The organism is Pseudarthrobacter sp. MEB009, assembly GCF_030208875.1.
In the GTDB taxonomy this organism is placed as follows: domain Bacteria; phylum Actinomycetota; class Actinomycetes; order Actinomycetales; family Micrococcaceae; genus Arthrobacter.
Genome location: NZ_JARVTC010000002.1, coordinates 53,799 through 108,376 on the forward strand (window position 1 = coordinate 53,799; position 54,578 = coordinate 108,376).

Below are 54,578 nucleotides of genomic sequence, written 5' to 3' on the forward strand. Positions count from 1 at the left end.
GGATGCGGGTGCCGGCGTCGTTGATGGGTTGGTCCCAGTGTTTGCCGGGTTGGTAGATGACTGCGGGGGTTCGGGCTGTTGGTGTGCCGTCGGGGTTGCGGCGTGTGGCTGCTGTGATGGCGGCTTGGGTGAGGGCGGGGAATGGGGCGGGGTGTTCCCGGTTTCGGCCGATGAGGGTGACGAGGGCTGGTGTGCCCCATTCGGGCCGGAGTTCGTGGAGGATGCTTGCGAGTGCTTCGGCTTGGGGTTTCGTGATGGTTTGGGAGTCAGTCAAGTGTCCGGGTCCTTCCGCGTTTAGTTACTGGACGATTGATTGATTTCTTCACCCCCACTTCTTTAAAAAGTGAGTAGAAGCAAGAGGTGAGATAGGCACTTAGGTGAGTAGTTAAATGGTTATGTTTATGGTGCTAGTGGTTTGCCAACGGTTTGCTATGGCAGGTGCTATAGCAGCTGCTATAGCAGCTGCTACCCGTTTGGGGGTTCTTGGCAGAAGCTGCAGCCAGGTTCTTTCACCTCCTTTTTGACGTGATGCTTGACGTGCGCGCCCCTCGCCCCGGCCTCTGATTTGTTCGCCTGGTAGTCCTCGATCTGCTTCTTCGAGTGCTGGTGACTGAGGTAGTCGTGGAGTTCGTAGGTACCGTCCTGGAGGGCTGTGACGAGGCCGGCGTCGATGAGTTCCTTGCCCGCTTTCGGGCCCCTGCTGTTCAGTTCGTGCTTCGAGAACTTCCCGTCGGATCTGGCGTCATTGCAGTCCGCAATGAGCTCCACATGCAACCGGAACGCCTTGTCCGTGAGGGCCCTGATCTTCCTGTGCCGGGGGTACTCGTTAGTGAGCACGAAGTATGGCCTGGTGTCCTTGGCCACGACACTCCTTCCTGGTAGAGCCGGAGCGAGCAACAATCGCCTGTGTGCGACTGCTGCTCGCTTCGGAGGGCATGACTAAACAGATACTTCCCACGGCCGCAGGTAAGATCCGTAGGTGAATAGTGATGAAGTATGGCTCCTGCAACTCTGGAGCGGAGTGTTCGGTGCGGCCATCGGAGCTTTAGCCGCGGCGGCCGTAGCGCTGCTTGTAGTGAACCTGACCAACCGGCACCAAAGTCGACTCTCGGCTAAGGCCATAGCCGCGCAGATGGCGTTAGCAGCCGAAGCGCTCGTCGTGCAGAAGAAGCATGCCGAGGATGCACTCAAAGCCCAGGAAGACTCCTCACTCCGACAGTTACGGGAGCAGAACGAGGAATCCTCACGAAACAGACAGATTGCCGCCGTGGCGGACATGATCAGCAGTGCTTTAGAGCTGGTTGATCGGGCTGATGAAACGCTCGAAGACATCCAAGTGTTGAGGCAGCGGATGATGACCGCTTGGATTCGCTTCTCCTTGGAGCTTCCAGTGAAGGACAGCGACGGTGGCGAGGAATTTTTCCACTGGCCAGGCCATCTCGCGTCTCTAGCGATGGATGTTTTAGAGGCGAAGCTGACTAAGCAGCCCCACAAAACCGCCTTTGACGTGCTGAATGATGCGACGAGCGCATTTTCCACCCTTGCCCGATACTGGATGCGCATTGGTTCAGAGGAGCGGCTCGCGGTCTCCAAAATTCTCGAGAACGCGAGGTTGAATCCGACAGCCACTCGGACGATGGAAGACTTCTTTTCTCCCCTGCAAAGTTCTGAGTGATGCACGGTTAGAAGGCCTGGAGGGTTTCGGCCATGCAGGCGACGAGGTCCCTGGCCGCGGGAGGCGTGACGGCGTTGCCCGCCATCTTGACCTGCTCGCGCTTGTTGCCGAGCATGATGTATTTCTTCGGGAAGGCCATGCCGGCTTTGATCTCGTGGGGCTCGAGCATCCGGAACTCGCAGTCCTCCACTGACGGTACGGACCATTCGGCCAGGCCGTGGTGCAGCCCGTTGGCGGCGAAGGTGTCAAGCGGCTGCCCGACGTCCTTGGGAGCGTTCTGACCGCGGAGCGTCGTGATCATCGCGAACCTGTCCACGGTCGTGATGGTGGGGATGGCCTTGGATGTCGGGTGCAGCTGGCCGGCGCCGTAGTACTCCATCAGCATGTGGTCCCGCGGGGCTGTTACGACTGCGTTGGCATCTCGGGTGGTCAGTGCACGCATAGGGTCCGACGTCGGGCGGGCGTCATCGTTCCAAGTGCCGCCGGCCGGCACAAGGAGGCCGGTTTCGTTTCGGGTCGTCTGGGTCCGCATGGCGTCATCTACCAGCTGCGCTGATTTGCCCAGGCGGCCCTCCACTGGGACCAGCAGGGAGCGCGTGTAGGCGGTCGTTTGCGTCTGGAAGGTCTCGTGATTGACGGGGCTGATGATCTGGGAGCCGCGGACGGAGTCGATGGATACGGGCTCCTTGCCGTACTTCGCGAGGCCGGCGAGGATCCGTGCCATGGTCTTGGGTGCGAGCGGCCGGGCCCGGTCTCCGATGCGTTCGCCGCGGAGGGTCCAGTCGATCGCGTGGGAGGCTGGCAGCCAGCCGGGTTCCACGATGGCGTTGCGGCATGACGTCTTGGGGCAGCGGTAGTTGTACTGGGCCCGGTAGCGGCCCCACTGCTCTGACTTCTTGAAGACCTGCATGGCGTCCACGACTTCGTTGCAGCTGGCGCAGTAAGCCTTGGGCCGGAAGTACTTCTCGACGTCGGGAGCTTTGTTGCCCTTGAGCCAGAAGAGGACGTACATGCGGTCGCGGGATTGCGGTGCGGGCAGCCCGCCGTGTTGGGCGTGCATGCTGTTCAGGTACTGGATGCGGTGCTCGTAGCCGAGGGACTTCATGGCCATCAGCCACGCTTCGAACATCACCCATTTGGCGGCGTCAACGACGTTCTCGGTGATGACGGCCCGGTACTTGTGGACTTCGGCGAACCGGGGCACGTCCCACATGGTGGCGCGGGACCGGTCGGCCGCTTCGTCGGGGATGGTGTCGCCGAAGAGATCTGCCTGGTTGGTGACGCGCTTGCGTCCCTTAGCCACGGAATGGTTGGTGCACTCGGGGGACGCCCAGAGGATGTCGCTGTGGCCGATGTAGCGGGGGTCCGTTTCCTTGATGTCTGCCTGGACGTGGATGGTGTCCGGGTGGTTCGCGTTGTGGGAGGCGAGGGCCTTGTCCCAGTGGTTGAGCGCGGTCTTTACCGTGATCCCGGGGAGCGACGTCGCGCCTGTTGAGGATCCGCCGGCGCCGCAGAACATGTCGGTCATTGTCAGGGTCATGGTGTTTGTCCTAGTTGCAGCTGGGAGTGTTTGGTGAGGGCCCGAAATTGGCCGCCTTCGATGAAGGTCCAGCCTTTGTTGGGGAAGTGTTTGCGGAGGGTTTCGCGGGCGATGCCGGTGGTTCGCTGTACTTCGCGTTGGGATGCGCCGTCTTGGAGGAGTTGGGCGGCGGCCGCGAGGTGTTCTGGTGTGGGTGGGCGTTTGAGTGGGCCGGTCATCGTGTGCATCCGCCGCATTCGCCGGTTCCATTGAGGGGTTTGTCGCAGGAGTCGCAGAGGGCGATGGTGCTTTGCCGGCGGGGGAGGTTCAGGGGCGGCCTTGGGGGAGTGAGTGCGATGGTGTTCACGCGGCGGCCTCGGCCCGGTGGGTGATGTGTTCGCGGATCTTGTGGGGCTGCAGGCCGGACCACACGAATTCGCCCTCTGGGGTGGAGGTGACTACGACGGGCATCTGCCGGTAGCCCAGGGTGTCGGTGACGTAGTGGAATGCGGGCTCGTCCTCTTCGACGTTGACTGCCGTGTATTCGATTTCGGCGCGGTCGAGGAGGCCCTTGGTTTTGGTGCAGCCCCAGCAGTCGTTCTTGGTGTAGACGGTGACTGCTACGCCGTCGCGGGCTTCGATTCGGGGTGTGATGTCGGTGATGGTCAAGGGGTTCTCCTTTGGGGATGGTTGCGGGCGCCTGATGTGTTCAGGCGCCCGCATGGTTTTGCTTGTCAGAAGGGTGGTTCGGTGTCTCCGCCGCCGAAGCCGCCGGCGTTGGAGGTGGTATTGCCGCTCCACGGGTTGCCTTGTTGGGCCTGGCCGCCGCCCCAGTTGCCGCTGGAGGTTGCCTGGCCATTGCCCTGACCGCCGGCGCCGCTGCGTTGGGTGCGGTTGACCTTGGCGTTGGCGTACTTGAGGCTGGGCCCGATCTCGTCTACCTCGAGTTCGATGACGGTGCGCTTCTCGCCTTCCTTCGTCTCGTAGCTCCTGCTTTTGAGTCGGCCCTGGACGATGACGCGCATGCCCTTGGTCAGGGATTCGGCGACGTTTTCCGCCGCGTCCTTCCAGACAGCAGCGCGGAGGAACAGGGCCTCCCCGTCCTTCCACTCGTTGCTGGTCCGGTCGAACGTGCGAGGCGTGGAAGCGATGGTGAAGTTAGCCACCGCCGCGCCGGACGGAGTGAATCTGAGTTCCGGATCGTTGGTCAGGTTGCCGATGACTGTGATGGTGGTTTCGCCGGCCATTACTTGGCGCCTTCCTCAGCGAACCAGGCGGCGTCTGCTGCGTTCTGTTCGCCTTCGTCCACGAGCTCCCCGGTGAGTGTGTCGGCAACGGGTTCCGGGTGGTGCTGTCGCGGTGATGCGACCGGCGCTGCAGGCGGTTCCGCGGCGGGCGCTGGTGCGGGTGCTGGTTCGTTGGCGACGTCGCGGACGGCGCGGACCTGCTCCCGGATGTACTCGGCTGACGTCGGCACCCACTTGGCGAGGTCGTGCGCGGCGGTCTTCAGGACCATCGCGGCCTCGTCGGTGGTCCACGGGCTGTTCTTCCCGGATGCTGCGCTTGCGCTGGCGGACTTGGCCCGCTCGATTCGGGTCTTGTCGACCACGACGACCTTGGACACTGCGCCGTCTTTCATGATGGCGTAGGCGTAGGAGCCGATGATCTGTCCGCGGTCGCCGCCGAACCAGTCGACCTCGTGGAGGGGCTTCGTCATGGTGCCCGGGTTCCAGGAGAATTTGTCATTGGCGAAGACGTTCTCCACGATGACCGAGGACACGGCGCCGGCGCGGTACATGAGTTCCACTTCGCCTTGGTAGCCGACGACGCCGAGGACCTTTCCGGCTTTCGGGGTGAGGTAGTACTCGTCGGTGCCGGGCATGAGTCCCAGCTGGGCAGCTTGGGACAGTGCGACGATGAGGGATCCCGGGTCCTGGTTGGCGCACTTGAGGAGGAAGTCGTTCTTGCGCAGGGCGGACAGGGAGGACGTGAGCCAGCCGACGCCCTTGTCCTGCAGATGGGAGGGGAGGGCTGCGAGGAGCTCGCCTTTGTAAGCGCCGATGTTCTGGCGGGCTACGTCGATGGCGCTGATGGCGGTGGAAGTCATGGGGTGGTTTCGCTTTCTTCGATGGTGGGGAGGTTTTTGGATGCCACGAGGTACGGGGTTCCGCCGCCTCGTGATTGGCGGGTGAACAGCTTCTTGCCGTTCCAGAGGATTACGCGGGCGTTGCCGGCCTGGTCGGCGATGAACGTCTTTGCGCCCTGCTCCACGAGCTCTGCAGCTTTCCGGGCGGTGTTGGCTTTCAGGAATCGGGTGGCGTCTTCGTCGGACAGTTCATGCTCTTCGTCCTCGATTTCCGGGTTGAGCTGCTTCACCGCCTCGTAAGTGGCAGCATGCCCGTCCAAGGGGTCGAGGCTCGGCCGGCGACCCTGTTCGAGGAGATCCATGAACTCGGTGACCCGGGCCAGCATCACGGCCACATATTCGGGGTCGTAGTCGATGACGTATTCGGCGAAGTCCAGAAAGGACTTGATGACGGCGAGGTGCACGCGGCGGAGTCCGGTGGTGAACATCTGCCACTGGGCCTGGTCGTAGTAGCCGGGCGGGACTTGGTCGGTTCCGGGTTCGCCCCAATCGGCGTCGATGGTCGAGGATTTCGCCTCGAACACCAGCGTCCCGTCCGGGGTGTGGATGATCCCGTCCGGGGTGGAGGCGGCCCAGGGGATGTCCTTGTGGATCCACATTCCCGTTTCGGTGACCTGCCAGTCCGGGTGCTGGTCGCGGAACCACGCCCTGACGGCGGGTTCGAGGTAGTGCCCGCGGCGGGTGACGTCCGTGTCTTCCTCGCGGGGGACCTGTCCGGCCATCTTGAGCCAGAGGGAGAGGTAGGAGTCGTAGGTGGAGTGCTTCATGATGGCGCTGACCTTGCTGGCCGTCATGTACGTCATCCACTCAGCCGAGCCCGGCGCTACTTCCGGGACGGACGGGTCCGTGAATTGGATGGTCATCGGGTTTCCTTTGTCTGGTCGATGTCGTCGCAGTGGCAGTTGCCTGTGCAGGTGTGTTTGTCGCAGTTGGGGCAGAGGCCGTATCCGCGGCAGAAGCAGATCACAGCCCGACCACCAGGACGGCGGGGATGGCGTGGGCCAGGAACAGCCAGAGGCCGATGGTGGCGGTGAGGACTGTGAAGCGGACGCCGGCGCGGACCCGGAGTTGGCGGGGGCTCACGCGGCCAGCTCCATGTGGTCTTTGAAGCGGGCGACGACGTCTTCGATTGCTTCGGTGAGTTGGGCTTCGAAGTAGGCGATGACTTCGGCGGTGTTGTCGTCGATGCCGTGCGGGTCGGGTTCGAGCATGTTGTGGGTGCCGCGTTCGACTGCTGATAGCTCGTCGAGCGACTGCAAGGCGTTTTCGACGGCAGCAAGATTGGGCATGATGCCGATCATGTGTGCGATTCGGACGGCGAGGCGTTCGTCGTCCTGGTCGTCGGGGCCGTGCCCTTCGTGGTGGGTGACGATGAGGTCGCGGGCTACTTTTGCGGCTTGTTCTTTGGTGAACCAGTAGGGGCTGGTAGTCTGGGTGCTGTTCATCGAAGCGGTCCTTTTCGTGGTTTCGGTGGGCGTGAGGTCCGCGGGTTGCAGCCCGTGGGCCTCTTTTGTTGCTGGATCAAATGTATCTGCTATTCGCACAGAAAACAACTAGCAGTTGTTTTTCACGCGACAGCTGAAGGTGGCATCGCTTTCACCTTGTACGCCCACTGCACGGATGAACCCAGCACGCCGGCCACGTCGGGACCGTTGCACCCGGCGTTGAACGCCGCCCGGACAGCTGCACGCTTCCGTTCTTGCGCGGCGACAGCGGCACGCTCAGCCTTCACGGCGTCCTCGTGGGCGGCTTCGAGCTCCGCCAACGCTTTGTCCTTCGTCACTGGTTACTCCTTGTCTTCTGGTAGTAGTCGATCGCGTTCCGGGGGATCCGCCAGGGGCTGGTCTTCCCGCCGGTCTTGTAGGCGCCGCGGAGCGCCTGCGTCTGGCAGTGCTTCTTAATGCTGCCTTGTGGCTCCGCGAGCATCGCCGCGACTTCGGGAACCGTGTAGGCGAGGCGGGGGAGTGTGGGGCTAGTTGCCGGCATCCGGAACACCCCTCCATGCGTGGAGGAACCCGCCATGCCTGGACTTCCGCCGGCTGGATGAATAGTCGGCCTTCGCAATCAGACCGCGGCGGCTTGCCGTCCCGAAAACGCTGCCCCACTGGTTGTGGTGCGGGGGTTCGACGATGCCGCGGGCCCGGAGGGTGTCGGCCGTGAAGGTGGTCCCCGTCTTCGCCAGGGCCTCAATCTCGTCGAGTGCCGAAGTCTTCCAGTCCTTTTCAAGCACAGCTGCTGCAGTCATGCGCCTTCCGTTTCTGTTGGTTTGGTGAGGGTCCAGCCCATGGTCGTTTCGAGGGTGAGGAGTGCGTTGTGCAGCTCGTCTGCGCTTGCCATGCCACAGGCACTGTCTTCGATGAGGTCCCTGAGTGTTTGGGTCGGGGCGGGTGCTGCGGTGAGGGTGGCTGAGACCATGGGTGTTTCCTCTATCTGGTGGTTATGCGGCGATGGGTTGGCGTTTGGTGCCTGCCGCGTTTGTCATTCTGGGCACGCGGGTGTCTTCGTGTCTGGTGAAGAGTTCGTCGACGTCGCGCTTCAGCCATTTGCTGATCTGCGTTGCCAGGTCTTCGGAGCACTGAGGCATGGTGCCGGTTTCGAGTGCGGAGATGGCTGCCTGTGTGCATTTGCAGAGGTGTGCCAGGTCCCGCTGGGTGTAGCCCTCGCGTTCGCGACGCTTCCTGAGGATGGACGTGCTGATGGGCTTCATGATGACCTCCCCCCGGAGTCGTGTTCTGGGGCGCCGTGTGGCGCGTTTCTTGGTGTCTGTCTTTGGTGTGTCGCCGTGGCGGTACGTGTACATCTTGCATCCCTTTCGTGGTGGTTGACAAGTGAAGCTTGCCGCACTTGTCTTTCACTTGTCAAGACTACGGCTCGTTTCTCCCGCGATCGCTGGTATCTAGACGTTTTACTTGTATTAGAAAAAGTTCTGTTCGCTCGTACAAGTAGTACAACTAGCCCGAGGATTGAGCCATGCCACAAAGACCCAAGACGTTGAAAGACGTGGCGCAAGCTGCATCAGACAACAACGGCGGTGCCGGGGGGCGCCAACTGGGCCGGATAGCAGAGAAGGCGGGACTGACGCTGTCCTACACGACAGTCGACAAGATTCTCGCCGGCACCTACACCTCGCGACCAGGAAGAAAGACCCTTGAAGCACTCGCCCAACTCGCCGGACTACCACTAGAAACCGTCCTGAAGGCCGCTCAGATGGAATTGCCGCAAGCGCGACTCGCAGACCAGTTACCTCCAGACGTCGACACACTCACTGCAGAGCAACGCCGCATAGTGATCGAACTCGCACGCGTTTTCATCAAACAAAACCGGACCATCCGGGACCTCGAAAACGCCCAACCCGAAGACCAAGACAACTACCGCCTCGCAGCCCGCGAAGCAGACAACGCAATCGGCATCAACCAGATGCCCGAAGACGCCTAAAGGAAACCCAATGTCCAGCGCTCTCCGACTCCTCCTCGACGCTAACCGCGGCGACCGGAACAACATCGAACTTTCACGCGACTGCGGCGGGGTGCCTACGCACTCCCGGATCCAGCAGATCGGCAACCGCCCGATGCGGGTCTTCCCGGACCCGCCCACCCTCAAAGGCCTGGCCCGCGGTCTGAACGTCACAGTGGAGCAGATCATCGCCGCCTGCGCCGCCGACCTTGACCTGCCTATGGGCGCCCCGGACTCGTCCGCTCTCGTCCTTGGCGGCGCACGGTCCTTGCCCGAGTCCTCCCAGCAGCTCCTGGTTAGCCTGTCCCGCGAAATGATGCGCCTCTCAGACGTCAGCACCAGCAAGTAGAACCAAGCCCCTCCAGGGGCATTGTCGTAGCCGGTCTGTAGGTTCGTTCCTCATGGGGTGGGAACTGAAGGCCGAAGAGATGGGAGTGCGCGTCTCGTTCGCGCATCCTCCCCACGGCTGGTGGGGGTGCTGGGACCCCGACCACCGCCGTATCCGGCTCCACCCTGACTTGGGGCCCATCCAGCTCCGCTCGACCGCCTGGCACGAACTCGGCCACGCCCACTACGAGCACGTAGGCCGCTCCGCCAAACAGGAGCTGCAGGCCAGCGTCTGGGCCGCCCGCCACCTCATCCGGCCGGCCGCCTTCATCGACGCCGCCCGCATCACGGACGACCTCATCAGCATCGCCCACCGCCTCCACGTCATGCCCGACGACGTCCGCGCCTGGGAGAAATCGCTGACCCTCGAAGAACTCATCCACATCCGAAAGGAAATCAATGGACACCCTGACTGACCGCGAAAAGGGGATCCTCAAACTCGCCGTCACCACCTATCAATACCCCGCAGCCCGGGAACGCCAAGCCGCCGAAGAATTCGGACTCGGCGGCGTGCACTACTGGCAGGAAGTGAACCGCCTCACGGATCATCCCGCCGCGTATGCGTGGGACCCGCAGACCGTCAACCTGTTGTTCCGCCGGCGGATCCACCGCGACCGACCCCGGCTCGCCTCCAGGATTCTCTGATGGCGAGGGTAGAAGACCTCTGGGTCAGGAAGGACAAGACCCGCACACCCGTCTATGGGAAGGGTATGCGGTACCGGGCAGAGTGGCAGCCCCTTGGAGAGAACAAGCAGCGGAAGAGCTTCGCGACGAAGGCGGCGGCCATGGCGTTCCTCGCCGAACAGGTGTCAGGGATGAACCGCGGAACCTACGTCACGAGCCGAAAGAAGATCCTTCTGTCCGATTACGCTGCGGCGTGGGAGAAGAACCTCCTGCACCAGCGGCCGACGTCAAAGGAACAGATCCAGGGGAAGCTGCGGCTCTATATCGTTCCGACCCTTGGCAGGTATGCGCTCGATGCTGTCAGCCGGGCAGATGTCCAGGAAGCAGTGGGGGAGTGGAGCGAATCCCTGGCGCCGTCCACTGTGAAGCTCACGTACTCGTACCTGGCCGCGATGTTCAAGGCCGCGGTCCTTGACGGGGTGATAGCGAAGAGCCCTTGCATTGGCATCAACCTGCCCACGGTGGAGGGGATCGCCATCGTGCCGCTCCGCACTGAGGTTGTGCAGATGCTCGTCGAGCGGATCTACGTCCCCTATCGGCCGGCCGTAGTTCTCTGTGCTGCAACAGGGTTCCGTTCGGCCGAGCTTCGGGGCCTCACCTGGGATCGGGTCGACTTCGCCACCAACATGATCACGATTGACCGGCAGCTGATCAGTACAGAATCGAACAGGCTTGAATGGGGACCGCCGAAGACTGCGAAGAGCCGCCGGAGCATCCATGTGGGGGAGCAGTCAATCCAGCTCCTGAAGTCGCTGCAGGGGATGCAGCTGGGGCCGGGCGGGCTGGTGTTCCACGCCGCGGGCAAGCCGATGACGAGGAAGGCAGCCAGCCAGGTCTGGCGTTCCGTGAGGGGCAGGGTTCCGGGGCTGGGGGAGGCCGGCACGGGCTGGCACCAGCTGCGGCATTATCACGCCTCGCAGTTGATCGCGGGTGGCATGTCTCCTGTTGCTGTCGCGCATAGGCTGGGGCACAAGGATGCCACCGAAACTCTGAAGACGTATTCGCATCTGTGGCCGGATGATGACACCCGTGCGGCGGCGATTACTGACGGCGGTGTGACCCTCGATTTTGAGGTGTTTGCCCATGATTTGCCCATGGTCGGCTCGGAGGGCCTGGATTAGCGGGGTTTGTGACAGAACCCGGCGTATCGGCTGTCCCATCCACACCAGCCATAGACCCAGCAGGACCCGGGAACTCGGCCGGGACAGGTTGAACGTGGGCGCCCGGGACAGCATTTAGGATCTTCATATGGCCTCCTCGAACCCCTACTTGTCCTTTATGCGCCAGCGCTTCGTTAATCAGCAGAACCCCGTCGACCCTGTTCCATGGGAATTGGACGACAAAGACACCGCTTATAAGCACGTTAGTGCCGCGGGATATCGTGTGCCGAAGTACCTGACGGTCGGTAGCGCTGCCGAGGCCCTTGCCGCCGGTGAGAGCTTAGGCGATCGGTTCGTAGTCAAGCAGCCGAACCGCCATTCGACTAAGGGTGTGTACGTCCTCGAAACCATCGGCGGCGGAAAATATCTGGAATTGCTTAGCCTGCGAATTCTGACGGTGGACGACTTAAAAACGGACGGGCCTGAGCCTGACTATTGGTTGGCTGAGGAATGTATAGACTCAGGCATCGCCGGGAAGCCTTTACCAATGGACTACAAAATCTATTGCTTCCGGGGCAAAATAACCCACATCAGCCAGATCGACCGGAACGTATCGCCGCCGCGGCTCGCATTTTTCGATGGTGCGTTTCTTCCTCTCGAATTCGGAAAAGATTACACCCTTGACGAAAGCCGATGGGCTAGGGAAAGCCATCTGGTTCCACGCCACGCGGGCGCGATGCTGAAGATGGCAGCGGACTTGTCCGCCGGCCTCGACACACGGTTTGTTAAGGTCGACTGCTACGACGGTCCCGATGGGCCAGTCTTTGGTGAGTTTACTTTTGCATCCGGGGCAGACGACATAGGTATGGTGCGCTACAGCGATGAGATTCTGGCGAAGCTTGGCCGTGCTATCGACGGTGAAGAGGTGGGTGCCTTGTCCGGATTCGACATCGACATGCCAGGATTCCGGGCTGCCCTGGGCGGCGAGTCAACGCTGACAGCTCACCCGGCCCTCTATTCGAGAATGTCCGCCGGGGCCCTTCAAGCTGACAAGCGGTACTCACCGACCTTGGCAGCCAACCTCGCAGCCGGACGGACGCGCGCGGTCTTCGCACTCGGTGCCTATGTGATCGGCTGCCTTAACAACGACGAAAGTCGTGCTTTCGCAGTCCAAGACCTTGTCCGGCAAGGCTCGCAGCTCATCGTGGGCGGTGGGCGGTTGGCCGAATTCAGGGCCAGAGCACTCGCCTTCCACGATCACAGGGCCAGCGGTAACCCCTGGCACACGGCGCGCGCAGCCGAAGTCCGTCTGGCAGCCGGCACCCAGGAAGCGCTCGAAGTGCTGAAGGCTTTGGCTGCGGACGGCTACGCCCATGCCGAGCGGGTCGTGGCAAAATACGAAGCGAGCTTCAGCAAATAACCCAGTCAAGCTGCATTGGGACACCGGCAGTCAGGCAGTCGCACTTGACTGCCGGGCGTATGCGTGAACAGGCTTCCAGAACGTATCTAATCTGAGCACTTTGGCCGCCTGCAACTGTACGCTCCACATAGAGGCAACGCGGGCTCGACGGGCTCGAGTTGACCTGGTCCGATGCGTTGGGCATCCTGAAGCGTGCTTCCAATCTCTGACCTTCCGTCCGCTTCCGGACGTAAGGTTCCTTCCCCCGGCGGGCAGGCGGCTGCCCTGCTGGGGTTTCTTGGCCTGTCGATGGCAGCCTGGATCGTTGCATCAGTGCCCATCATCCTGAACTCCACCGGCTGGTTCGCCGCATCCGTCAAAGCCCCGTGGATGCCGCCGGGCTGGATGTTCAGGTCCATGTGGATCCTCCTGTACGCCGCCGTGGCGTTGGCGGCGTGGCTGGTATGGCGCCGGCAGGCACTTCGCGGCAGCACCCGGTGGTGGTACGCCGCACAGCTGCTGTTCAACGCCGCGTGGCCGCTGACGTTTTTTGGCCTGTATCCGTTGATCGGCACAGCGGCCCTCTGGGGTGCCCTGGTGGTCATTGCCGGCCTGGGTGTGTCCGTGGGATTCCTTGTGGTGCGCTTCGGCCCGGTCAGTGCCACCGCGGGGCTGCTAATGCTGCCTTATCTCTCGTGGGTCATCTATTCGTTCAGCCTGAACCTCTTTTCCGCCCTCCATAACTGAACGGCAGGTGTGAGTGATTTCACGGCGCCGGCGACTCAAACAGGCATCACGCCAAATTAGAATGGAACCGAACGCAGGGGTTCTTCCGCCGGAGCTCCGTTCTTAACCGGCGGTTTTTCTTTGCCAGCAATCCCGGCGCCCAGGGCCGAACCCTGCCGGCGCCACTGCCACTGGACATCATCAGGTGGCCTACAACCGCGCACGACGACGTACGCGGCTGAACCGAGGAAGGTATTTCTGTGAGCCAGACGTCAGATTCTTGTCTTGATACGTGGATGGGCCGGGAGGCCCTCGCCGAGGCCATGATCCCGGTGATTGGCCGGCTGTACCGCGACAACAACGTGGTCACCAGCATCCATGGCCGGAGCCTGATCAATAAGTCCACCATGAACATCCTCAAGGCGCACCGCTTCGCCCGCAGAATGAGCAAGGACGAATTGCTCCTGGAAGAGACAGCGCCGCTGCTCAATACCCTTGCCGGCCTGGAACTCGGCGCCGCAGCGATCGACATCGCGCGCCTGAACCAGAAGTTCAAGGAAGAAGGCGACGGCGCCTCGCTCGAGGAATTCCTCCGCGCTGAACTTGCCGACGTTGTGGGCAAGCGCGGCGGCGATGACCGCACCAGCACCGATGTTGTGCTTTACGGCTTCGGCCGGATCGGCCGGCTCCTGGCCCGCCTCCTGATCGAAAAGGCCGGCGGCGGCCACGGCCTTCGCCTGCGCGCCATCGTGGTGCGCCGCGGCTCGGACAACGACCTCGCCAAGCGGGCCAGCCTGCTTCGCCGCGACTCGGTCCACGGCTCCTTCGAGGGCACCATCCGCATCGATGAGGTCGCCAACACCATCACGGCCAACGGCGTCCAGGTCCAGGTCATCTACTCGGACAACCCCGCCACCATCGACTACACCACCTACGGCATCCACAACGCCCTGGTTGTGGACAACACCGGCCGCTGGCGCGATGCCGAGGGCCTCTCGCAGCACCTGCAGAGCACCGGCGTGGCACGGGTCCTCCTGACCGCGCCGGGCAAGGGCGACCTGAAGAACATCGTCCACGGCATCAACCACACCACCATCGAGGACAGCGACCGGATCGTCACCGCCGCATCCTGCACCACCAACGCCATCACTCCGGTGCTGAAGGCCATCAACGACAAGTTCGGCGTCATCCACGGCCACGTGGAAACGGTGCACTCGTTCACCAACGACCAGAACCTGATCGACAACTTCCACAAGGGCGACCGGCGCGGCCGCTCGGCAGCGCTGAACATGGTCATCACCGAAACCGGCGCCGCCAAAGCCGTTGCCAAGGCACTGCCTGAACTCCTGGGCAAGCTCACCGGCAGTTCCATCCGCGTCCCCACGCCTGACGTGTCCCTGGCCATCCTGAACCTCACCCTGGAGAACGGGACCACCAAGGACGAGGTCAACAACTACCTCCGGGAAATGTCGCTGCACTCGGGCCTGCGCAAGCAGATCGACTACATCGACTCGCCCGAAGTTGTTTCCACCGACTTCGTGGGCTCCCGCCGCGCCGGCATCGTGGACGGCCTGGCCACCGTCTCCACCGACAAAAACCTGGTGCTATATGTCTGGTACGACAACGAATTCGGCTACAGCTGCCAGGTGGTCCGCGTGATGGAGGAGATGGCAGGGGTCAACCCGCCGTCCTTCCCCGCGAAGGAAAGCGCCGCTGCGCTGGCGGCCATCGCCGTCTGATCCGTCAAACGGTCAGCGGATTCCCGGCTGGTTCTCTGGAATCAGCCGGGAATCAGTACCACACTGGGGGAATGGAAAAAGAAAAGGCAATCCGGCACGAAACCACCCTCGAACACGCTCTCGACGTGGCACAGGACAACCACAAGGAAGCCATCCGGCTTTTGGAAGGGGCCCGTGCGGGCCACAAAACGGGCGACGTCGGTGCAGACCGGGTGCGCCAGCTTGAGGACCTGCTGGCCGTGGCCGAGGAGGACCTCCGCAGGGTTGTCCGGGAACAGTAACCGTCCCACCGAAGGGTCGAGTGGCCCTCCACACTGTGGATAACGGGGCAGCCCTGCTGCGGGTGCCCTAGGCTTTCCTGATGCTTGTCCCCACACCTACCGTCGTTGAGCCGTGAGCGTCAGCTGGGCCGCGTACCGGCGTGCCCGGCGCAGGTCACGGGCCGCGTGGGCCCTGCTCGCCGTTGCAGCCCTGGCCTTGCTTTCCGGACTGTTCTGGTTCTTCACTGCCGGGCAGTTTGCCGCAGCCGGCCCATCGTTGCCGGGTCCCACAGTTGCCCCGGTCTTCGAGCCGGGCTGGATGAAGCCGGTGGCTCCCGTCCACGCCGTGCCGGCCGGCGCAGCCGGCAACGTCCTCAACGGGCTGCCGGTAAAGGGCCGCGCAGGCAAGGGCGGATACAAGCGGGAAGCCTTTGGCGCGGCGTGGCTGGACATGGACCACAACGGGTGCGACACGCGCAACGACATCCTCCGCCGCGACCTGGCTGATGTCCGGTTCAGCGAGGGGTCACGCTGCAACGTCGCGGCCGGCCGGTTCACGGACCCGTACACGGCACGCGGCATAAATTTCAACCGGGGCCCTGACAGTAGCCAGGCCGTGCAGGTTGACCATGTGGTGGCCCTGGCGGATGCCTGGCAAAAGGGTGCCCAGCAGCTCAGCCCCGCACAGCGCACCGCCCTGGCCAACGATCCGCTGAACCTCATCGCTGTGGACGGCGCAGCGAACCAGGAAAAAGGCGCGGGCGACGCGGCCACCTGGCTGCCGCCGAACAAGTCAATCCGCTGTCATTACGTGGCCCGCCAGATTTCGGTGAAAGCCGCCTACGGCCTCTGGGTGACTGCTGCCGAAAAGGACGCCATGAACCGGGTGCTGGGCTCCTGCCCCGGACAGCAGGCCATCAGGGTCCCCTGATCCTGGCCGTTGCCCTGTGGGGTCAGTGCCCGAACGGGTCCGGGTCGACGCCGGGGAGCCACGTCAGCCCTGGAACGCCCCAGCCGTGCTTTTTCGCCTGCTTCATTGCCTTGCGGCCATAACGGTCCAGCAGGCGGTTGACGTACAGCTTGCCGTCGAGATGGTCGAATTCATGCTGGATGACCCGGGCAAACCAGCCGGTTGCCTCAAACTCGACCGGCTGGCCATATCCGTCGAAGGCTTCCACGCGCGCCCAGTCGGCGCGCTTGAGCGGATACTGCTCACCCGGGAAGGACAGGCAGCCCTCTTCCTCCTCATCCGGATCGGGGACTGCACCGGAGATCTTGGAGAGCGTCAGGACGGGATTGACCAGGGCTGCGGTGGCGGGAGCGCCGTCGTCGTTGGCGTATTTGTAGACGAAAAGCCGTTTACCCACACCCACCTGGGGTGCCGCCAGCCCCACGCCATTGGCGGCGTCGTTCGTTTCGAACATGTCGGCAATAAGGGTGCGGAGCGCGTCGTCGAACTCCTCCACTTCGGCTGCCCGGCGATGGAGTACGGGCTCTCCCCAGATGGTGATTGGCAGAACAGTCATCTTCAGCGGTCCTTCGACGTGCGGCCCCGGCCGGTTCGCCCGGGCAGGAAACAAACAAAGGAGGCCGCACCGGGTATCCGGTACGGCCTCCTTCTTGGAAGGTCCACGACCATCCTGTGCGGGTGAGCTACGGGGGTTGAACCCGCGACCTCCTGGACCACAACCAGGCGCTCTGCCAACTGAGCTAAGCCCACCATGTGCCCCGCAGGTTTACCGGCTGACCGGCTCCCTCGAAAGGCAACTCAAATAGCTTACCTGCTGTTCGGGGGTGCTTTCACCACTTTTGCTGTTTTTGGCAAAAAAACCGCAAAACGTGGCGGAAATTACGCCTCGTTGTGCTCCGCGGCGGTGACCCGGCGGGCAATCGACTTGGCCGTGGCACTGTCAGGCCCCGGGGCGGGCACAAAAACGGCCTCCCGGTAGTAGCGGAGTTCGTCGATGGAGTCGATGATGTCACCGAGCGCCCGGTGGCCGCCTTTTTTGGCGGGGGACTGGAAGTACGCCCGGGCAAACCAGCGGCGGGACAGTTCCTTGATGGTGCTGACGTCAATGACCCGGTAGTGCAGGTGCTCCACAACGGCGGGCATGTCGCGGGACAGGAACACCCGGTCGGTTCCCACGGAGTTGCCGCCCAGCGGCGCTTTGCGGGGGTCCGGCACCCACTCGGAGATGTAGGCCATAACGGCGGCCTCGGCCTCGGCCATGGTCTTGCCCGCCGGGAGTTCCTTCAGGAGGCCCGACGTCGTATGCATGTCCCGGACAAAATCATTCATCTGGGCCAGGGCTGCGTCATCGGGTTTGATGACCACATCCACCCCGTCGCCAAGGATGTTCAGTTCTGAATCGGTGACCAGCGCGGCGACTTCGATCAGGGCATCGTTTTCGATATCCAGACCTGTCATTTCGCAGTCGATCCAGACGATTCGTTCGTTAGAAATAGGCACCGGACCAGCCTACCGTTTCACCTTCAACCCGGACGCCGGTGCTAGGATTTCGGGTACGCGGCCTGCACTGCTGCCGCAGTAACGCGCCCGGGACTGCCCGGCGCCGCGCCGGTCAGCCCAAGCGCGGACGCAACAGCGGACAGCAAAAGATTGGACGATCCTGAAGATGACGGCGCCTATGCCCGCGACGGGGGAGAAGGCGGCCGCCCCTGCCGGAGCGGCCGGCCCGGAGGTGGACAATCCCAGCTCCCCGATCCTTGCCGGCTTCGTCGGTTCGCTGTTTATGTTCATCGGCTCCCTGGGCGTCGGCTGGCTGGCCCCCGTCTCTGAGCTGCGCCGCGTCCCGCTGTTCATCTGGATGCGGGCCGAGGCCGTCGGCGTCGCGCTTTCCATTGTGCTGCTGGCCGTGGGCGGCATGCTGCTGGTCCGGGCCTGGCTGAGGCTGGGGCAGCGTGTGCGCGTCTGGGGTCCGCGGGCCCGCCGGGCGACGCTGACCGCGATCGGGGCCTGGAGCCTGCCCATGATGTTCAGCGTGCCGCTGTTCAGCCGGGACGTCTACGCCTATATTGGCCAGGGGCGGCTGATGGTGGAGGGCTTCAACCCCTACCGGAACGGGATCTCAGCCCTCTCCAACTATTTCCAGCTCGGGGCGGACAAGATGTGGACGGAGGCGCCCGTTCCCTACGGTCAACTGTTCCTCTGGATCGAACAGTTCGTGGTGTGGTCCACCAATGTCCATCCCGAAGCCAGCGTGATGCTGTTCCGGCTGGTGGCCCTGGCCGGCGTGGTGCTCTGCGTCATTTATGTCCCCAAGCTGGCCGAACTGCATGGTGTGAACCCCCACCGGGCGCTCTGGCTGACGGCCGCGAACCCGCTGTTCCTCACCAACTTCATCGCCAGCGTCCACAATGATTCACTGATGATCGGCCTGGCCCTGGCAGGCCTGTACTACGCGGCCACCCGGCGGGTGGTCCGCGGCATCGTCCTGGTGACCCTCTCCATCGCGGTCAAACCCATCACCATTGTGTTCCTGCCGTTCGTTGGCCTGCTCTGGGCCGGCCGGGACGCCGGCTGGCTGCGGAAGATCGGTTTCTGGGCGCTGACGGCCGGGCTCAGCCTGGCACTGCTGGTCCTCATGAGCCTTGTTAACGGCTTTGGCTTCGGCTGGATCAACGGGTTGTCCGCTCCCGGCAGCATCTCCATCTGGTATGCGCCGGTGGGGCTGATCGGCATGGTGGTGGGCTCCCTCGGCAGCGCTTTCGGGCTGGACGGCGCCCTGCTCTCGGCGGTGGTGGCCAACGCCGGCAAACTCCTGGCCGTAGGCATCGCTGGGTGGCTGATTCTCCAAGGGGACTACGACCGGTTGATGCGCCGGCTCACGCTGGCGTTCGCTGCCGTGGTGCTGCTCTCGCCGATCATCCAGTCCTGGTATGTGGTCTGGCTGATCCCGCTATTTGCCGTCACCGGGATCCGGAACGACTGGCAGGTCAAGGCCCTCTACTTTGTGGTGTCCTTCTTCATCATCTACGCCAACTCCGACCAGCTGGAAGTTTTCCCCTACCTGCAGACAGGCGATGTTGGCTTCGCCCTGCTCCTTGCGCGGGTGGCTGCGGCGGTCACCGGGGTCCTGTTTGCCCTGTACCTGGTCTTTTGGGACCCACGGACGCGCTCACTGTTCCGCAAGGCCGGCGATCCCGTGGTGGAACGCCCAGTCATCTGAGCCGCCAGGCATCAGGCCGGGCCGCCTGAAGGTCCTGGCAGCCGCCGCAACGCTTCACGGCGCGAGAGCTGGCTGAGGGAAGCTGAGTTCTCCGCCACGAAGCCCCGGACCCAGCCCGGCGCCGTCTTGCCGTATTCGCGCAGGGACCACCCGATGGCCTTGCGGATGAAGAATTCCCCATCCGCCAGGTTCGGCACAATAACCTGCGCCAACAGCCGGGTGTCCGTGGCAGTCTTTGCCTTCAGCTGCGACAGAATGGCCGATCGCCGGATCCAGAAATCGGGGTCCGTGCTCCAGGCCAGAATCACCGCAGTCATCTCATCCCGATGGGCCTGCAGCAGTCCGCAGATCCTCCCGGCCACACCATCCACAAAGTCCCACCACGCGCCGGTGCGGATGATCTCCTCATAAACGGGAAGCATGTGCAGATCCCGGGCCACCATCCGGTTGCCCGTCAGGTCGATGGCAGCGTAGCGTTCCTCCCGCACGGTGGAGGTGCGCCACAGCTCCAGCACCGTGGCCCGAAGCTGATCCGCAGATTCAAAGGGCAGCCCTGCCGCGGCGTCCCCTGCGATCCGGCGGACATCGGGAACGCGGACGCCCAGCGACGGGAGCTCCGACTTCATATAGGCCTGGGCGCCGGCAGCCCGCCCCGGGTCGGCATGGTCCGCCAGGGCCGATCGGATCGCCGAGATCAGTTCCCGATTGACGGGGTCCGGAATGTCCATGAGGCTACTGTAGCCAGCACCCGCCCCTTTGCGGGCGGTGCCCGCAGGCAGGATCTGGGCTACGCTGTTTAGCGCTAACAATATTGTCGAACCGGAGGACGCATGACCGAAACCAGCATCGCCATGGGGCCCTACTCTGCGGTGGTCACTTCACGCGGGGGCGCCCTCCGGGAGCTGCAGCACAACGGCCGGGACCTGGTGGTGGGCTTCGGGGCCGGGGGCAGGATTCCCGACTACCGGGGCGTCATCTGCGCCCCGTGGCCCAACCGCCTGGCGGACGGCGCCTACGAGTACGCCGGCACGGCGTTCCAGGCTGTGATCAACGAACCGGAGCGCGGCGCAGCACTGCATGGGCTTGCGACGGACCAGGTGTGGGACGTGCGCGAGACGACCAACTCCTCCGTCACCCTGGGCTGCACCGTCGAGGCGGGTCCGCACTACCCTGCGGACCTGGACCTGGAAGTCAGCTACACGCTGGCGGCCGACGGCCTGCACTGCTCCGTCCGGGCAGCCAACACCGGCGGGACGGCCGGGCCATACGGCGTGTGCCCGCACCCCTACCTGGTGGCAGGGCCGGCGCCGCTGGACGAATGGACCCTGGAACTGCCGGCCTCGGAGTACCTTGCGGTGACGCCGGACAGGCTGCTGCCGGTGGGAATGAAGCAGGTGGCGGGCGGCAGCTTCGATTTCCGCGCAGAGCGCCGGCTCGGTACGGTAAAAATCGACCACGCATTCACGGGCATCACCAGCGATGACTCGAAAACGGCGCGCGTCAGGGTGCACGATCCCTCCGGAACCGGGGTGGAGCTCGAATGGGGTGCAGAGTGGGCCTGGGTGCAGATCCACACCGCCGACAAACCGGCCAAGCCGGACCGGCTGGGCCTCGCCGTGGAACCCATGACCTGCCCGCCGGATGCCTTCAACTCAGGGACTGACCTGATCCACCTCCAGCCGGGTGACACCCACACCGCGGCCTGGGCCATCAGGGCCCTCGGCTAAGGCCGGACAGGCCTCCGGTCACGGCTTCAGGACTGGGCCCAGCCCGCGCGCTGCAGCCACGCGGCGCACAAGGCAGGCCACTGGTCCGGGCCCGCTTCGCCGCCGGCCAGCCCCAGCCCGTGCCGGCCGTTCGGGAAAACATGCAGTTCTGCCGGGACGCCGGCGGCCATCAGGGCGCCTGCATAACCCAGGCTGTGGCTGACGGGCACGGCGGCGTCGTCGGCGGTGTGCCAGACAAACGCCGGTGGCGTGTCCGCGCCCACCTGTTGCTCTGCGGAGACTTCGGCCAGGAGGTCCGACGGCGGCGCGTCGCCCAGGAGGTTATCCACCGAGCCCTGGTGTACTTCAGCGGTGTAGGACACCACGGGATAGCACAGGACAGTCCGGTCCGGCACGCTGGCATCCACGTCCAGCCGGGAACTGCCCGTGGCCACTCCCGTGGACAGGGTGGCAGCGAGGTGCCCGCCGGCTGAGAAGCCCAGCACGCCAACCCGGCCTGGATCCAGGTCCAGCCCGTGGGCGCCGCTGCGGATGTACAGCATGGCTTCCTTGGCGTCCGTCAGGGGCGCGGGATGCCTTTCCGGCGCCACCCGGTAGCGCAGCACAAACGCGTGGATTCCCAGGGACGCCAGCCACTCGGCGACCGGCTCGGCTTCGTGATCCGCCTGGCGGGCATAGCCGCCGCCCGGGAGCACCAGCACGGCCGGCCTGGGTCCTTCAGCCCCGGCGGGCACCACGCTCAGGCCCGCAACAGGCCCGCCGCTCATGCCCCGGCCTCGGTACTGCGCCGCAGGGTCACGGCTCCCGTGATGGGTGGGCCGGCCTCATCCGGGTGTTCGGCCGCGCCGCGGGCGGTGGCCCGGGTGGCCAGGCGGCCGATGTCTTCGAGCGGCAACCGCACCGTTGAAAGCGCCGGGCGGAAGTCACGAAGCGTCTCGATGTCATCAAACCCGGCGATGGTGGCATCGCGGGGGATCCGCAGGCCTTCGGCGCGCAGCGCGGCCGTGGCGCCGATGGCCATCACGTCGTTGACGGCGAAGATGCAGAGCGGCCGCCGGGCGGGGCCGGCCGCCTTGATCCGTTGGGCCAGCGCCAGCCCGGCCTCGTAACCACCGGAGCGGTTGAAGGCGCTCCGCACCAGTTCCGCAGCCGGCCGGCCGGCCCGCTCAAGGCCTGCCTGGAAGCCGCGGATCCTGTCATCGGAGGTGAACAGCCCCTCAGGTCCGCCAATCACCACAAAATCGCAATCGCGGCCCTCGGCCAGGCTGGCCGCCAGCGATTCGGCAAGCTCCTCGTTGGGGACGGCCACCACGTGGTATCCCTCGCTGGCCGAAGCGCCAACAACGGGATGGCCCACTACAGCCACCTGGCCGCCGTTGCGGCAGTACCTGTCCAGCTCCGCGGCCAGTTCGGCGTTGTCCTGCAGATCCTCGTTGCGGGCGGAGCGGGAGCCCGCGATGACGATCGAGTCGGCGCGCCGGGCCGCAAACGCCGCCACGGCTTCCTTCTCCTCGGCCGGTGCCCCGCCTGTTGTGGCGAGCAGGACCATGCGGCGCTGCTCCCGGGCCGCATCCTGGACGCCCCGGGCAATTGCCGCGAAGTAAGGATCGGCGATGTCATGGACAATCAGCCCGATCAGGCCCGAACTGGACTTCGCCAGGCCCTGGGCCTGCGCGTTGGGAATGTAACCCAGGGAGTCCGCTGCCTGGCGGACCCGCTGGGCGATATCGGGCCCGGGGGTGCGGGCCGAGCCATTCAGGACACGGGACGCCGTGGCAGGCGATACCCCGGCAAGCCGGGCCACTTCGGTCAGGGTACTAGCAGCCACAACATCTCCTGGTCAGCGTAAAAAGTGGGCCAAATAACAGTTCCCCCAGTATGGCAGGGGAAGTTCTTTGCGGAAAGCGCTTGCCAACTCAGTCCTGTCCGGTGCATCATTGAAGCAGTGGGAATGCGCTTTCCCAATCAGCTTGAGTAACACTGCTCACTCACCGTGGAGGACACATGGGCTTCGAAACAAAAACCATCCGCATCGCCATGAACGGCATCACCGGCCGGATGGGCTACCGCCAGCACCTGCTGCGCTCCATCCTTCCCATCCGCGACGCCGGCGGCTTCACCCTCGAAGACGGCACCCGCGTCCAGGTGGAACCCATCCTGGTGGGCCGCAACGAAGCAAAAATCCGTGAACTCGCCGAGCTGCACAAGGTCTCCGAATGGACCACCGACCTGGACTCGGTCATCAACGACCCCACCGTCGACGTTATCTTCGACGCGTCCATGACCAGCCTGCGCGCCGCCACCCTTAAGAAGGCGATGCTGGCCGGCAAGCACATCTTCACGGAGAAGCCCACCGCCGAAACCCTCGAGGAAGCCATCGAGCTGGCCCGCATCGGCAAGAACGCCGGCGTCACCGCAGGCGTTGTCCACGACAAGCTGTACCTCCCCGGGCTGGTCAAGCTCCGCCGCCTGGTGGATGAAGGCTTCTTCGGCCGCATCCTCTCCATCCGCGGCGAATTCGGCTACTGGGTCTTCGAAGGCGACGTGCAGGCTGCGCAGCGCCCGTCCTGGAACTACCGCAAGGAAGACGGCGGCGGAATGACCACGGACATGTTCTGCCACTGGAACTATGTCCTCGAAGGCATCATCGGCAAGGTCAAGAGCGTCAGCGCCAAGACCGCCACCCACATCCCTGCCCGCTGGGACGAGGCCGGCAAGGAATACAAGGCCACCGCCGACGACGCCTCCTACGGCATCTTCGAGCTCGAGACCCCTGCCGGCGACGCCGTCGTGGGCCAGATCAACTCCTCCTGGGCCGTCCGCGTCTACCGCGACGAACTGGTGGAATTCCAGATCGACGGCACCCACGGCTCCGCCGTCGCCGGCCTGAACAAGTGTGTTGCACAGCAGCGCGCCCACACCCCCAAGCCGGTCTGGAATCCGGACCTGCCCGTCACGGAATCCTTCCGCGACCAGTGGCAGGAAGTCCCCGCCAACGCCGAACTCGACAACGGCTTCAAGCTGCAGTGGGAAGAGTTCCTGCGCGACGTCGTCGCCGGCCGCGAACACCGCTTTGGCCTGCTTTCCGCAGCCCGTGGCGTGCAGCTGGCAGAACTCGGCCTGCAGTCCAACGACGAACGCCGCACCATCGACATCCCGGAGATCACCCTCTGATGACGTCCCTTATCCTTCCCTCCAACGACGGCGGCACCCGGGAATACCGGCTGCGGGGCAACACCAGCTGGGCCCGGCCCACGGCCCCCCTGACAGCCCGCCGCGCTTACGCCGCGGCACACGTCATCCCCGAAGTTTCCGCTGACAACACACCCGGCGCCCCGGCCCGGCTGGACTGGGACGCCACCCTGGCCTACCGGCACGAGCTCTGGTCCTACGGCCTGGGCGTCGCCGATGCCATGGACACTGCCCAGCGGGGCATGGGCCTGGACTGGGCCGCCACCCAGCAGCTCATCAAGCGCACCGGCGTCGAAGCCGCCTCGGTCGTGGCCGGCAACAACGCCGCGACTGCAGGGAAGTCCGTTCGCGACCTCGTCTCCTGCGGTGCGGGTACGGACCAGCTGGACGTGGCCACCCTGCCCACCGGCGAGGCCGGCCTGAAAGCAGTCCTCGAGGCGTACCGCGAGCAGATCGCCGTTGTCTCGGAGGCCGGACCCAAGATCATCCTGATGGCCTCGCGGGCCCTGGCCCAGGTGGCCACAGGTCCCGAGGACTACTTGAAGGTCTACAGCACCCTGCTGCAGGAAGTTGACCAGCCCGTCATCCTGCACTGGCTGGGCACCATGTTTGATCCCGCGCTGGCCGGGTATTGGGGTTCGGATGACGTGGCAGCTGCCACCGAAACCTTCCTGGGACTCATCAAGGACAACGCCGCCAAGGTGGACGGCGTTAAGGTCTCCCTCCTCGACGCCAGCCACGAGGTGGCCCTGCGGGCCGCCCTGCCTGAAGGCGTCCGGCTCTACACCGGCGATGACTTCAACTATCCGGAACTGATCGACGGCGACGGAACCCACCATTCGGACGCCTTGCTGGGCATCTTCGCGGCCATCTACCCGGCCGCCTCGGTTGCGCTGCAGCACTACGAAGCGGGCAACCCCGCCAAGGCGCGGGAAATCCTGGACTCCACCCGTGAGCTGGGCAAGCACATCTTCAGCGCCCCCACGTTCTACTACAAGACCGGGATCGCGTTTATGTCCTGGCTCAACGGCAAGCAGCCTGGCTTCCAGATGGTGGGCGGCCTGCACTCGGGCCGCTCGGTAGCGCACCTGTCACGGACGTTTGAACTGGCCGACCAGGCCGGACTCCTGAAGGATCCGGCCCTGGCCGCCTTCCGGATGTCCGACTACCTGCGGATCAACGGGGTGGGGGTATGAGCGACTTCTCCCGCCTCGCCATCAACAGTGCCACCACCAAGAAGTGGACGCTTGCACAGGTAGTTGAAGGCTGCGTCAACGCCGGCATCCCCTCGATCGGCCCTTGGCGGGACCGGGTGGAGGAGGCCGGCCTGGACAAGGCCGCGCGCCTGATCAAGGACGCGGGCCTGCGGGTCTCCTCCCTGTGCCGCGGCGGCTTCCTGACAGCGCCCGACGCCGAGGGGCAGGCAGCTGCCCTCGCCGACAACCGCGCCGCCATCCTTGAAGCAGTGGCCCTGGACACCAGGGAGCTGTTCCTGGTGGTGGGTGGCCTGGGTCCGGGAGAGAAGGACGTTGTGGCCGCCCGCGGGCGCGTCGCCGACCGCCTCGCAGACCTGGTGCCCTTCGCCGCCGAAAACGGCGTCCGGCTGGTCCTTGAACCGCTGCACCCGATGTACGCCGCGGACCGTGCCCTGATTTCCACCCTGGGCCAGGCCCTGGACCTCGCAGCGCCCTTTGCCGCCGCCGAGGTGGGGGTCGCCGTCGACACCTTCCATGTCTGGTGGGATCCGGAACTGAAGGCCCAGATTGCGCGCGCCGGCCGGGAAAACCGGATCGCCTCCTACCAGGTGTGCGACTTCAACATGCCCATCGCCGCAGACCCGCTGCTCTCGCGTGGATACATGGGCGACGGTGTGGTGGACTTCGCCACGATCGGCACCTGGGTGCGCGACGCCGGCTACACCGGCGACATCGAGGTGGAAATCTTCAACCAGGAGATCTGGGACACCGACGGCAACACCGTCCTGTCCACGGTCAAGGAGCGCTACGCGGAGCTGGTCCTCCCGTACGCCTGACCTGGTGCAAGGATCGCGGGCCCGCGTTGCGTCACGGCGCGGGTCCGCGTTACCAACCGGAAACAGCCGACGGGGCGGCGGCGGGTTACTATTTTCCTGCCCCGCCGGCTGGCGGCCGGGGCCTTTTATGGGGGAGTCCACGTACGTGCGCCTGAAAAACCTGATTATTGCGTCACTGGCGGGTACCGTCATCGTCCTGGGCTCAACGGCCGTTCCGGCCTCGGCCGCCGCGCCGAAGTCGTACAAAAACTGCACGGAGCTGAATAAGGTTTATCCGCACGGTGTGGGCCGCTCCGGCGCCCGGGACAAGACCAGCGGCAAGCCGGTCACCACGTTCCGCGTCAACAGCACCGTTTACAGCTACAACGACGGCGCGGCGCGGCACAAGGGCGAATACGACCTTGACCGCGACAACGACGGCATCGCCTGCGAGAAGCGCTAAGGCAAGGCGCTGGCTTCCGGCCCGTTCCGCTTCGGCGGGGCGGGCCGGACTGCGTTGTCAGGATGGGGGGTTGGTGTCCGCAGCGAGGATCTGTTCGCGCAGGATGTCCGCGTGGCCGCAGTGCCGGGCCAGTTCGCGGATCATGTGCAGGTACACCCAGCGGAGGGGGAGTGGTCCGCGGCGGTTGCCGGGCAGCAGGTCCGTGAGGTCCAGGGCTGCGGTGGCCTCGGCGGACGCGGCGCAGGCTTGCCGGTGCAGTTCCCGGACGGAGGCGATGGAGTCCTCCGGGGCAAGGATGAACGATTCGTCAGGCGAGTCCGGGATGCCGATCTCCATTCTGGGGCGCGCCGTGATGGCCTCATCGAACCAGACCCGCTCAACAAACGTCACGTGCTTGACAAGCCCCAGCAGTGTGGTCCGGGAGGCGACCAGCCGGCGCCGGGCCTGTTCTTCCGTCAGCCCGTCGAGGCACGCGTTGAGGGCCAGCCGGTGCTCATTGAGGAAAGCCTCGAATTGGAGGCGTTCCGGGGAATTGATGCTGGTCTCAGGGGTGGCAGGCTGCTGATCGCGGGCGGGCATGATCCGAAGTATGCCAGACCGGGCCGCGGGCATTGCCGCCGTTGCCCCGATCCGACGACCGCCTACGCCGGGAAGTGCAGGGCCGCGTAGCTGCGGTAGCGGGCCAGGACCTCAGGGGCAGGGCTGGCGGGCTGCGGCTCCTCGGCGTCGAGTTCCCAGGTGGGGAACTGTCCGGTGAGGACGGCGGCGGCCTGCCGGGCGGCGCCGTCGGCAACGTATTCGCCGGGACGGGGCACCAGGGTGGGCAATCCGATCAGGGCGGATGCGGCCTCCCGGACGGCTGTGGATTGCGCCCCGCCGCCCACCAGGATGATCCGGGCAGCCTGCACGCCCTGGGCTTGAAGTGCTGCGAGGCCATCGGCCAGGGACGCCACCACGCCTTCGACGGCGGCGCGCGCCAGGTTGGCCGGTGAGTAGTTGGCGCGGGTGATGCCGTGGAGGGAGCCGGTGGCGTCCGGCAGGTTGGGGGTGCGCTCGCCATCGAAGTAAGGAACCAGGGTCAGCCCGCCGGCGCCGGAGCCGGCCGACAGGGCAAGGCCGTTGAGTTCCCCGAGGCTGACGTCCAGCAGCGCGGCGGTGGCGTCGAAGATGCGGGTGGCGTTGAGGGTGCAGGCCAGGGGCAGGTAGTTCCCGGTGGCGTCGGCAAAGCCGGCCACCAGGCCGGTGGCGTCGGCAGCCGGCGTGGCGGAGACGGCGAAGACGGTTCCGGACGTGCCCAGGGAGAGCACCACGTCGCCCACAGTGGCGCCAACACCCAGCGCGGCCGCGGCGTTGTCTCCAGCGCCCGGGCCGATCAGGGCACCGGCCGGAGTTGTTGCTGCGGCCTCGAGCGGGCCCACAACCTTGGGCAGGATCGGGACGTGGCCCAGGGACGCTCTAATGACGTCGGGCAGGTATGAGTCAGTGGCAGTGGAGTAGTAGCCGGTCCCGGACGCATCGGACCGGTCGGTGGTGAGTGCTCCCAGGTTGGCTTCGCCGTGCTCCACGGGGCCGTGGCCGGCAAGCCGCCAGCTCAGCCAGTCGTGCGGCAGGCACACGGCGGCCACTTTTGCGGCGTTCTCCGGTTCGTTGGCCGCCAGCCAGTGGAGCTTGGTCAGCGTCAGGGAGGCGACCGGGACGGTGCCCGTTGCCCCGGCCCAGTAGCTGGCACCCGAGGCGGGATCGCCGTCGCCCGCGTTTTTGATGAGTTCCGCGGCGGCAGGGGCACTGCGGGTGTCATTCCAGAGCAGGGCCGGGCGGATGACGTTCCCGCCCCTGTCCAGGACCACCATGCCGTGTTGCTGGCCGCCCACCGAAAGCGCCGCCACATCGTCGAGCCCGCCGGCCTGGCCGATGGCTTCCTGAAGTGCGTCCCACCAGCGGTCCGGATGCACCTCGGAGCCGTCAGGATGGGTGGCCCGGCCCTGGCGGACCAGCGCGCCGGTGCCCGCGTCGCGGATCACTACCTTGCAGGACTGGGTGGAACTGTCGATGCCGGCAACGAGGGCCATGGGATTCCTTAGGTGCGTACGCCGCCGTCTGGCTTTCCATGTTGTTGGAAAGCCCGACGGCGGCGCATTGTTGGGTGCCAGGTGGCGCGGAGTGCGCGGCGGGTCAGCGGGCGTTGAGCAGGTGCTCGATGGCCAGCTGGTTGAGGCGGACAAACGCGAACGAGCGCTCGGCGGCCTGGTCGGCGTCGAAGGACTCGAATGCCGTGGTGTCTGCCAGCAGGTCCGCCGTGGTTTCGCCGACGGCGAGGGTGGACTCGCCGAGTTCAAAGACACCGGACGTCGCCAGGGCTTCCTGGACCTGCGGGTCCGCGCGGAACGCCAGGGCGCGTTCCTTGAGCAGCAGGTAGGTGGCCATGTTTGCCTTTGCGGACTCCCAGACACCGTCGTAGCCGTCGGTGCGGGAGGGTTTGTAGTCGAAGTGGCGGGGGCCGTCGTATGTGGCGCCGCCGTTGGGAAAGCCGTTCTCCAGCAGGTCAACGGTGAAGAAGGCGCTGGTCAGGTCGCCGTGGCCAAACACCAGGTCCTGGTCGTACTTGATGCCGCGCTGGCCGTTGAGGTCGATGTGGAAGAGCTTGCCCGCCCACAGCGCCTGCGCGATGCCGTGCGTGAAGTTCAGGCCGGCCATCTGTTCGTGGCCGGTCTCCGGGTTCAGGCCCACAATGTCGCCGTGCTCCAGCTGGGCGATGAACGCCAGGCCGTGGCCCACGGTGGGCAGGAAGATGTCGCCGCGTGGTTCGTTGGGCTTCGGTTCCAGGGCGATGCGGAGGTTGTAGCCCTTGTCCTTGATGTAGGCGGCGGCCGTGTCCACGCCTTCCTTCATTCGGTCCAGGGCTGCTGAGAGGTCCTTGGAACCGTCGTATTCGCTGCCCTCGCGGCCGCCCCACATCACGAAGGTCTCGGCGCCGAACTCTGCTGCGGAGTCGATGTTGCGCAGTACCTTGCTGAGCGCGAACCGGCGGATGGAGCGGTCGTTGGAGGTGAAACCGCCGTCCTTGAAGACGGGGTGGCTGAACAGGTTGGTAGTGACCATGGGCACCTTCAGGCCCGTCTCGGCCAGGGCTGCCTTGAAGTTCTTGAGGATCAGGTCCTTCTCCGATGCTGTGGCGTCGAAGGGAACCAGGTCGTTGTCGTGGAACGTGATGCCGTAGGCGCCCAGGTCGCTGAGGCGGTGCACCGCCTCCACGGGGTCCAGTGCATCGCGGGTGGCCACACCGAAGGGATCGGCGCCGGTCCAGCCGACGGTCCAGAGGCCGAAAGTGAACTTGTCATCGGGAGTGGGGGAGAGAGCCATGATGCATCCTTGCAGTCGGGCCGCGGTGCGCGACGATTAGTTCATTGCCTGAACTATATGAGCCGACGTAGGGTTGGGTCAACAGTTCCGGCAGATTGCCGGCCAGGAATTTTTCCGAGAGGGGGACCCGATGGCGATGCCTGCGCAGGCCGCCGCCCTTGCCGTGCCAGGCAACATGGGCGACGTCCGCAGGAGCAACCTGGCCCTGGTGATGGGCAGGATTGCCCGGCAGCCTGCCGGCGTCCACCTCACCCGCGCCCACGTGGCCGCTACCACCGGGTTGACCAAGGCGTCGGTTTCCAGTCTCGTGGTTGCGCTCCTGGACGCCGGCCTGGTCCGCGAAACCGGACTGAACCCGCAGGGCGAACGCGGCCGGCCCGGCGTCGGACTTGAACTTAATCCCGCCCGGGCCGTCATGGGGATGGAAATCAACGTGGACTACATCGCGGCCGGGGTGACGGACCTGTCCGGAACCTTGCTGCTGCGCGAGGTAAGGGAGCGGGATAACAGGGACAGCGAGCCGGGTCCCGTGGTGGCTGCCCTGGCCGCGCTCGCGGCAAGCCTCCGTGTTGAAGCAACCGGGCGGGGCATCCAGATCGTGGGCGGCGGGCTGGCGGTGCCTGGGCTTGTGGATCCGGCACGGTCCATGGTGCTGGCCGCCCCCAACCTGGGCTGGGAAGGCGTGCCGCTGGACCTTGCTGCGCTGCTGCCGGGGTCGCCGCTGGGCGTGGCGCTGTTCAACGAAGCCAATGCCGCTGCCCTGGCGGAGATTGCGCGCCGACCTGCCGGCGATGCTGACTTCCTGTTTGTTTCGGGCGAGGTGGGCGTGGGTGGCGGACTGGTGATCGGCGCCGAGTTGTTCACCGGGCCGGCGGGCCATGCCGGCGAGGTGGGCCACGTGGTGGTGGACCCCGGCGGCACCCGGTGCTCCTGCGGGGGAACCGGCTGCCTGGAGACGGTGGCGGGCCAGGACGCCATCTTTGCTGCGGCCGGAATGGCTGGCCTGCCGGTAACACGGTCAGCCGCGCTCGCAGCCCTGTTGTCAGCTCTTGACTCGGGCGACCCTGGCGCCCGGGCCGCCGTGGACCGGGCAGGCCGGGCCCTCGGTGTGGCGCTCGCATCCACCGCGCGGGTGGTGAACGTTGGTTCCGTGGTGCTGGGTGGGCATTTCGCGGTCCTCGACCAGTGGCTGCGCGCACCGCTCCTGGCCAGCCTGGAAAAGTACGCGCCGGGCAAGTTCACCCCCGGCCAGCTCACCGTTACCGCCGTGGGGGATCCGGGCGCGCTGCTCGGCGCGGCCGGGAGCGTGGTGCGCTCGCTGGTTGAGGCTCCGCATCTGCTGCAGGCCTAGCAGGGGTTGGATCGCGCAACAATCCGGGCACAAACCTGCAGCGTGGCCTCTTTTTCCTGTGAAGGCGACACATACTTGCCCGATGGGGTGCATATTGCAGCGGTGCTTGCCCAGCCGCAACAAATCAGTGGTTCTGGCGGCCATCGGCGTGGTCCTGATGGGTGGATCCGCCGGTTGCAGCAACACCTGGGGCAAGCCGCCCCCATGCATGCCGCCTGAGTATACGGTGACACCTTCCATGGCCTCGGCGGGGGAGACCGTCGTTGTGGCGGCCCTGGACGCCGGCTGCGATCCGCGCTATGGCGATAATGCCCGCGTGGCTGTCAGTGTCACCGACGCGGCCGGCGTTGAGGTCCTGAAGGACACGGCACCCATGGCGGATGCGGGCAGTTTTACCTATCGTTTTGAGGTTCCTGCCGGAGTCGCGGCTGGTGAGGCGCTTGTGTCCGCTTATCCGCATAATGTGGATTGGTGCGACGACACCGGGGTAAACAACCGTGCGGCAGCCGGTGTCCCGACCCTCGGACGTGTGTCCTGCGCCGAGCGCTTGGTGCCGTTTACCGTTCGGTAGGCAGAGCGAATCGCGCTCGTGGCGTTATTATCCAGTCAGTGTGGTTTTCCACGCCGGGTTTATTGGGGGTAGGCGGCGGCGCCGGAGGGGACTGTCTTTGAGCCAGTTACACCAACAGGGGTATGGGGCTTTGGGCCCGCATCCCGTGCAAGTCCACGAGCGGGACGGCGGCAGGAAGTCCTTCGTCGCTACCTGGCTTTTTGCCCTGTTCCTGGGCGGCTTTGGCGTTGACCGTTTTTATCTCGGCAGAACCGGAACTGGCATTGCGAAGTTGCTGACGTTGGGCGGACTGGGAATCTGGACGCTGGTGGACATCGTGCTGGTGCTGGCCAACAAACAAACCGACGCCACCGGTAAAACTCTGATGGGCTATCAGAACAACAAGGTGCTGGCGTTCATTTTGACGGGTGTTCTCTGCGCCCTGAACGCTGTGGCCCTGGCGGCTGTCACAGTTGCTGTGGCGCTGGGCGGCCTCAATCTTGCCGGATCCCACCCAACAGGGGTCAAAGATACCGAAACTGCGCCCAGGGGAAGCCTTGCAGTGCCCACCCAGGGCCCGCTGGGACGCTTCACTGCGGTGGCCACCCAGACAGTCACCGGAACCGGCGATGACAGCGTCCAGACGCTGGACCTGGATGGTTTACCGGCTCTGGTGTCGTTCCAATGCAATGACTGCACGGGCGCCACCGTTGTAAGAACCAACGGCCTGGACGGAGTGCTGGTGGATACGCAGGGTCCGTATTTTGGCGAGCACCTGGTGGATATATTCGCAGGCTCAACAACCGATGAGTTCGAGGTCACCGCCACGGGTTCGTGGGCCCTGACGGTAAGGGATTTGTCGGAAGTTTCCGCCGTTGACGGGCCCGTCGAAGGCCACGGCGACACCGTCCTGTATTTCGGGACAGAGTCCAACGAGGCCACAGTCACCCACCACGGCGATGGCCGCTTCCTGGTCGAAGGCTTTGGAGCTGATGATATGTCCGAACTTCCGGTGGACACCGAAGGCAGGTTCTCCCAAACGGTCAGGCTGACCACTCCTGGTTACGTCCGCATCATTTCGGACGGCGACTGGTCCGTAGCCCCCGGCTCGGCGGCGGCGGACAGCCTCGCGTAAGCCGGCGAGCAGGTCCTCGACACCAAGTGCTCGAACAGAAGCGCAGTGCGCCATTCGCAGCAACCGCCCCGGGTTCGAAGCGGCCCGGACCTGCGCTTGTGCAGGCCCGGCCGCTTCGTGTGTGCCCCAGGAGGGAATCGAACCCCCGACCGGCGGATTAGAAGGCCGCTGCTCTATCCCCTGAGCTACTGGGGCGTTGGCGTTCGGATGAAACTTCCGGCGCCTGAAAAAGTTTACATTGCCGAGGGGCGGGTTGCAGCGGCCCCGTTCCACGGCCCGACTTGTCCTCCACACCGGGCCAGCAACGCTGGTTGTCCACATAGGCGGCTCATGGCATCGCCCTGCCGGGGCTCCGCCGCGATGCTGGTGTTGTCTGCACCAGGCACCACCAAATGAGACAGGACAGGACCATGATCGATTCCATCACCGTCCGGGGCTATGTGGCCACGGACGTCAAAAGTTCCACCACAACCGGTGGATTCGCCACCGCCACGTTCCGCATGGCCTCGAGCGTCCGCAGGTTCGACGAGCCCAGCCAAACCTGGGTGGACAGCCAAACCAACTGGTATGAGGTCCAGGCCTACCGGCAGATGGCGGGAAACGTCGCGTGCAGCCTACGGAAGGGCCAGCCTGTGATCGTCGTCGGCAAACTGAAGATCCGCGACTGGGAATACGAAGGACGCACCTATTACGCAGTCGAAATCGATGCCGAGGCCATCGGCCAGGATCTGAGGCACGGTACGGCGAACTTCAGCAAAAACTCCGGCAGGCCCGTTCTGTCCCTGATGGAGCAGGCACCGCCGGACGACGAGTCGGACCCGCCGGGCCCTGCGGATAGGGATGGGGCCACCAACGCCGCAGATCCGTCGGTGCTCATTGAGGACACCGACGGCGGCCTCTCCAGCCTCGATCTGCAGACGGGGGAACTCGTCGACAACCGCCCCTGACCTGGGACCCGCCAGGGCCGGCAGCGCTGCCGTGGCAGAATGTCAGAATGCGGCTCAATCCTTCCCTCCGGCAGACCAACCACACCGGAGTCCACGGACGAGACCCACGTTCGGAAACGGCCAACAAGCCAGGCCGGACCCGGACAGCCGTCACCCTCGCTGTAGTTGCCGCGGTGCTTTCGGGCTGTGCCGGCGGCGCCACCGTTGGCACCCCGCCGATCGACAGTTCCCTCGCGGAAGCGGCGCAAACCGGTTCCCCGCAAACAGGTTCCCCGGAAGCGCCAACCTCATCGCAGTCCGCTTCGGCGCAGTCGCCACAGGCCGGCACACCAGCCGCGTCCCCGTCCGGTTCCGCGCAGGCAGCAGCCGCAACCGATGCCGTAAAGCAGTCAGTCACGGACGCCCTGGTGAGACTGGCAGCCGCGGCACCCAAGCCGGCCACCGAGCAGGTCACGGACGCCTTGACCGGATCCGGCGTCGCCCCGGGGGTCCTGGAGGTGTCCCAGAGCCGGACCCCCACGGGTCTGGCAGCCGACTCCATCGAAGCCGCCGTCCTGCAGGGCACGGATTGCATCATCGGCCAGGTCCGCGAGGGCGCCGTCACCGTTACCGTCCTGCCGGTACTGGCCAGCGGGAAGTGCTTCGCCGGGTCCTGATCCCGGCCGTAAATGGAAGTTATGCCCGCCAACCCAGTAGATTTGGAAGCATGGCGGAATTTATCTACACAATGACCAAGGCCCGCAAGGCTGTTGGCGAAAAACTCATTCTCGACGACGTAAGCATGTCTTTCTTCCCTGGCGCCAAGATCGGTGTCGTGGGCCCGAACGGTGCCGGTAAGTCCACCATCCTGAAAATCATGGCCGGACTGGACACCCCCTCCAACGGCGAGGCCCGGCTCAGCGCCGGCTACACCGTGGGGATCCTGCTGCAGGAACCGCCGCTCAATGAGGAAAAGACTGTCCTGGGCAATGTCCAGGAAGGCGTCGGCGAGATCTACGGCAAAATCCAACGCTTCAACGAAATCTCCGAAGAGATGGCCAGCCCCGACGCTGACTACGATGTCCTCCTCGAAGAGATGGGCCAGCTGCAGGAAGCCATCGACGCCGCCGACGCGTGGGACCTCGACTCCCAGCTGGAGCAGGCCATGGATGCGCTCCGCTGCCCGCCTGCCGATGCGGACGTCACCACCCTCTCCGGTGGTGAGCGCCGTCGCGTGGCCCTCTGCAAGCTCCTCCTGCAAAAGCCGGACCTGCTCCTCCTCGACGAGCCCACCAACCACCTCGACGCCGAGAGCGTGCTCTGGCTCGAACAGCACCTTTCGTCCTACGCCGGCGCAGTCCTGGCCGTAACCCACGACCGGTACTTCCTGGACCACGTGGCCCAGTGGATCGCCGAAGTGGACCGCGGCCACCTGTACCCGTACGAAGGCAACTACTCCACGTACCTGGAGAAGAAGCGCGCCCGCCTGGAAGTCCAGGGCAAAAAGGACGCCAAGCAGGCCAAGCGCCTCACCGAGGAACTCGAGTGGGTCCGCTCCAACGCCAAGGGCCGCCAGACCAAGTCCAAAGCCCGCCTGGCACGCTACGAGGAGATGGCAGCCGAGGCTGACCGGACCCGCAAACTCGACTTCGAGGAAATCCAGATCCCGCCGGGCCCGCGCCTGGGTGGCCTGGTCCTGGAGGCCAAGAACCTCCAGAAGGGCTTCGATGACCGCGTCCTGATCGATGGGCTGTCCTTCACGCTGCCCCGCAACGGCATTGTGGGTGTCATCGGCCCCAACGGGGTGGGCAAGTCCACACTGTTCAAAACCATCGTCGGGCTGGAACCGCTCGACGGCGGCGAACTGAAGATCGGCGACTCGGTCAAGATCTCCTACGCTGACCAGAGCCGCGGCGGCATCGACCCCAACAAAACCCTGTGGGAAGTCGTCTCCGACGGACTCGACTACATCCAGGTGGGCCACGTCGAAATGCCGTCCCGCGCCTACGTCGCCGCTTTCGGTTTCAAGGGCCCGGACCAGCAGAAGAAGGCCGGCGTCCTCTCCGGCGGTGAGCGCAACCGGCTGAACCTGGCACTGACGCTCAAGCAGGGCGGAAACCTGCTCCTCCTCGATGAGCCCACCAACGACCTCGACGTCGAAACCCTCAGCAGCCTCGAAAACGCGCTGCTCGAATTCCCCGGCTGCGCCGTGGTGGTATCGCACGACCGCTGGTTCCTGGACCGGGTGGCCACCCACATCCTGGCCTACGAAGGTGACGAAGAGAACCCCTCCAAGTGGTACTGGTTCGAGGGCAACTTCGAGTCCTACGAGGAGAACAAAGTGGAGCGGCTGGGACCTGACGCGGCCAAGCCGCACCGGGTGACCCACCGCCGCCTGACCCGCGACTGATCAGCCCGCGGCAGACAGCACCGCTGAACCACCGAAGGACGGCCCCCGGAAGGGGTGCCGTCCTTCGGCGTTAAACCGGGACGCGCGCTATTGACCGGGCCGGGCGGCTTCGGCCGGAACCCGGACCATGCCTTCCTGGGCCACGGACGCAACATGTTCCCCGGCCCGGTTGAAGATCTTCCCCGTGGCCAGGCCGCGCGCACCGTGCGCGCTGGGTGACTCCTGGACGTAGAGCAGCCATTCATCAACGCGGGCGGGCCGGTGCCACCACATGGCGTGGTCCAGGCTGGCCACGTTCATGCCGGGTGTGATCCAGCTCAGCCCGTGGCGCCGCAGGATGGACTCAAGCAGGGTGTAGTCGCTGGCGTAGGCCAGGGCGGCCCGGTGCAGGTTGGGATCGTCCGGCATGGGCCCGAACGTCTTCATCCAGACAGCATTCGTGGCCGCACGCTCACCCTTCGCCGACACGTACAGCGGCGGGTCCACGTGGCGGATGTCGAACGGCCGCTCGTAGGCCCAGTGCCGGGCCACGGGATGATCAAAACCGCCCAGCAGGTCCGCGGTGCTGGGCAGGGACTCCGGGTCCGGGATGCCTTCGGGCATGGCGGATGCGTGCTCCACTCCTTCGTCCTCCACCTGGAACGACGCGATCATCGACAGGATGGGCACCCCGTCCTGGTAGGCGTGGACCCGCCGTGCGGAGAAGGACCGGCCGTCCCGGAGCCGCTGCACGCCAAAGGTGATGGGTTTGTTCGCATCGCCGGGCCGCAGGAAGTAGCCGTGCATGGAATGGACGGCCCGGCCGTCCGCCACAGTCCGGATGGAGGCGACAAGCGACTGCGCCAGGACCTGGCCGCCAAACACCCGCTGATGGGGCTGCTGCTGCGAGGGCCCCAGGAAAATATCCTCATCCGTCCGTGCGCCCTCCAGATGGCCAAGGTCCAGAAGGGTGATCAGCGATGAGGTGGGGTCGCCGCTGGGTGGCGCCAGCAGTCCGGCTTCGGCTTCAGTCATGGTTCGACTCTAGACGGCGCCCCGAAGCGGCTCAACCGGACGGCAGCCGGTAGTGTTCTTGGTGTGTCTGATCTGCTTACGTCATCCTTCCGCTTCGCCGACCCGCGGGATCTCGCGGACCTGAAGACCTTCGCCACCCGCGCCAAGGCCATTGATGACGGCGCCATCCGGCTGCAGGCCGCCGGCACCGTCCTGGCCGCCTACGTCTGTGTGCTGCGGCCCCGCGCTCTGGGCGAATCGACGCCCACCATCCTGGGCCTGCGCACCATGGCGCTGGCCCAGCCGTCCGGCACGGACGTCACGGTGCCGATCAGCGCGGTCCTGGACCGGCTGGCGCGGGCGGGGGAGCACGACGTCGACCTGCCGGTTCCGCCGTCCACGGTCACCGAATCGTGGACCGGAGTCAGTGCGCCCCGCGGCGGGTGGGAACGCATTGGCAGCATCAGCGACGCCGACCTGCGTGCTGCGGCCGAAGCCGGCATCACCGAAGTAGCGGGCATCGTCCCCGACAAACCAGGCGCCTTGATCGTCAGCAACGCCCGCGCAGCCGTGTGGGGGCGTGACCTGGACGGCAGCGGGCTGCCGGCCGGGGCTGCCTTCGCCGCCCTGACCCTGGGTTTCCTCGGAACCGGGGAGCAGGCCCTGTTCCGGGCCGGCCGCTGGTTCCGGCTCTCCGGCGACCGCGGCCACGTCCTGGCCCGTACAGGCAGCGGCCTCGGCTGAACAGCGGCCCCGGCCGAAGCCGGCAACCGCGCCTGAACCGGGCCCCGGCCCCGCGCGCCTCAGCAGGCTACCGGCCCGGCCGCCCGGTCAGGATGAGGGACTGTTGACCATGGACAGCGCCGCGCGCTCCATGTAGTCCCACAACGTGCCCTCGTACAACGGCGGAAGGGCCAGGGCGTCCACGGCAGTGCGCATGTGGAAGAGCCAACGGTCCTTGGCTTCGGGCGTGACCTGGAACGGCATGTGCCGCATCCGCAGGCGCGGGTGGCCGCGTTCCTCGCCGTACGTGGTGGGGCCACCCCAGTACTGCTCCAGGAACATCAGGAAGCGGCGCTTCGCCGGCGCCAGGTCCTCCTCCGGATACATGGGCCGGAGCAGCGGATCTGTGGCGACGCCGTCGTAGAAAACGTCGATCAGTTTCACGAACGTCCCGTGGCCGCCCACGGCGTCGTAAAAATTGTCCGTGTACCCGGGCTTGCTGAACGGATCGTTCTGCATCAGGGGCCGCTGCGGCTCCAGGGGGAGACTCATGCTATTCGCCGGCTTTCTGTTCGGTTTTGCGTGGTTCGGCGTACTCGGCCGGAGCCATCAGGCCCGCGGCGGGTTCCTGCACGGGGGCCACGTACCGGCCCTGGGACCTGTTACCCACCCGGAGGATCTCGCCGTTGCGGAGGTACCAGATGGCGCCGTCGTCGGACCGGACCCGGGTGATCCGCAGGCCCATGGACTCCACAACGCCCACAACTTCGCTGGTCTCGATCACGTCTCCGATGCCGTACTGGTCCTCGATGGTGATGAAGATCCCGGCAAGGAAGTCGCGGATCAACTGCTGGGCGCCGAAGCCGATGGCCACACCCAGGATGCCCACGCTGGTCAGCAGCGGCGCGATGTTGATGTCCAGGTTCTGCAGCACGTACATGCTGGTGATCACCACCACCAGGACTCCCACAATGCTGTTCAGCAGGGAACCGATGGTTTCCGCGCGCTGGACCCGGCGTTCGTGGTCCAGGGCACGCAGCGCGGGGGCCACCCACTTAAAGGTGCGTTTTTTGAAGAAGTTGCTGCCGGCCGCCACCCGCTTGGTGATACGGGCAATCGCAAACGTGGCGATCAGCCAAAAGGCGATCCCGATCCCGATGCTGATAACGATTCCCGTGAAGCTGATGCCGTCGGGCGCTGCGGCTGCGTTGGGAAGGATGGACGTGATGCTGGCCATAAGCGGGAAATACTCCTTGGGGTGGGGGGGTCTGTTCCCTTTCAACAGTAGCGCCGTACGGTGGACCAATGCGCATTCTTGTCCTGGGTGGTACCGCCTTCCTGTCCGCAGAAATCGTCCGCCAGGGGGTGGCCCTGGGGCACCGTGTCACGTGCCTGGCCCGCGGAACCACGCGGATCCCGCCCGACGGCGCCACCTGGCTTAAAACGGACCGTTCACTGGGAGCGGAAGTCTACGCCGCGGCCGCCCGGCAGGACTGGGATGCCGTCATCGAGGTGGCCCGGGACCCGGCCCTGGCGAAAGGCGCGCTGGCCGCCCTTGCCGGCCGGACTGCACACTGGACCTTCGTCTCCACCAGCTCCGTCTACGCCGACAACTCGGTCCCGGGTGCGGCGGAGGACGCCGCGCTGCTGCCGTCCCTGCCTGCCGGTGCGGAGGCCACACCGGAAACCTACGGTGCGGCGAAGGCAGCCATCGAGGCAGCCACCCTGGCAGCCACGGAAGGCCGGGCCCACCTGTGCCGGGCCGGGCTGATCAGTGGCCCGGGCGACAGCACTGACCGGTACGGCTACTGGCCGGGCAGGTTCGCCCGGGGCGGCAGCCCCGTCCTGGTCCCGGCCATCGCCGCCCACCCCACCCAGATCATCGACGCGCGGGACCTGGCGGCCTGGCTCCTGCAGGCTGCGGAGCAGGGGACCACCGGAACCCTCAATGCCATTGGGGACGCCGTCCCCTTCGGCAGCTACATCGAGGCGTCCCGTGCGGCGGCCGGCCACCGCGGCGGAACTGTGGAAGCTGACGTGGAGTTCCTGGCCGCGGAAGGCGTGGCGTACTGGGCCGGACCGGACTCCCTGCCGCTGTGGCTCCCGCCAGGAAACGACGGTTTTATGGCACGCAGCAACACCGCGGCGAAGGCGGCCGGCCTGACGCTGCGGCCCTTGCAGGAGACCGTCGAAGACACGCTGCTGGACGAGCGGCACCGCGGTCTGGACCGGCCCCGGAAAGCGGGGCTCAGCCCCGCCACCGAGGCCCGCCTGGTCGGCGCCCTCACGAACGGCCCCTAGGCCACCAGCGTCACCGGCCGGTGCTGCACCGGAAAGTTGACGCTCCGGGCGATGAAACACACCTTATTGGCTTCATGGTGCAGCGTTTCCGCCAGCCCGGCCTGCCCGGCGTCGGCCACGGTGACCTGAGGGTTCAGCGTCACGGACTCGAACTGGCCGCTGCCGTCCCGGTTCAGCCGCATCATCCCGGTGGCCTCATCGCGGTAATCCAGCACCGTCACGCCGTGCTGCACCGCCACATGCAGGAAGGACAGCATGTGGCACTGCGCCAGGGCAGCCAGCAGCAGCTGCTCGGGATTGAAGCGCTCCCGGTCCCCGTGGAACGTGGGGTCGGCCGAACCCTTGAGGACGGGCAGCCCGGGGATCAGCACGTTGTGGTCCCGCGAATAATCGCGGTACCCGGATGTTCCGGTCCCCAGGTTGCCCGTCCATTGGACCGCGAGGGCGTAGTGGTGCTCGTGCAGGTTCTTCACGGCCTGTCCTTCAGGCGTCCGCGGCACGGGCCCGCAGCGCACGCGCCACGGCGTCGCGGTTTTCCAGCATCATGCGGCGCAGCGCGGCGCCCTCCGCCGGAAGGCCGGCAAGGAACGCGTCCGTCCGGTCCACGGTGGCCTGCGTTGTCAGCAGGGCGGGGTAGAGGCCGACGACGATCTGCTGGGCGAGTGCGTGGGTCCGGTTTTCGACGATGCCCGGCACAGCCTCGAAATACTTTTCGGCGTACGGCTCGAGCAGGGACCGGTCCCGGACCCGCATGAACCCGGCCACCGCCGAGCCCTGCAGGGCGTTGGACAGGCTGCCCTTGACCACAATCGACTCCCAGGCTGCTGCCTTGGCCGCAGCCTTGGGGATCGCGGCCCCGGCCAGCGCCGCGGCGTTCTGCCCGCTGGCGGTGTTGTCGCGTGCCAGCTCGGCGTCGATTCCGTCCTGGTCCAGCCGGCCGCCTGCCACCAGCGAGGCCACGAGTTCCCAGCGCAGGTCCTGGTCAACGGCGAGCCCTTCCAGCGTGACCGAACCGGCCAGCAGCCCCGCCACGGTGTCCAGCTGAGTGGCGCTTCCGGCGTGGAGCGCAAAAGCCTTGATGAACTGCAGCTGGGCGTCGGAGCCGCCGGGCGCTTTGCCCGCGAGGTCCCAGAGTGTGTCTGCCGCCGCCACCGTGGTGGCTTCGCGGTGATCCCCGGAAACATAGAAGTTCAGCGCCGTCGCCAGTTGGCGGAGCTGGACCAGGATCACCGACGAATCGGTTTCGGCGGCGACGTTCGCCAGGATCAGCCCCACGTACTGCCGGGCCGGCGTCTGGCCGTCCCGGGCCGCGTCCCAGGCCGAGTTCCACACCAGGGTCCGGGGCAGGCTCTGGGCGAAGTCCTTGAGGTGGGCCGTGGCGGTGGCCAGGGACGCCGGATCCAGCCGGACCTTCGCGTAGGCCAGGTCGTCGTCGTTCACCAGCACCAGGTCAGGACGGGCCAGGCCCACCAGGGCAGGCACCTCGGTGCGGGGACCGTCCACGTCCAGTTCCTCGCGGTGCACCCGCTCCAGCTTTCCGGCGGCGGAGAGGTTGTAGAAGCCAACGGCCAGCCGGTGCGGGCGGAGGGTGGGCCACTCCGGAACGGCAGTCTGGGCAATGGCAAAGGAGGTGATGGTGCCGTCGGCGTCCACGTCCAGTTCCGGGGTGAGCGTATTGACGCCCGCAGTTTCCAGCCACTGCTTGCCCCAGCTGTCCAGTTCCCGGCCGCTGGCCTTTTCCAGTTCCACCATGAGGTCGCTGAGCTCGGTGTTCCGCCAGGAATGCTTCGCGAAGTATTCGCGCACTCCGGCCATGAACTGCTCCGGCCCAACCCAGGCCACCAGCTGCCGGAGCACGGAGGCGCCCTTGGCGTAGGTGATCCCGTCGAAGTTCACCTCCACGTCCTGCAGGTCGTTGATGTCGGCGAAGATCGGGTGGGTGGTTGGCAGCTGGTCCTGGCGGTACGCCCAGGACTTCTCCACCGACGCGAACGTGGTCCAGGCACTGGTGAAGGAGGTGGCTTCCACCGCCGCCAGGTGCGACATGTATTCGGCAAAGGACTCGTTGAGCCACAGGTCGTTCCACCAGCGCATGGTCACCAGGTCGCCGAACCACATGTGCGCCAGCTCGTGGAGCACGGTGATGGCCCGGCGCTCCACCTGGGCGCCGGTGACCTTGCCGCGGAACACGTAGCCTTCCAGGATGGTTACCGCACCGGCGTTCTCCATGGCGCCCGCATTGAACTCGGGCACAAACAGCTGGTCATACTTTTCGAACGGGTAGGGGCAACCGAACTGGGCCTCGAAGAACCCGAAGCCCTGCCGGGTGAGCTCAAAGATGTTCTCCGCGTCGAGGTACTGCATCAGGGACTTCCGGGCGAAAACACCCAGCGGGATGACCCGCCCGTCGGAGCTGGTCACTTCGGACCGGACCGACTGGTACGGCCCGGCGATCAGGGCTGTGACGTAGGAGGACAGCCGCGGGGTGGGCGCGAACGTCCACACGGACCGGGCTCCGCCGTCGTCGCCGGGCTCGGCAGGCGCGGGCGCCGGGGTGGGGGAGTTGGAGATCAGGTCCCAGTGGGACGGGGCGGTGACGGTGAAGGCGAACGTGGCCTTCAGGTCGGGCTGTTCGAACACGGCAAACATTCGGCGGGAATCGGGAACCTCGAACTGCGTGTAGAGGTACACCTCGCCGTCCACGGGGTCCACAAACCGGTGCAGGCCTTCACCGGTGTTCATGTACGGCGCATCGGCCACCACGGTGAGCTCGTTCCGCTCCGCCAGGTCCGGCAGCTGGATCCGGACGCCGTCCGAGACCGTGGCGGGATCCAGGCTGCGGCCATTGAGGGTCACGCTGTGCACGGTGCGGGTAACGGCGTCGATGAAGGTGGATGAGCCGGGAACGGCCCCGAACGCCACGGTGGTGGTGCTGCCGAAGACCTCTCCGCCCCGGGTCAGGTCCAGGCTGACCTCGTAGAAATCGACGGTGATCAGGTCAGCGCGGCCGCGTGCTTCGGCGCGAGTCAGGTTCATGCCCGGCAAAGTGGTCCTCCAGAGAAGTTGGTGTGCCGCCGGCGGTGGCCGGCGTTGGCACTGATCATTCTTGCACTGCCTGCCCCCATGGCAAGTTGCGCCGGTCACAGCCACCGGCCGCGCCGGCCGGGACCTCGGGCGGCCAGGGCGGGAGTAGCGTTGGAGCATGGGAAAGTTCCGGGATTCGGTGGATGCCAAGGCGCTGCGCTTTGCGCTGGGGTTCCCTGTCCTCCTCGCCGTTGCCTTTGTGGTGTCCGCGTCCTTGCTGCGGCCTGACCTTCCGGAGCCGCTCGCCATCCGGTGGACGGCCGACGGCGGCGCCTCCTTTGCGCCGTTCGGCGCCTACGTGGGGTGGGGGGCAGCCCTGGTGGTGGCCTGCGGCTGGCTGGTTCTGCTCCAGGCCGTGCCGCTGAACAGGCCGGTGCTGATGCGGCGCATCATGATGGGCGCCGGGCTCTTCCTCGCCCTGTTCATCACCACGGTCCTGGCCGCCGGAATGGTGGGCCAGGCCGGTCTGGCGGACGCCCGCGACTCCCACGTCGACGCGATCGTCCTGGCCAGCGGCAGCGGCGCCGCCGTGGCACTGGGCGTCATCATGGCGTTCGTCTACAAGGCGGACCGGCAGTGGTCCCCGGACGATGACCGTGCCCTGCAGTCGGCGATCGCCCGCGAACTGGATCCAGAGCTGGCGGCGGACACCATCCGCTTCTGGGTGCACGCCCGCAGCTCGGTCTTTGTGATGATCGGCATCGGTTCCCTGTTCCCGGCGGCCCTGCTTGCCATCGCTGTCCCCTGGCTCGGTGCTGTCCTGGTGCTGGTTGCAGCCCTCGCGGCCGCTTTCCTCTTTGCCCGCGTCACCGCGGACCGGGCCGGCCTGAAAGTCCTGGTGGCCGGCGTGGTACCCGTGATGGACGTCCCCGCGGGGGCCATCGCCACCGCCGCCGCGTCGGACCTGAAAGCCGCCGACTACGGCGGGTGGGGCTACCGGCACCACGGCGGCACCGCAGCCCTGCTCGTCAGCAGTGGACCCGCCGTCGTCGTCCGCAAAACCGACGGCGGCAGGCTGGCCGTCAGCGGCGGCAGCCAGGCAACCGCCGCCAGGCTGGCCGATGTGCTCACCCGGGTGGCCGAACGGGCCAGGCGGAGCGGACCGACATCCGCCGCCGGGCAACCACCGTCCTAGTACTCTTGTCCTGTTGTTCCCTTGCTCCCGGGGCCGGCCGCAGCGCCCCCAAACCGAACGGATTCAAGCTCGTGACTTCTACTCCTGCCTTCCCGCGGGTCCACATTGCCACCGACCACGCGGGCATGGAACTCAGCGCCCACCTGGTCCAGCACCTCACCGCAACGGGCTACGACGTGGTGGACCACGGACCCAAGGAGTACGACGCCCTGGACGACTACCCCTCCTTCTGCATCAACGCCGCCCGCGCCGTTGTGGCGGACCAGGAAGCAGGCGTCCACGCGCTGGGCATCGTGCTGGGCGGCTCCGGCAACGGCGAGCAGATTGCCGCCAACAAGGTCCGGGGCGTCCGGGCCGCCCTCGCCTGGAACCTTTCCACGGCCACCCTGGCCCGGGAACACAACGACGCCAACGTGGTGGCTGTGGGCGGCCGCCAGCACACGGTCGAGGAAGCCACCGCCCTCATCGAGGCGTTCCTGGCCGAGCCCTTCAGCAACGACGAGCGCCACGTGCGCCGGATCGGCAAGATCGCGGCCTATGAAACCACCGGCGAGGTCATCGACTAGTGCCGGAAGGGCATTCAGTCCGGCGCCTGGCCCGGCAGTTCGGCGACGTCTTCACTGGCCAGGCCCTGACCGTAACCAGCCCCCAGGGCCGGTTCAGCGCCGGCGCCGCGCTGCTTGACGGCCACACCATGGTTGCCGTCGAAGCCCACGGCAAGCACCTGTTCCTGCACTTCGGGAACGCGCTGGTGCTGCACGTGCACCTGGGCCTGTACGGGGCGTGGAGCTTCGGGGGCGACAGCAGCTTCGCCGGTGCTTCCAGCATCGGTGCGCCCCGCAGGGTGGGGGAGCGGGAAACCACGGCGGACCCTGACGACGGCGGCCTGCCGTACGAAGGCCCGCCCGCTCCGGTGGGGGCCGTCCGGGTCCGCCTGGCCGGCCCCCACGGCTGGGCGGATCTCCGCGGCGCCACGACGTGCGAAACCATTACCGAAGCGGAGGTACAGGCCGTCCTGGACCGGCTGGGCCCGGACCCGCTGCGGAACCTCCGCGGCGATGCGGGCCGCTTCGCCGCGAACCTGGCCGGCCGGAAACCCACCATCGCCGCGCTCCTGATGGACCAGAAGATCATCGCCGGGGTGGGGAACGTCTACCGGGCAGAGGTGCTGTTCCGGCAGCGGCTGGACCCCTACCTTCCCGGCGGGTCGCTCAGTGACGCCGCCGCGCGCAAGCTGTGGCGCGACGTCGTCAGCCTCATGACCGACGGGGTGGCGGACGGCCGGATCATCACCACGGCCGCCAAATACTGGACCCGGCGGAACGGAAAAACCGGCCGGGTCAGGAGCGCGGACGGCACCTTGTCGCTGCCCGCGAAAACCGCTGCCATTCCCGTCCGGGCGGACGCGCACTACGTCTACAAACGCAACGGGCTGCCCTGCAGGGTCTGCGGGACCGTGGTCCTGGCCGCCGAACTGGTGGGCCGCAACCTGTACTGGTGCCCGGTCTGCCAGCAGTCCTGACGGCACGCCAAATACAAAAGGACCCCTCAGGCGAGGGGTCCTTTTTGTTGGAGGGGACGACGGGAATCGAACCCGCGTAATCAGTTTGGAAGACTGAGGCTTTACCATTAAGCTACGTCCCCGAAAGAAGCTCCATTCCACTATATACGTGGGCGGGAATCTTCGGGCTGGCTGTTCAAGCCGGATACAACTAAACCTAATCGATGGCCTACGTGTCAAATGTGCAAACTGGGCGCGTATCACCGTAGACTTGCCTGTGCACTTACGGGGTGTAGCTCAGCTTGGCTAGAGCACCTGCTTTGGGAGCAGGAAGTCGCAGGTTCAAATCCTGTCACCCCGACTCTGCCGCCCGGACCGCCAGGCCCGGACAGAAAAATGCGTTTGATTGACAATCCATCCCCCAACCCCAGGAGTACTTAGACCGTGAAGAGCGCTGTCGAGAACCTCACCCCCACGCGGGTCAAGCTCAATGTTGAGGTCCCCTTCGAGGAACTGAAGCCCAGCATCGACTCGGCCTACAAGACCGTTGCTTCGCAGATCCAGGTTCCTGGTTTCCGTAAGGGCAAGGTCCCCGCCAAGCTCATCGACCAGCGCGTCGGCCGCGGCTACGTCCTGGAAACCGCCATCAATGATGGCCTCAACGGCTGGTACCAGGCGGCCGTGCAGGAATCCGGCATCCGCCCGCTGAGCCGTCCCGAGGTTGAAATCACCGAGGTTCCGGACCCCACCGCCACCGACGGCGGCCTGAAGTTCGCCGCCGAGGTTGACGTCCGCCCCGAGATTGAACTGCCCGATTACGCCGGAATCACGGTCGAGGTTGCTGCAGCCGAATCCTCCGACGAGGACGTGGACAAGGCCCTGGACGAACTGCGCGGCCGCTTCGGCACGCTCAAGTCCGTGGACCGTCCCGCCGCTGACGGTGACTTCCTCACCATCGACATCACCGCCACCATCGAGGGCGACGATGTGGACACCGCGTCCGGCCTGTCCTACCAGGTTGGCGCCGGCACCATGCTCGAGGGCCTCGACGAAGCCGTCACCGGCCTCAGCGCCGACGAGGACGCCATCTTCAACACCACTCTGGTGGGCGGCGAGCACGCCGGCGAAGCAGCACAGGTCAAGGTTGTTGTGACCGCTGTCAAGGAACGCGAACTTCCCGAAGCGAACGATGACTTCGCTCAGCTCGCCTCCGAGTTCGACACCCTTGTTGAGCTCCGTGAGGACCTCGCCAAGCAGGCTGCCGACTCCAAGGTTGTTGAGCAGGGCGTCGAAGCCCGCGACAAGGTCCTGGACAAGCTCGTTGAGCTCGTTGAGGTTCCCGTGCCGGATTCGGTCGTCGAAGAGCAGCTCGAAGCCCACTTCAAGGAGGGCAATGGCCACGGTGAAGGCGAGCACGACACCGAGGAGCACCGCGAGGAGATCCGGGTCAACACCGCCCGCGCCTTCCAGAACGAAATCATCCTCGACGCCATCGCCGAAAAGGAAGAAGTGGACGTCAGCCAGAACGAGCTGATCGACTACATCGTCACCACCGCGAGCCAGTACGGCATGGACCCGAACCAGTTCGCCCAGATCATTGATCAGAGCGGCCAGGTCCCCATGATGGTATCCGAGGTCCGCCGCCGCAAGGCACTGGCTGTTGTCCTCGGTCAGGCCACCGTGACCGACACCGACGGCAAGACCGTTGACCTGAGCGACTTCGTCCGCCCCGGCGGCGAAGACGAAGCTCCCGCAGCTGACGAAGCAGAGGCCGTAACCGCCGATGCCGAGGCTGCAGAAGCTCCCGCCGAAGACGAGAAGGCAGCGGCCAAGGCCTAGCCTTCAGCACCTTGTAACCAACGGCCCCCGGATCAATGATCCGGGGGCCGTTCGCGTTAAAGAGCCCCACGCAGCCCATGGTTCGCCGATCGTGCGCCGTCAGCGAACAGCCGTCGGTGCGCGAACAATTCGCCGCTGAAACGGGTTAGTGTCCAAGTAGTGATTTTCAGTGATGTCACCGTCACCAGTGAGAGGTAAGCAAACATGTCACAGCACCCACAGGCACCCCGGATGGCCACCGTCGATCCTGCAGCCCAGGATAGCTACATCTACAACCGCCTCCTCAAGGAGCGGATCATCTGGCTCGGCTCGGAGGTGCGTGACGACAACGCCAACGCCATCTGCTCGCAGCTGCTGCTGCTCTCCGCCGAGAACCCGGAAAAGGACATCTACCTTTACATCAACTCTCCCGGCGGCTCCGTGACGGCCGGCATGGCCATCTACGACACCATGCAGTTCATCCCGAACGACGTCGTTACTGTCGCCACGGGCCTGGCAGCCTCCATGGGGCAGTTCCTGCTCTCCTCCGGCACCAAGGGGAAACGCTACGCCACTCCCAACGCACGTGTCCTGATGCACCAGCCCTCGGGCGGCATCGGCGGTACCGCATCGGACATCAAGATCCAGGCGGAGCTGATCCTGCACATGAAGAAGGTCATGGCCGAACTGACAGCCGACCAGACCGGCCAGAGCGTGGAAACCATCCTCAAGGACAACGACCGCGACAAGTGGTTCACGGCTGACGAGGCCCTTGCCTACGGTTTCTTCGACAAAATTGCGGCGCACGCCGGATCCGTGGCCGGTGGCGGCGGAACTGCCAGCGGCAGCGGCAGCGACTCCGCCGCTTCGAACTAACCGGCACCCAGAAACCCAGATCAGGAGCTATGAACATGAACTACAACTTCGGGTGGTCTGCCGGAAATCTTCCGTCCAGCCGTTACGTCCTGCCCCAGTTCGAGGAGCGCACCCCCTACGGCTTCAAGCGCCAGGACCCGTACACCAAGCTCTTCGAGGACCGCATTATCTTCCTCGGTGTGCAGGTTGACGACGCCTCCGCCGATGACGTCATGGCCCAGCTGCTGGTGCTCGAGTCCACTGACCCGGACCGCGACATCACCCTGTACATCAATTCCCCGGGTGGATCGTTCACGGCCATGACGGCCATCTACGACACCATGCAGTACATCCGGCCCGAGATCCAGACCGTGTGCCTGGGCCAGGCCGCCAGTGCCGCAGCGGTCCTGCTTGCGGCGGGCACCCCGGGTAAGCGCCTGGCGCTGCCCAACGCCCGCGTCCTGATCCACCAGCCGGCACTGTCCGGCGGGCAGGGCGGGCAGGCCTCGGACCTCGAGATCCAGGCTGCCGAAGTGATGCGGATGCGCTCCTGGCTTGAGGACACCCTGGCCCACCACTCGGGCCGGACCTCCGAACAGGTCAACAACGACATCGAGCGCGACAAGATCCTGACCGCAGCCGAGGCGCAGGCCTACGGATTGATCGACCAGGTCCTTGACTCCCGAAAGATCAAGGCACAGGCAATTACCAGGTAGCAGTTCGGCCCAAGGCCGGTGGGACCGCCGTCATTTGGCCCCACCGGCCTTTGCCTTCCACCCTTTGGGACCGAATGTGACCTAGAGTGGAAGGTGTCACACCGGCCAGGCCGGGTGGTGAAGATTCCAGCATCGGCGCAAGGCTGCCCGGCAGCAAGATTCTAAAAGGGGTTTCCATATGGCTCGGATTGGCGAGAGCACGGATCTGCTGAAGTGTTCTTTCTGCGGAAAGAGCCAGAAGCAGGTGCGCAAGCTCATTGCCGGGCCAGGTGTCTACATCTGCGATGAATGCATTGAACTCTGCAATGAAATCATCGAAGAGGAACTGGCCGAAGTAGCAGACCTGGGCAGTTTCGAGCTACCCAAACCCCGCGAGATCTTCGACTTCCTGCAGGAATACGTCATCGGCCAGGAACCGGCCAAACGTTCCCTCGCCGTCGCCGTTTACAACCACTACAAGCGGATCCAGTCGGGCCACGCCCCGAAGGCCGGCAGCCTCGCCGAAGGCGGGCACCACGACGACGTTGAGATCGCCAAGTCCAACATCCTCCTCATCGGGCCCACCGGCTGCGGGAAGACCTACCTCGCCCAGACCCTGGCCCGCCGGCTGAACGTCCCGTTCGCCGTCGCGGACGCCACCGCGCTTACCGAAGCCGGTTACGTGGGCGAGGACGTCGAGAACATCCTCCTGAAACTCATCCAGGCCGCCGATTACGACGTCAAAAAGGCCGAGCAGGGCATCATCTACATCGACGAAATCGACAAGATCTCGCGCAAGAGCGAAAACCCGTCCATCACCCGGGACGTGTCCGGTGAAGGCGTCCAGCAGGCCCTGCTGAAAATCCTGGAGGGCACCGTTGCGTCCGTTCCGCCGCAGGGTGGCCGGAAGCACCCGCACCAGGAATTTATCCAGATCGACACCACCAACGTCCTCTTTATTGTTGCTGGTGCGTTTGCCGGCCTTGAAGAAATCATCGGCTCACGCTCCGGCCGCAAGGGCATCGGCTTCGGCGCCCCACTGAACGAAGCCAGCAAAAAAATCGATTCCTACGGTGAGGTCATGCCGGAGGACCTGCTGAAGTTCGGCCTGATCCCCGAATTCATCGGCCGCCTCCCCGTGATCACCACGGTCTCCAACCTGGACCGGGACGCCCTGATCCAGATCCTTTCCACACCCAAAAACGCCCTGGTGAAGCAGTACCAGAAAATGTTCCAGATTGACGGCGCCGAACTGGTGTTCGACGACGCCGCCCTGGATGCCATCGCGGACCAGGCCCTGGACCGGGGCACCGGCGCCCGCGGCCTGCGGGCCATCATGGAGGAAGTCCTCCTGCCCGTGATGTTCGACCTTCCCAGCCGGGAGGACGTGGCCAGCGTGGTGATCACCGCTGACGTTGTGCTGAAGGGCGCCGAGCCAACCCTCATCCAACACGTCACCAAACGCCGCAAGTCCGCCTGACCGGTTCAACCCCCACATCAGTTGTGGCTGCCCCCTGCGCAGCCGCCCGTTACTGAAGGACCTTCCCATGACTGAATCCGCCAAAAACACTGCCGACTTCTGGTTCGATCCGCTGTGCCCGTTTGCCTGGATCACCTCGCGCTGGATCGGCGAAGTCGAAACCGTCCGCAACATCGAAACTAAATGGCACGTGATGAGCCTTGCCGTTCTGAATGAGGGCCGGGACCTGGACCCCAAGTACCGGGCGTCCATGGACAACGCGTGGGGAATGGTCCGGGTCATTATTGCGGCCCGGGAAGCCCACGGCGAATCCGTGGTCAAGGCCCTTTACGATGCCATGGGAACGCTGATCCACGAAGGTGGGGAGAAGGACCGCTCCCTGGTCATCACCAAGGCGCTGGCCGACTGCGGCCTCCCGGCCGGCCTGGCTGACGCTGCGGATACCGACGCCCACGACGCCAAACTCCGCGCCAGCCACGAAGAGGGCATCTCCCTGGTGGGCCAGGACGTTGGCACCCCCGTGGTGGCATTTAACGGCACCGCGTTCTTCGGCCCTGTCCTTACCCGCATCCCGCGTGGCGAGGACGCCGGGAAACTCTGGGACGCCACAACAGCCCTGGCAGGCTTCCCCTACTTCTTCGAACTGAAGCGCAGCCGCACGGAAGACCCGCAGTTCGGCTAAACCACCGCCACCCAACTGACTCGCAGTTGTTGTCGTTTTGAGCCCTCATAACGACAACAACTGCGAGTCAGTTGGGGCACACGGGCTCCGGCAGAACTACTCTCGTGTAGTTCTGCCGGGGCTCTTGCCATTGGTCCAGGGCAGGACCACAATTGCAGGTACCACCTTCGAAAGAGGGAGGACGCAGGAACCAAAGATCCAGTGATATGCATCTGACGCAGCCCTTGGCACAGCCGGATGCAAGCTGCCAGTGACGTGGCAGGAAGACCTGGAAATCGGCGGATCCTGCCAGACCATCAAGCGTCACCGGATGGCCGAAAAGTCGAAGCCCCACCAACGGCAAAACGCTGATGGGGCTTCCCCTTTGCCCGGATATACCCGGAATGAACCGGCTCAGGCCTTGGCGGGCTCCTCGGTTGGCGCCAGCTCCACGTCGGTGACCGTGAGTTCGCCGTCACCCACCACCAGCGTGATGTCGCGGGCGTTGGAGGCTGCCTTGAGGTCCTGCAGGCCGGCTTCCAGCTGGGCGGTCAGCGCTGCGGAGGCGGAGATCGTGGCAGCGAGTACTTCCGTGCGCTGCTTGACCTTGGCCTCCGACTTGGCCTTGCGGACGCCGCTGAGCGCGACCCCCACCGTGGCCAGCATGGTGGTGTCCCCCCCGGGAACCTCCAGTGCGGCCGGCCACGGCGCGCGGTGCACGGAGCCGGTGCGCCACCAGCCCCAGACCTCTTCGGTGGCGAACGGCAGGAACGGGGCGAAGAGCCGCAGGAGGGTGTCCAGCGTGGTGGCCAGCGCCGCGAGCACGGAAGCCTGCTCGGTTTCGCCGGCAGCACCGTAGGCGCGGTCCTTGATGAGCTCCACATAATCGTCCGTGAACTGCCAGAAAAAGCTCTCTGTGATCTGCAGGGCGCGGGCGTAGTCGTAGTTGTCGAAGGCCTTGGTGGACTGCTCCACCACGGCGGCAAGCTGCGCCAGCAGGGCCCGGTCCAGGGGGTTGGACAGGACGGAAAGGTCACCAGTAACGACGGAGTCCTCCGTGGCACCCAGGTTCAGGACGAACTTGGAGGCGTTGAGCAGCTTGATGGCCAGGCGGCGGCCGATCTTCATCTGCGCAATTTCGTAGGCCGTATCCGCTCCAAGCTTGGCGGAGGCGGCCCAGTAGCGGACCGCGTCCGAGCCGTAGTCGTTCAGGACGTCGGTGGGAACCACCACGTTGCCCTTGGACTTGGACATCTTTTTGCGGTCCGGGTCCAGGATCCAGCCGGAGATCGCCGCGTGCTTCCACGGTGCCGTGTTGTGCAGCGCGTCCGCGCGGACGGCCGAAGAGAACAGCCAGGTCCGGATGATGTCGTGGCCCTGCGGACGAAGATCAAACGGGTACACCTTGGCCAGCAGGTCCTCGTCCCGGCTCCAGCCGCCCACAATCTGCGGGGTGAGCGATGAGGTTGCCCAGGTGTCCAGCACGTCGGCGTCGCCGGTGAAGCCGCCGGCAATGTCGCGCTGGTCTTCCCGGTAGCCCGGCGCGGCGTCCGCGGCGGGATCCACCGGGAGCTGCGCATCGGCGGGCAGGATCGGCGCGTCGTAGTCCGGGTTGCCGTCCGCGTCCAGCGGGTACCAGACGGGGATCGGCACGCCGAAGAACCGTTGGCGGGATACCAGCCAGTCACCGTTCAGCCCGGAGATCCAGTTCTCGTAGCGGGAGCGCATAAATGCCGGGTGGAAGTCGATGTCCTGCCCGCGGCCGATCAGTCGTTCGCGGCGGTCGGCATCGCGGCCGCCGTTGCGGATGTACCACTGGCGGGAGGTGACCACTTCGAGGGGCTTGTCGCCCTTTTCGAAGAAGTTCACCGGGTGCATGATCTTTTTGGGTTCGCCGTCCAACAGGCCGGCTGCGGTGAGCAGTTCCACAACGCCTTCCTTGGCGCTGAAGACCGTCTTGCCGGCAATCTTTTCGAAGGCCTCCCGGCCGCCCGGGGTGGTGATCCACTCAGGGGTGTCGCCGATGATGCGGCCGTCGCGGCCCACGATGGCCCGGGTGGGCAGCTGCAGTTCACGCCACCAGGTGACGTCGGTCAGGTCACCGAAGGTACACACCATGGCGATGCCGGAACCCTTGTCGGCCTTGGCCAGCGGGTGCGGGCGGACTTCTACCTCGACGCCGAAGACCGGGGACGTGACCTTCTTGCCGAACAGCGGCTGGTACCGTTCGTCGTCGGGGTTGGCCACCAGGGCGGCGCAGGCAGCCAGGAGCTCGGGGCGGGTGGTCTCGATGTAGATTTTGTCGCCGTCTTCGGTGAAGAAGGGGTAGCGGTAGTAGGCGCCGGCAACTTCGCGGTCCTCAAGCTCGGCCTGGGCAACTGCGGTGCGGAACGTGACGTCCCACAGGGTGGGTGCCTCGGCCATGTAGGCGTCGCCGTTGGTGAGGTTGGCCAGGAAGGCGCGCTGGGACACTGCCCGGGAGTTGTCATCGATGGTGCGGTAGGTCAGGTTCCAGTCCACAGACAGGCCCAGGGTTTGGAAGAGGTTCTCGAAGACCTTCTCATCCTCAACTGCCAGTTCCTCGCACAGTTCGATGAAGTTGCGGCGCGAGACAACGTCGAAGTCGCGCTGGTTTTTGGCGGGCTCGGCCGGCGGGCGGTACCCGGCGTTGTACGGAATGGCCGGGTCGCAGCGGACGCCGTAGTAGTTCTGCACGCGGCGTTCGGTGGGCAGGCCGTTGTCGTCCCAGCCCATGGGGTAGAACACGTTTTTTCCGGTCATCCGCTGGTAGCGGGCCAGGACGTCGGTCTGGGTGTAGGAGAACATGTGGCCCACGTGCAGGGAACCGGAGGCCGTGGGTGGGGGAGTGTCGATCGAGTAGACCTGCTCCCGGGTGGTGTCGGGGTTGAACTTGTAGGTTCCTTCGGTG

The 54,578-nt window shown here is 65.5% G+C and carries 60 protein-coding genes and 4 tRNA genes (2 of these 64 cut by a window edge); 34 read left to right on the forward strand and 30 right to left on the reverse strand.

What is annotated here, in order from left to right; genetic code table 11:
* Together QRN07_RS00355 and QRN07_RS00360 are read right to left on the reverse strand one after the other, a co-directional pair.
* Positions 1–274, reverse strand: partial view of a hypothetical protein gene (locus QRN07_RS00355; protein ID WP_285240088.1) — the 5' portion only. 137 nt of this gene lie to the left of the window's left edge; 274 of the gene's 411 nt are visible here — the first part of the coding sequence; its start codon is at positions 272–274; its stop codon lies beyond the left edge, outside the window.
* Between the two features lie 191 nt (positions 275–465).
* On the reverse strand, positions 466–864 hold the full coding sequence (locus tag QRN07_RS00360; RefSeq protein WP_285240089.1) for a hypothetical protein: 399 nt from the start codon (positions 862–864) through the stop codon (positions 466–468).
* Positions 865–979: 115 nt separating this feature from the next.
* Between QRN07_RS00360 and QRN07_RS00365 the strand changes: the two genes are divergently transcribed.
* The gene (locus tag QRN07_RS00365; protein ID WP_285240090.1) at positions 980–1,675 is read left to right on the forward strand and encodes a hypothetical protein; all 696 of its coding nucleotides are present in this window, start codon (positions 980–982) and stop codon (positions 1,673–1,675) included.
* A 7-nt stretch (positions 1,676–1,682) separates the two neighbouring features.
* Here QRN07_RS00365 and QRN07_RS00370 read toward each other — a convergent pair whose 3' ends face one another.
* From QRN07_RS00370 to QRN07_RS00420, 11 genes are all read right to left on the reverse strand, one after another.
* Positions 1,683–3,215, reverse strand: coding sequence for a DNA cytosine methyltransferase (locus QRN07_RS00370; protein ID WP_285240091.1), 1,533 nt, complete (start codon positions 3,213–3,215; stop codon positions 1,683–1,685).
* Between the two features lie 342 nt (positions 3,216–3,557).
* The gene (locus QRN07_RS00375; RefSeq protein WP_285240092.1) at positions 3,558–3,863 is read right to left on the reverse strand and encodes a glutaredoxin family protein; all 306 of its coding nucleotides are present in this window, start codon (positions 3,861–3,863) and stop codon (positions 3,558–3,560) included.
* A gap of 65 nt (positions 3,864–3,928) precedes the next feature.
* Complete coding sequence (locus QRN07_RS00380) at positions 3,929–4,441, reverse strand: single-stranded DNA-binding protein (RefSeq protein ID WP_285240093.1); 513 nt, start codon at positions 4,439–4,441, stop codon at positions 3,929–3,931.
* Positions 4,441–5,301, reverse strand: coding sequence for a recombinase RecT (locus QRN07_RS00385; protein ID WP_285240094.1), 861 nt, complete (start codon positions 5,299–5,301; stop codon positions 4,441–4,443). The genes QRN07_RS00380 and QRN07_RS00385 overlap by 1 nt, the downstream gene beginning before the upstream one ends.
* The gene (locus QRN07_RS00390) at positions 5,298–6,203 is read right to left on the reverse strand and encodes a YqaJ viral recombinase family protein (protein ID WP_285240095.1); all 906 of its coding nucleotides are present in this window, start codon (positions 6,201–6,203) and stop codon (positions 5,298–5,300) included. Before QRN07_RS00390 ends, QRN07_RS00385 begins: the two co-directional genes overlap by 4 nt.
* 216 nt (positions 6,204–6,419) lie before the next feature.
* Positions 6,420–6,884 carry a hypothetical protein gene (locus QRN07_RS00395; protein WP_285240096.1) on the reverse strand — a complete coding sequence of 155 codons (465 nt, stop codon included), beginning with the start codon at positions 6,882–6,884 and terminating at the stop codon, positions 6,420–6,422.
* Between the two features lie 23 nt (positions 6,885–6,907).
* Complete coding sequence (locus tag QRN07_RS00400) at positions 6,908–7,123, reverse strand: hypothetical protein (RefSeq protein ID WP_285240097.1); 216 nt, start codon at positions 7,121–7,123, stop codon at positions 6,908–6,910.
* Positions 7,120–7,326 (reverse strand): helix-turn-helix domain-containing protein, encoded by a 207-nt coding sequence (locus QRN07_RS00405; protein WP_285240098.1) that lies wholly within the window; start codon positions 7,324–7,326, stop codon positions 7,120–7,122. Before QRN07_RS00405 ends, QRN07_RS00400 begins: the two co-directional genes overlap by 4 nt.
* Entirely contained in the window at positions 7,313–7,585 is a 273-nt protein-coding gene (locus QRN07_RS00410; RefSeq protein ID WP_285240099.1) for a hypothetical protein, read from the reverse strand. The genes QRN07_RS00405 and QRN07_RS00410 overlap by 14 nt, the downstream gene beginning before the upstream one ends.
* A complete protein-coding gene (locus tag QRN07_RS00415; RefSeq protein ID WP_285240100.1) occupies positions 7,582–7,755 on the reverse strand; it encodes a hypothetical protein in 174 nt (57 codons plus the stop codon). The genes QRN07_RS00410 and QRN07_RS00415 overlap by 4 nt, the downstream gene beginning before the upstream one ends.
* A 22-nt stretch (positions 7,756–7,777) precedes the next feature.
* The gene (locus tag QRN07_RS00420) at positions 7,778–8,047 is read right to left on the reverse strand and encodes a helix-turn-helix transcriptional regulator (RefSeq protein WP_285240101.1); all 270 of its coding nucleotides are present in this window, start codon (positions 8,045–8,047) and stop codon (positions 7,778–7,780) included.
* A 263-nt stretch (positions 8,048–8,310) separates the two neighbouring features.
* On the opposite strand from QRN07_RS00420, the gene QRN07_RS00425 reads away from it, so the two are divergent.
* The 10 genes from QRN07_RS00425 to QRN07_RS00470 all read left to right on the forward strand — a co-directional run bounded on the left by QRN07_RS00425 (position 8,311) and on the right by QRN07_RS00470 (position 16,019).
* On the forward strand, positions 8,311–8,775 hold the full coding sequence (locus QRN07_RS00425; protein ID WP_285240102.1) for a hypothetical protein: 465 nt from the start codon (positions 8,311–8,313) through the stop codon (positions 8,773–8,775).
* 10 nt (positions 8,776–8,785) lie between these two features.
* Complete coding sequence (locus QRN07_RS00430; protein ID WP_285240103.1) at positions 8,786–9,142, forward strand: hypothetical protein; 357 nt, start codon at positions 8,786–8,788, stop codon at positions 9,140–9,142.
* A gap of 52 nt (positions 9,143–9,194) precedes the next feature.
* On the forward strand, positions 9,195–9,596 hold the full coding sequence (locus tag QRN07_RS00435) for an ImmA/IrrE family metallo-endopeptidase (RefSeq protein ID WP_285240104.1): 402 nt from the start codon (positions 9,195–9,197) through the stop codon (positions 9,594–9,596).
* Positions 9,580–9,825 (forward strand): DUF3263 domain-containing protein, encoded by a 246-nt coding sequence (locus QRN07_RS00440; RefSeq protein ID WP_285240105.1) that lies wholly within the window; start codon positions 9,580–9,582, stop codon positions 9,823–9,825. Before QRN07_RS00435 ends, QRN07_RS00440 begins: the two co-directional genes overlap by 17 nt.
* Complete coding sequence (locus QRN07_RS00445; RefSeq protein WP_285240106.1) at positions 9,825–10,985, forward strand: tyrosine-type recombinase/integrase; 1,161 nt, start codon at positions 9,825–9,827, stop codon at positions 10,983–10,985. Before QRN07_RS00440 ends, QRN07_RS00445 begins: the two co-directional genes overlap by 1 nt.
* Before the next feature lie 127 nt (positions 10,986–11,112).
* Complete coding sequence (locus tag QRN07_RS00450; RefSeq protein WP_056597664.1) at positions 11,113–12,384, forward strand: ATP-grasp fold amidoligase family protein; 1,272 nt, start codon at positions 11,113–11,115, stop codon at positions 12,382–12,384.
* A gap of 192 nt (positions 12,385–12,576) precedes the next feature.
* Positions 12,577–13,110 (forward strand): TspO/MBR family protein, encoded by a 534-nt coding sequence (locus QRN07_RS00455; RefSeq protein ID WP_285240107.1) that lies wholly within the window; start codon positions 12,577–12,579, stop codon positions 13,108–13,110.
* 239 nt (positions 13,111–13,349) lie between these two features.
* A complete protein-coding gene (locus tag QRN07_RS00460; RefSeq protein WP_082178211.1) occupies positions 13,350–14,828 on the forward strand; it encodes a glyceraldehyde-3-phosphate dehydrogenase in 1,479 nt (492 codons plus the stop codon).
* A 71-nt stretch (positions 14,829–14,899) separates the two neighbouring features.
* Positions 14,900–15,109 (forward strand): hypothetical protein, encoded by a 210-nt coding sequence (locus QRN07_RS00465; protein ID WP_050684756.1) that lies wholly within the window; start codon positions 14,900–14,902, stop codon positions 15,107–15,109.
* Between the two features lie 112 nt (positions 15,110–15,221).
* Positions 15,222–16,019 (forward strand): HNH endonuclease family protein, encoded by a 798-nt coding sequence (locus tag QRN07_RS00470; RefSeq protein WP_056597671.1) that lies wholly within the window; start codon positions 15,222–15,224, stop codon positions 16,017–16,019.
* A gap of 22 nt (positions 16,020–16,041) precedes the next feature.
* Here QRN07_RS00470 and def read toward each other — a convergent pair whose 3' ends face one another.
* The 3 genes from def to orn all read right to left on the reverse strand — a co-directional run bounded on the left by def (position 16,042) and on the right by orn (position 17,558).
* Positions 16,042–16,614 (reverse strand): peptide deformylase, encoded by a 573-nt coding sequence (gene def / locus QRN07_RS00475; protein WP_056597673.1) that lies wholly within the window; start codon positions 16,612–16,614, stop codon positions 16,042–16,044.
* A gap of 121 nt (positions 16,615–16,735) precedes the next feature.
* Positions 16,736–16,808: transfer RNA gene (locus QRN07_RS00480), tRNA-His, on the reverse strand.
* A gap of 129 nt (positions 16,809–16,937) precedes the next feature.
* Positions 16,938–17,558: an oligoribonuclease gene (orn, locus tag QRN07_RS00485; RefSeq protein ID WP_285240108.1), complete on the reverse strand. Its 621-nt coding sequence runs from the start codon at positions 17,556–17,558 to the stop codon at positions 16,938–16,940.
* Positions 17,559–17,724: 166 nt separating this feature from the next.
* Between orn and mptB the strand changes: the two genes are divergently transcribed.
* On the forward strand, positions 17,725–19,278 hold the full coding sequence (gene mptB / locus QRN07_RS00490; RefSeq protein ID WP_285240109.1) for a polyprenol phosphomannose-dependent alpha 1,6 mannosyltransferase MptB: 1,554 nt from the start codon (positions 17,725–17,727) through the stop codon (positions 19,276–19,278).
* Between the two features lie 11 nt (positions 19,279–19,289).
* On the opposite strand, the gene QRN07_RS00495 is transcribed toward mptB, so the two are convergent.
* Positions 19,290–20,006: a DNA alkylation repair protein gene (locus QRN07_RS00495; RefSeq protein ID WP_285240110.1), complete on the reverse strand. Its 717-nt coding sequence runs from the start codon at positions 20,004–20,006 to the stop codon at positions 19,290–19,292.
* A 102-nt stretch (positions 20,007–20,108) separates the two neighbouring features.
* On the opposite strand from QRN07_RS00495, the gene QRN07_RS00500 reads away from it, so the two are divergent.
* A complete protein-coding gene (locus QRN07_RS00500; RefSeq protein WP_285240111.1) occupies positions 20,109–21,005 on the forward strand; it encodes an aldose 1-epimerase family protein in 897 nt (298 codons plus the stop codon).
* Positions 21,006–21,031: 26 nt separating this feature from the next.
* Here QRN07_RS00500 and QRN07_RS00505 read toward each other — a convergent pair whose 3' ends face one another.
* Both QRN07_RS00505 and QRN07_RS00510 read right to left on the reverse strand, forming a co-directional pair.
* Positions 21,032–21,772 carry an alpha/beta hydrolase gene (locus QRN07_RS00505; RefSeq protein WP_285240112.1) on the reverse strand — a complete coding sequence of 247 codons (741 nt, stop codon included), beginning with the start codon at positions 21,770–21,772 and terminating at the stop codon, positions 21,032–21,034.
* Complete coding sequence (locus QRN07_RS00510; RefSeq protein WP_285240113.1) at positions 21,769–22,833, reverse strand: LacI family DNA-binding transcriptional regulator; 1,065 nt, start codon at positions 22,831–22,833, stop codon at positions 21,769–21,771. Before QRN07_RS00510 ends, QRN07_RS00505 begins: the two co-directional genes overlap by 4 nt.
* A gap of 176 nt (positions 22,834–23,009) precedes the next feature.
* On the opposite strand from QRN07_RS00510, the gene QRN07_RS00515 reads away from it, so the two are divergent.
* The 4 genes from QRN07_RS00515 to QRN07_RS00530 all read left to right on the forward strand — a co-directional run bounded on the left by QRN07_RS00515 (position 23,010) and on the right by QRN07_RS00530 (position 26,671).
* Positions 23,010–24,179, forward strand: coding sequence for a Gfo/Idh/MocA family protein (locus QRN07_RS00515; RefSeq protein ID WP_285240114.1), 1,170 nt, complete (start codon positions 23,010–23,012; stop codon positions 24,177–24,179).
* The gene (locus QRN07_RS00520) at positions 24,179–25,393 is read left to right on the forward strand and encodes a dihydrodipicolinate synthase family protein (protein ID WP_056597687.1); all 1,215 of its coding nucleotides are present in this window, start codon (positions 24,179–24,181) and stop codon (positions 25,391–25,393) included. Before QRN07_RS00515 ends, QRN07_RS00520 begins: the two co-directional genes overlap by 1 nt.
* Complete coding sequence (locus tag QRN07_RS00525; RefSeq protein ID WP_056597689.1) at positions 25,390–26,229, forward strand: sugar phosphate isomerase/epimerase family protein; 840 nt, start codon at positions 25,390–25,392, stop codon at positions 26,227–26,229. The genes QRN07_RS00520 and QRN07_RS00525 overlap by 4 nt, the downstream gene beginning before the upstream one ends.
* Before the next feature lie 127 nt (positions 26,230–26,356).
* A complete protein-coding gene (locus tag QRN07_RS00530; RefSeq protein ID WP_231686018.1) occupies positions 26,357–26,671 on the forward strand; it encodes an excalibur calcium-binding domain-containing protein in 315 nt (104 codons plus the stop codon).
* Positions 26,672–26,728: 57 nt separating this feature from the next.
* Here the strand turns inward: QRN07_RS00530 and QRN07_RS00535 are convergent, their stop codons facing one another.
* The 3 genes from QRN07_RS00535 to xylA all read right to left on the reverse strand — a co-directional run bounded on the left by QRN07_RS00535 (position 26,729) and on the right by xylA (position 30,031).
* On the reverse strand, positions 26,729–27,250 hold the full coding sequence (locus QRN07_RS00535; protein ID WP_056597692.1) for a DinB family protein: 522 nt from the start codon (positions 27,248–27,250) through the stop codon (positions 26,729–26,731).
* A gap of 62 nt (positions 27,251–27,312) precedes the next feature.
* Complete coding sequence (locus tag QRN07_RS00540; RefSeq protein WP_056597694.1) at positions 27,313–28,740, reverse strand: xylulokinase; 1,428 nt, start codon at positions 28,738–28,740, stop codon at positions 27,313–27,315.
* 103 nt (positions 28,741–28,843) lie between these two features.
* Positions 28,844–30,031, reverse strand: a complete 1,188-nt coding sequence (xylA, locus tag QRN07_RS00545; RefSeq protein WP_056597696.1) for a xylose isomerase — start codon at positions 30,029–30,031, stop codon at positions 28,844–28,846.
* 130 nt (positions 30,032–30,161) lie between these two features.
* Here xylA and QRN07_RS00550 point away from each other — a divergent pair, with 130 nt between their 5' ends.
* The 3 genes from QRN07_RS00550 (at position 30,162) to QRN07_RS00560 (ending at position 33,067) form a co-directional block, all read left to right on the forward strand.
* Complete coding sequence (locus QRN07_RS00550; protein WP_056597698.1) at positions 30,162–31,382, forward strand: ROK family protein; 1,221 nt, start codon at positions 30,162–30,164, stop codon at positions 31,380–31,382.
* 106 nt (positions 31,383–31,488) lie between these two features.
* The gene (locus QRN07_RS00555; protein WP_231686017.1) at positions 31,489–31,953 is read left to right on the forward strand and encodes a hypothetical protein; all 465 of its coding nucleotides are present in this window, start codon (positions 31,489–31,491) and stop codon (positions 31,951–31,953) included.
* Positions 31,954–32,098: 145 nt separating this feature from the next.
* Positions 32,099–33,067 carry a TM2 domain-containing protein gene (locus QRN07_RS00560; protein WP_285240115.1) on the forward strand — a complete coding sequence of 323 codons (969 nt, stop codon included), beginning with the start codon at positions 32,099–32,101 and terminating at the stop codon, positions 33,065–33,067.
* Between the two features lie 122 nt (positions 33,068–33,189).
* On the opposite strand, the gene QRN07_RS00565 is transcribed toward QRN07_RS00560, so the two are convergent.
* Positions 33,190–33,262, reverse strand: a tRNA-Arg gene (locus tag QRN07_RS00565).
* 197 nt (positions 33,263–33,459) lie between these two features.
* Here QRN07_RS00565 and ssb point away from each other — a divergent pair.
* Genes ssb through ettA form a run of 3 tightly spaced genes read left to right on the forward strand, consistent with a single transcriptional unit; the run spans position 33,460 to position 36,403 of the window.
* Positions 33,460–34,014 carry a single-stranded DNA-binding protein gene (gene ssb, locus QRN07_RS00570; RefSeq protein WP_235504678.1) on the forward strand — a complete coding sequence of 185 codons (555 nt, stop codon included), beginning with the start codon at positions 33,460–33,462 and terminating at the stop codon, positions 34,012–34,014.
* Positions 34,015–34,061: 47 nt separating this feature from the next.
* Entirely contained in the window at positions 34,062–34,670 is a 609-nt protein-coding gene (locus QRN07_RS00575) for a DUF6993 domain-containing protein (protein WP_285240116.1), read from the forward strand.
* A gap of 50 nt (positions 34,671–34,720) precedes the next feature.
* Entirely contained in the window at positions 34,721–36,403 is a 1,683-nt protein-coding gene (ettA, locus tag QRN07_RS00580) for an energy-dependent translational throttle protein EttA (RefSeq protein ID WP_050684738.1), read from the forward strand.
* A gap of 87 nt (positions 36,404–36,490) precedes the next feature.
* Here ettA and QRN07_RS00585 read toward each other — a convergent pair whose 3' ends face one another.
* Entirely contained in the window at positions 36,491–37,417 is a 927-nt protein-coding gene (locus tag QRN07_RS00585) for an acyl-CoA thioesterase (protein WP_056597794.1), read from the reverse strand.
* A 63-nt stretch (positions 37,418–37,480) separates the two neighbouring features.
* Between QRN07_RS00585 and QRN07_RS00590 the strand changes: the two genes are divergently transcribed.
* Entirely contained in the window at positions 37,481–38,140 is a 660-nt protein-coding gene (locus QRN07_RS00590) for a DUF8185 domain-containing protein (protein WP_285240117.1), read from the forward strand.
* An 87-nt stretch (positions 38,141–38,227) separates the two neighbouring features.
* On the opposite strand, the gene QRN07_RS00595 is transcribed toward QRN07_RS00590, so the two are convergent.
* Complete coding sequence (locus QRN07_RS00595) at positions 38,228–38,671, reverse strand: globin (protein ID WP_050684735.1); 444 nt, start codon at positions 38,669–38,671, stop codon at positions 38,228–38,230.
* 1 nt (position 38,672) lies between these two features.
* Positions 38,673–39,356, reverse strand: coding sequence for a mechanosensitive ion channel family protein (locus QRN07_RS00600; protein ID WP_285240118.1), 684 nt, complete (start codon positions 39,354–39,356; stop codon positions 38,673–38,675).
* A gap of 68 nt (positions 39,357–39,424) precedes the next feature.
* Between QRN07_RS00600 and QRN07_RS00605 the strand changes: the two genes are divergently transcribed.
* Entirely contained in the window at positions 39,425–40,420 is a 996-nt protein-coding gene (locus tag QRN07_RS00605; protein WP_285240119.1) for an NAD-dependent epimerase/dehydratase family protein, read from the forward strand.
* Here the strand turns inward: QRN07_RS00605 and QRN07_RS00610 are convergent.
* Entirely contained in the window at positions 40,417–40,893 is a 477-nt protein-coding gene (locus tag QRN07_RS00610) for an OsmC family protein (protein WP_197273532.1), read from the reverse strand. The two genes, QRN07_RS00605 and QRN07_RS00610, sit on opposite strands and share 4 nt — an antisense overlap.
* A 10-nt stretch (positions 40,894–40,903) precedes the next feature.
* Positions 40,904–43,456: an aminopeptidase N gene (gene pepN / locus QRN07_RS00615; RefSeq protein WP_285240120.1), complete on the reverse strand. Its 2,553-nt coding sequence runs from the start codon at positions 43,454–43,456 to the stop codon at positions 40,904–40,906.
* A 166-nt stretch (positions 43,457–43,622) separates the two neighbouring features.
* On the opposite strand from pepN, the gene QRN07_RS00620 reads away from it, so the two are divergent.
* From QRN07_RS00620 to QRN07_RS00630, 3 genes are all read left to right on the forward strand, one after another.
* Positions 43,623–44,639, forward strand: a complete 1,017-nt coding sequence (locus QRN07_RS00620) for a hypothetical protein (protein ID WP_056597800.1) — start codon at positions 43,623–43,625, stop codon at positions 44,637–44,639.
* Between the two features lie 71 nt (positions 44,640–44,710).
* Complete coding sequence (locus QRN07_RS00625; protein WP_285240121.1) at positions 44,711–45,205, forward strand: ribose-5-phosphate isomerase; 495 nt, start codon at positions 44,711–44,713, stop codon at positions 45,203–45,205.
* Positions 45,205–46,161, forward strand: a complete 957-nt coding sequence (locus QRN07_RS00630; protein ID WP_285240122.1) for an Fpg/Nei family DNA glycosylase — start codon at positions 45,205–45,207, stop codon at positions 46,159–46,161. Before QRN07_RS00625 ends, QRN07_RS00630 begins: the two co-directional genes overlap by 1 nt.
* Positions 46,162–46,209: 48 nt before the next feature.
* On the opposite strand, the gene QRN07_RS00635 is transcribed toward QRN07_RS00630, so the two are convergent.
* Positions 46,210–46,283 (reverse strand) — tRNA-Gly (locus QRN07_RS00635).
* A 143-nt stretch (positions 46,284–46,426) separates the two neighbouring features.
* Between QRN07_RS00635 and QRN07_RS00640 the strand changes: the two genes are divergently transcribed.
* From QRN07_RS00640 to QRN07_RS00665, 6 genes are all read left to right on the forward strand, one after another.
* Positions 46,427–46,501: transfer RNA gene (locus QRN07_RS00640), tRNA-Pro, on the forward strand.
* An 83-nt stretch (positions 46,502–46,584) separates the two neighbouring features.
* Positions 46,585–47,979, forward strand: a complete 1,395-nt coding sequence (gene tig / locus QRN07_RS00645; RefSeq protein WP_050684728.1) for a trigger factor — start codon at positions 46,585–46,587, stop codon at positions 47,977–47,979.
* A gap of 231 nt (positions 47,980–48,210) precedes the next feature.
* The gene (locus tag QRN07_RS00650; protein WP_050684727.1) at positions 48,211–48,834 is read left to right on the forward strand and encodes an ATP-dependent Clp protease proteolytic subunit; all 624 of its coding nucleotides are present in this window, start codon (positions 48,211–48,213) and stop codon (positions 48,832–48,834) included.
* A gap of 35 nt (positions 48,835–48,869) precedes the next feature.
* A complete protein-coding gene (locus tag QRN07_RS00655) occupies positions 48,870–49,529 on the forward strand; it encodes an ATP-dependent Clp protease proteolytic subunit (protein ID WP_050684778.1) in 660 nt (219 codons plus the stop codon).
* Between the two features lie 178 nt (positions 49,530–49,707).
* On the forward strand, positions 49,708–50,988 hold the full coding sequence (clpX, locus tag QRN07_RS00660; RefSeq protein WP_050684726.1) for an ATP-dependent Clp protease ATP-binding subunit ClpX: 1,281 nt from the start codon (positions 49,708–49,710) through the stop codon (positions 50,986–50,988).
* A 67-nt stretch (positions 50,989–51,055) separates the two neighbouring features.
* Complete coding sequence (locus QRN07_RS00665) at positions 51,056–51,670, forward strand: mycothiol-dependent nitroreductase Rv2466c family protein (RefSeq protein WP_050684725.1); 615 nt, start codon at positions 51,056–51,058, stop codon at positions 51,668–51,670.
* A 393-nt stretch (positions 51,671–52,063) separates the two neighbouring features.
* Here QRN07_RS00665 and valS read toward each other — a convergent pair whose 3' ends face one another.
* On the reverse strand, positions 52,064–54,578 hold the 3' portion of the coding sequence (gene valS / locus QRN07_RS00670; RefSeq protein WP_050684724.1) for a valine--tRNA ligase. 107 nt of this gene lie beyond the right edge of the window; the window shows 2,515 of its 2,622 coding nt (coding positions 108–2,622); its start codon lies beyond the right edge, outside the window; its stop codon occupies positions 52,064–52,066.

Excerpts from the sequence above, each read along its gene's own strand:
- QRN07_RS00585 (WP_056597794.1), bottom strand. The coding sequence starts at position 37,417 with ATGACTGAAGCCGAAGCCGGACTGCTGGCGCCACCCAGCGGCGACCCC.
- mptB (WP_285240109.1), top strand. The coding sequence starts at position 17,725 with ATGACGGCGCCTATGCCCGCGACGGGGGAGAAGGCGGCCGCCCCTGCC.
- QRN07_RS00535 (WP_056597692.1), bottom strand. The coding sequence starts at position 27,250 with ATGCCCGCCCGCGATCAGCAGCCTGCCACCCCTGAGACCAGCATCAAT.
- QRN07_RS00445 (WP_285240106.1), top strand. The coding sequence starts at position 9,825 with ATGGCGAGGGTAGAAGACCTCTGGGTCAGGAAGGACAAGACCCGCACA.
- QRN07_RS00390 (WP_285240095.1), bottom strand. The coding sequence starts at position 6,203 with ATGACCATCCAATTCACGGACCCGTCCGTCCCGGAAGTAGCGCCGGGC.
- QRN07_RS00425 (WP_285240102.1), top strand. The coding sequence starts at position 8,311 with ATGCCACAAAGACCCAAGACGTTGAAAGACGTGGCGCAAGCTGCATCA.
- QRN07_RS00525 (WP_056597689.1), top strand. The coding sequence starts at position 25,390 with ATGAGCGACTTCTCCCGCCTCGCCATCAACAGTGCCACCACCAAGAAG.
- QRN07_RS00605 (WP_285240119.1), top strand. The coding sequence starts at position 39,425 with ATGCGCATTCTTGTCCTGGGTGGTACCGCCTTCCTGTCCGCAGAAATC.
- QRN07_RS00515 (WP_285240114.1), top strand. The coding sequence starts at position 23,010 with ATGGGCTTCGAAACAAAAACCATCCGCATCGCCATGAACGGCATCACC.
- QRN07_RS00370 (WP_285240091.1), bottom strand. The coding sequence starts at position 3,215 with ATGACCCTGACAATGACCGACATGTTCTGCGGCGCCGGCGGATCCTCA.
- QRN07_RS00550 (WP_056597698.1), top strand. The coding sequence starts at position 30,162 with ATGGCGATGCCTGCGCAGGCCGCCGCCCTTGCCGTGCCAGGCAACATG.
- QRN07_RS00500 (WP_285240111.1), top strand. The coding sequence starts at position 20,109 with ATGACCGAAACCAGCATCGCCATGGGGCCCTACTCTGCGGTGGTCACT.
- QRN07_RS00405 (WP_285240098.1), bottom strand. The coding sequence starts at position 7,326 with ATGCCGGCAACTAGCCCCACACTCCCCCGCCTCGCCTACACGGTTCCC.
- QRN07_RS00650 (WP_050684727.1), top strand. The coding sequence starts at position 48,211 with ATGGCCACCGTCGATCCTGCAGCCCAGGATAGCTACATCTACAACCGC.
- xylA (WP_056597696.1), bottom strand. The coding sequence starts at position 30,031 with ATGGCTCTCTCCCCCACTCCCGATGACAAGTTCACTTTCGGCCTCTGG.
- QRN07_RS00530 (WP_231686018.1), top strand. The coding sequence starts at position 26,357 with ATGGGGGAGTCCACGTACGTGCGCCTGAAAAACCTGATTATTGCGTCA.
- QRN07_RS00410 (WP_285240099.1), bottom strand. The coding sequence starts at position 7,585 with ATGACTGCAGCAGCTGTGCTTGAAAAGGACTGGAAGACTTCGGCACTC.
- QRN07_RS00520 (WP_056597687.1), top strand. The coding sequence starts at position 24,179 with ATGACGTCCCTTATCCTTCCCTCCAACGACGGCGGCACCCGGGAATAC.
- QRN07_RS00665 (WP_050684725.1), top strand. The coding sequence starts at position 51,056 with ATGACTGAATCCGCCAAAAACACTGCCGACTTCTGGTTCGATCCGCTG.
- QRN07_RS00465 (WP_050684756.1), top strand. The coding sequence starts at position 14,900 with ATGGAAAAAGAAAAGGCAATCCGGCACGAAACCACCCTCGAACACGCT.
- ssb (WP_235504678.1), top strand. The coding sequence starts at position 33,460 with ATGAGACAGGACAGGACCATGATCGATTCCATCACCGTCCGGGGCTAT.
- def (WP_056597673.1), bottom strand. The coding sequence starts at position 16,614 with ATGACTGTTCTGCCAATCACCATCTGGGGAGAGCCCGTACTCCATCGC.
- ettA (WP_050684738.1), top strand. The coding sequence starts at position 34,721 with ATGGCGGAATTTATCTACACAATGACCAAGGCCCGCAAGGCTGTTGGC.
- QRN07_RS00450 (WP_056597664.1), top strand. The coding sequence starts at position 11,113 with ATGGCCTCCTCGAACCCCTACTTGTCCTTTATGCGCCAGCGCTTCGTT.
- QRN07_RS00435 (WP_285240104.1), top strand. The coding sequence starts at position 9,195 with ATGGGGTGGGAACTGAAGGCCGAAGAGATGGGAGTGCGCGTCTCGTTC.
- QRN07_RS00380 (WP_285240093.1), bottom strand. The coding sequence starts at position 4,441 with ATGGCCGGCGAAACCACCATCACAGTCATCGGCAACCTGACCAACGAT.
- QRN07_RS00420 (WP_285240101.1), bottom strand. The coding sequence starts at position 8,047 with ATGAAGCCCATCAGCACGTCCATCCTCAGGAAGCGTCGCGAACGCGAG.
- QRN07_RS00505 (WP_285240112.1), bottom strand. The coding sequence starts at position 21,772 with ATGAGCGGCGGGCCTGTTGCGGGCCTGAGCGTGGTGCCCGCCGGGGCT.
- QRN07_RS00620 (WP_056597800.1), top strand. The coding sequence starts at position 43,623 with ATGGGAAAGTTCCGGGATTCGGTGGATGCCAAGGCGCTGCGCTTTGCG.
- QRN07_RS00430 (WP_285240103.1), top strand. The coding sequence starts at position 8,786 with ATGTCCAGCGCTCTCCGACTCCTCCTCGACGCTAACCGCGGCGACCGG.
- QRN07_RS00440 (WP_285240105.1), top strand. The coding sequence starts at position 9,580 with ATGGACACCCTGACTGACCGCGAAAAGGGGATCCTCAAACTCGCCGTC.
- pepN (WP_285240120.1), bottom strand. The coding sequence starts at position 43,456 with ATGAACCTGACTCGCGCCGAAGCACGCGGCCGCGCTGACCTGATCACC.
- clpX (WP_050684726.1), top strand. The coding sequence starts at position 49,708 with ATGGCTCGGATTGGCGAGAGCACGGATCTGCTGAAGTGTTCTTTCTGC.
- QRN07_RS00600 (WP_285240118.1), bottom strand. The coding sequence starts at position 39,356 with ATGGCCAGCATCACGTCCATCCTTCCCAACGCAGCCGCAGCGCCCGAC.
- QRN07_RS00595 (WP_050684735.1), bottom strand. The coding sequence starts at position 38,671 with ATGAGTCTCCCCCTGGAGCCGCAGCGGCCCCTGATGCAGAACGATCCG.
- QRN07_RS00540 (WP_056597694.1), bottom strand. The coding sequence starts at position 28,740 with ATGGCCCTCGTTGCCGGCATCGACAGTTCCACCCAGTCCTGCAAGGTA.
- QRN07_RS00415 (WP_285240100.1), bottom strand. The coding sequence starts at position 7,755 with ATGGTCTCAGCCACCCTCACCGCAGCACCCGCCCCGACCCAAACACTC.
- QRN07_RS00575 (WP_285240116.1), top strand. The coding sequence starts at position 34,062 with ATGCGGCTCAATCCTTCCCTCCGGCAGACCAACCACACCGGAGTCCAC.
- QRN07_RS00655 (WP_050684778.1), top strand. The coding sequence starts at position 48,870 with ATGAACTACAACTTCGGGTGGTCTGCCGGAAATCTTCCGTCCAGCCGT.
- QRN07_RS00385 (WP_285240094.1), bottom strand. The coding sequence starts at position 5,301 with ATGACTTCCACCGCCATCAGCGCCATCGACGTAGCCCGCCAGAACATC.
- QRN07_RS00495 (WP_285240110.1), bottom strand. The coding sequence starts at position 20,006 with ATGGACATTCCGGACCCCGTCAATCGGGAACTGATCTCGGCGATCCGA.